At 40.0% G+C, this 56,437-nt stretch carries 64 protein-coding genes and 5 riboswitches (1 of these 69 only partly in view); of the genes, 45 read left to right on the top strand and 19 right to left on the bottom strand.

The window, feature by feature from the left end:
* Positions 1-114 precede the first annotated feature (114 nt).
* The gene (locus tag N521_RS16975) at positions 115-543 is read left to right on the top strand and encodes an organic hydroperoxide resistance protein (RefSeq protein WP_017367099.1); all 429 of its coding nucleotides are present in this window, start codon (positions 115-117) and stop codon (positions 541-543) included.
* A gap of 33 nt (positions 544-576) precedes the next feature.
* Here N521_RS16975 and N521_RS16970 read toward each other — a convergent pair whose 3' ends face one another.
* Entirely contained in the window at positions 577-1,023 is a 447-nt protein-coding gene (locus N521_RS16970) for a MarR family winged helix-turn-helix transcriptional regulator (RefSeq protein WP_008346188.1), read from the bottom strand.
* Between the two features lie 161 nt (positions 1,024-1,184).
* Between N521_RS16970 and N521_RS16965 the strand changes: the two genes are divergently transcribed.
* Entirely contained in the window at positions 1,185-1,604 is a 420-nt protein-coding gene (locus N521_RS16965) for an organic hydroperoxide resistance protein OhrB (RefSeq protein ID WP_008346186.1), read from the top strand.
* A gap of 73 nt (positions 1,605-1,677) precedes the next feature.
* On the opposite strand, the gene N521_RS16960 is transcribed toward N521_RS16965, so the two are convergent.
* The 3 genes from N521_RS16960 to N521_RS16950 form a co-directional block, all read right to left on the bottom strand.
* On the bottom strand, positions 1,678-2,148 hold the full coding sequence (locus N521_RS16960) for a guanine deaminase (protein WP_008346184.1): 471 nt from the start codon (positions 2,146-2,148) through the stop codon (positions 1,678-1,680).
* Positions 2,149-2,290: 142 nt separating this feature from the next.
* Positions 2,291-4,579: a 5-methyltetrahydropteroyltriglutamate--homocysteine S-methyltransferase gene (gene metE / locus N521_RS16955; RefSeq protein WP_035392295.1), complete on the bottom strand. Its 2,289-nt coding sequence runs from the start codon at positions 4,577-4,579 to the stop codon at positions 2,291-2,293.
* Between the two features lie 156 nt (positions 4,580-4,735).
* Positions 4,736-4,928, bottom strand: a riboswitch (cobalamin riboswitch).
* A gap of 112 nt (positions 4,929-5,040) precedes the next feature.
* On the bottom strand, positions 5,041-6,000 hold the full coding sequence (locus N521_RS16950; protein ID WP_007498796.1) for a S8 family peptidase: 960 nt from the start codon (positions 5,998-6,000) through the stop codon (positions 5,041-5,043).
* 460 nt (positions 6,001-6,460) lie between these two features.
* On the opposite strand from N521_RS16950, the gene N521_RS16945 reads away from it, so the two are divergent.
* The 9 genes from N521_RS16945 to N521_RS16905 all read left to right on the top strand — a co-directional run bounded on the left by N521_RS16945 (position 6,461) and on the right by N521_RS16905 (position 13,254).
* The gene (locus N521_RS16945) at positions 6,461-6,763 is read left to right on the top strand and encodes a hypothetical protein (protein ID WP_035392292.1); all 303 of its coding nucleotides are present in this window, start codon (positions 6,461-6,463) and stop codon (positions 6,761-6,763) included.
* A gap of 1 nt (position 6,764) precedes the next feature.
* On the top strand, positions 6,765-6,968 hold the full coding sequence (locus tag N521_RS16940; RefSeq protein ID WP_008346178.1) for a helix-turn-helix transcriptional regulator: 204 nt from the start codon (positions 6,765-6,767) through the stop codon (positions 6,966-6,968).
* Between the two features lie 199 nt (positions 6,969-7,167).
* Positions 7,168-7,854: a response regulator transcription factor gene (locus N521_RS16935; RefSeq protein ID WP_008346176.1), complete on the top strand. Its 687-nt coding sequence runs from the start codon at positions 7,168-7,170 to the stop codon at positions 7,852-7,854.
* 3 nt (positions 7,855-7,857) lie between these two features.
* Positions 7,858-9,207 (top strand): sensor histidine kinase, encoded by a 1,350-nt coding sequence (locus N521_RS16930; RefSeq protein WP_008346174.1) that lies wholly within the window; start codon positions 7,858-7,860, stop codon positions 9,205-9,207.
* Between the two features lie 66 nt (positions 9,208-9,273).
* Positions 9,274-9,963: a PepSY domain-containing protein gene (locus tag N521_RS16925; RefSeq protein ID WP_035392289.1), complete on the top strand. Its 690-nt coding sequence runs from the start codon at positions 9,274-9,276 to the stop codon at positions 9,961-9,963.
* A gap of 93 nt (positions 9,964-10,056) precedes the next feature.
* Positions 10,057-10,575 (top strand): PepSY domain-containing protein, encoded by a 519-nt coding sequence (locus N521_RS16920; RefSeq protein ID WP_008346169.1) that lies wholly within the window; start codon positions 10,057-10,059, stop codon positions 10,573-10,575.
* Between the two features lie 174 nt (positions 10,576-10,749).
* The gene (locus tag N521_RS19735) at positions 10,750-10,893 is read left to right on the top strand and encodes a hypothetical protein (RefSeq protein WP_008346168.1); all 144 of its coding nucleotides are present in this window, start codon (positions 10,750-10,752) and stop codon (positions 10,891-10,893) included.
* A 131-nt stretch (positions 10,894-11,024) separates the two neighbouring features.
* Positions 11,025-11,188: riboswitch (M-box (ykoK) riboswitch) on the top strand.
* 207 nt (positions 11,189-11,395) lie between these two features.
* Positions 11,396-12,754 carry a magnesium transporter gene (mgtE, locus tag N521_RS16910; RefSeq protein WP_007498785.1) on the top strand — a complete coding sequence of 453 codons (1,359 nt, stop codon included), beginning with the start codon at positions 11,396-11,398 and terminating at the stop codon, positions 12,752-12,754.
* Positions 12,755-12,855: 101 nt separating this feature from the next.
* The gene (locus N521_RS16905) at positions 12,856-13,254 is read left to right on the top strand and encodes a lipoprotein (RefSeq protein WP_035392286.1); all 399 of its coding nucleotides are present in this window, start codon (positions 12,856-12,858) and stop codon (positions 13,252-13,254) included.
* A gap of 130 nt (positions 13,255-13,384) precedes the next feature.
* Here the strand turns inward: N521_RS16905 and N521_RS16900 are convergent, their stop codons facing one another.
* Entirely contained in the window at positions 13,385-14,248 is an 864-nt protein-coding gene (locus tag N521_RS16900) for a LysR family transcriptional regulator (RefSeq protein WP_019743439.1), read from the bottom strand.
* 205 nt (positions 14,249-14,453) lie between these two features.
* Here N521_RS16900 and N521_RS16895 point away from each other — a divergent pair, with 205 nt between their 5' ends.
* Positions 14,454-14,816, top strand: coding sequence for a cupin domain-containing protein (locus tag N521_RS16895; protein ID WP_017367108.1), 363 nt, complete (start codon positions 14,454-14,456; stop codon positions 14,814-14,816).
* A 28-nt stretch (positions 14,817-14,844) separates the two neighbouring features.
* Here the strand turns inward: N521_RS16895 and N521_RS16890 are convergent, their stop codons facing one another.
* Both N521_RS16890 and N521_RS16885 read right to left on the bottom strand, forming a co-directional pair.
* Positions 14,845-15,084 carry a hypothetical protein gene (locus N521_RS16890; protein WP_035392279.1) on the bottom strand — a complete coding sequence of 80 codons (240 nt, stop codon included), beginning with the start codon at positions 15,082-15,084 and terminating at the stop codon, positions 14,845-14,847.
* On the bottom strand, positions 15,056-15,385 hold the full coding sequence (locus tag N521_RS16885; RefSeq protein ID WP_007498778.1) for a MerR family transcriptional regulator: 330 nt from the start codon (positions 15,383-15,385) through the stop codon (positions 15,056-15,058). The genes N521_RS16890 and N521_RS16885 overlap by 29 nt, the downstream gene beginning before the upstream one ends.
* A gap of 192 nt (positions 15,386-15,577) precedes the next feature.
* Between N521_RS16885 and N521_RS19730 the strand changes: the two genes are divergently transcribed.
* The 3 genes from N521_RS19730 to N521_RS16875 all read left to right on the top strand — a co-directional run bounded on the left by N521_RS19730 (position 15,578) and on the right by N521_RS16875 (position 16,758).
* Positions 15,578-15,733, top strand: a complete 156-nt coding sequence (locus N521_RS19730; protein ID WP_008346151.1) for a hypothetical protein — start codon at positions 15,578-15,580, stop codon at positions 15,731-15,733.
* A 38-nt stretch (positions 15,734-15,771) separates the two neighbouring features.
* Complete coding sequence (locus N521_RS16880; protein ID WP_008346148.1) at positions 15,772-15,936, top strand: hypothetical protein; 165 nt, start codon at positions 15,772-15,774, stop codon at positions 15,934-15,936.
* A gap of 357 nt (positions 15,937-16,293) precedes the next feature.
* A complete protein-coding gene (locus N521_RS16875) occupies positions 16,294-16,758 on the top strand; it encodes a MarR family winged helix-turn-helix transcriptional regulator (protein WP_088004396.1) in 465 nt (154 codons plus the stop codon).
* 30 nt (positions 16,759-16,788) lie between these two features.
* Here the strand turns inward: N521_RS16875 and N521_RS16870 are convergent, their stop codons facing one another.
* Positions 16,789-19,212 carry a bifunctional diguanylate cyclase/phosphodiesterase gene (locus tag N521_RS16870; protein ID WP_035392278.1) on the bottom strand — a complete coding sequence of 808 codons (2,424 nt, stop codon included), beginning with the start codon at positions 19,210-19,212 and terminating at the stop codon, positions 16,789-16,791.
* Positions 19,213-19,460: 248 nt separating this feature from the next.
* Between N521_RS16870 and N521_RS16865 the strand changes: the two genes are divergently transcribed.
* From N521_RS16865 to N521_RS16850, 4 genes are all read left to right on the top strand, one after another.
* A complete protein-coding gene (locus N521_RS16865; RefSeq protein ID WP_007498772.1) occupies positions 19,461-20,075 on the top strand; it encodes a DedA family protein in 615 nt (204 codons plus the stop codon).
* A gap of 78 nt (positions 20,076-20,153) precedes the next feature.
* Positions 20,154-20,324, top strand: a riboswitch (yybP-ykoY riboswitch).
* Positions 20,325-20,356: 32 nt separating this feature from the next.
* On the top strand, positions 20,357-21,148 hold the full coding sequence (locus tag N521_RS16860; protein ID WP_035392277.1) for a TerC family protein: 792 nt from the start codon (positions 20,357-20,359) through the stop codon (positions 21,146-21,148).
* Between the two features lie 215 nt (positions 21,149-21,363).
* Positions 21,364-22,119 carry an RNA polymerase sigma factor SigI gene (gene sigI, locus N521_RS16855; protein ID WP_008346139.1) on the top strand — a complete coding sequence of 252 codons (756 nt, stop codon included), beginning with the start codon at positions 21,364-21,366 and terminating at the stop codon, positions 22,117-22,119.
* Positions 22,116-23,324, top strand: a complete 1,209-nt coding sequence (locus N521_RS16850) for an anti-sigma factor domain-containing protein (RefSeq protein WP_231493319.1) — start codon at positions 22,116-22,118, stop codon at positions 23,322-23,324. The genes sigI and N521_RS16850 overlap by 4 nt, the downstream gene beginning before the upstream one ends.
* A 23-nt stretch (positions 23,325-23,347) precedes the next feature.
* Here the strand turns inward: N521_RS16850 and N521_RS16845 are convergent, their stop codons facing one another.
* Entirely contained in the window at positions 23,348-23,542 is a 195-nt protein-coding gene (locus N521_RS16845) for an alpha/beta-type small acid-soluble spore protein (protein WP_019743080.1), read from the bottom strand.
* A 124-nt stretch (positions 23,543-23,666) separates the two neighbouring features.
* Entirely contained in the window at positions 23,667-24,383 is a 717-nt protein-coding gene (locus tag N521_RS16840) for a DUF1836 domain-containing protein (RefSeq protein WP_017367113.1), read from the bottom strand.
* A gap of 278 nt (positions 24,384-24,661) precedes the next feature.
* On the opposite strand from N521_RS16840, the gene htpX reads away from it, so the two are divergent.
* From htpX to N521_RS16820, 5 genes are all read left to right on the top strand, one after another.
* A complete protein-coding gene (htpX, locus tag N521_RS16835; protein ID WP_019743079.1) occupies positions 24,662-25,561 on the top strand; it encodes a protease HtpX in 900 nt (299 codons plus the stop codon).
* A 143-nt stretch (positions 25,562-25,704) separates the two neighbouring features.
* Positions 25,705-27,051 carry a TrkH family potassium uptake protein gene (locus N521_RS16830; protein ID WP_007498761.1) on the top strand — a complete coding sequence of 449 codons (1,347 nt, stop codon included), beginning with the start codon at positions 25,705-25,707 and terminating at the stop codon, positions 27,049-27,051.
* A gap of 98 nt (positions 27,052-27,149) precedes the next feature.
* Positions 27,150-27,677, top strand: coding sequence for a DUF421 domain-containing protein (locus N521_RS16825; RefSeq protein WP_019743078.1), 528 nt, complete (start codon positions 27,150-27,152; stop codon positions 27,675-27,677).
* A complete protein-coding gene (locus tag N521_RS19725) occupies positions 27,674-27,838 on the top strand; it encodes a hypothetical protein (RefSeq protein ID WP_008346124.1) in 165 nt (54 codons plus the stop codon). Before N521_RS16825 ends, N521_RS19725 begins: the two co-directional genes overlap by 4 nt.
* Entirely contained in the window at positions 27,831-28,013 is a 183-nt protein-coding gene (locus N521_RS16820; RefSeq protein WP_035392274.1) for a hypothetical protein, read from the top strand. The genes N521_RS19725 and N521_RS16820 overlap by 8 nt, the downstream gene beginning before the upstream one ends.
* A 34-nt stretch (positions 28,014-28,047) precedes the next feature.
* Here the strand turns inward: N521_RS16820 and N521_RS16815 are convergent, their stop codons facing one another.
* A complete protein-coding gene (locus N521_RS16815; protein WP_017367116.1) occupies positions 28,048-29,067 on the bottom strand; it encodes an acyltransferase family protein in 1,020 nt (339 codons plus the stop codon).
* A gap of 293 nt (positions 29,068-29,360) precedes the next feature.
* Here N521_RS16815 and N521_RS16810 point away from each other — a divergent pair, with 293 nt between their 5' ends.
* From N521_RS16810 to N521_RS19925, 3 genes are all read left to right on the top strand, one after another.
* Positions 29,361-31,556: a PAS domain-containing sensor histidine kinase gene (locus tag N521_RS16810; protein ID WP_035392271.1), complete on the top strand. Its 2,196-nt coding sequence runs from the start codon at positions 29,361-29,363 to the stop codon at positions 31,554-31,556.
* 1 nt (position 31,557) lies between these two features.
* The gene (locus N521_RS16805; protein ID WP_017359455.1) at positions 31,558-32,049 is read left to right on the top strand and encodes a methylated-DNA--[protein]-cysteine S-methyltransferase; all 492 of its coding nucleotides are present in this window, start codon (positions 31,558-31,560) and stop codon (positions 32,047-32,049) included.
* An 89-nt stretch (positions 32,050-32,138) separates the two neighbouring features.
* On the top strand, positions 32,139-32,273 hold the full coding sequence (locus tag N521_RS19925) for a hypothetical protein (RefSeq protein WP_017359454.1): 135 nt from the start codon (positions 32,139-32,141) through the stop codon (positions 32,271-32,273).
* 24 nt (positions 32,274-32,297) lie between these two features.
* On the opposite strand, the gene mtnA is transcribed toward N521_RS19925, so the two are convergent.
* Together mtnA and mtnK are read right to left on the bottom strand one after the other, a co-directional pair.
* Positions 32,298-33,359 (bottom strand): S-methyl-5-thioribose-1-phosphate isomerase, encoded by a 1,062-nt coding sequence (gene mtnA / locus N521_RS16800; protein WP_035392268.1) that lies wholly within the window; start codon positions 33,357-33,359, stop codon positions 32,298-32,300.
* Between the two features lie 6 nt (positions 33,360-33,365).
* Positions 33,366-34,559 (bottom strand): S-methyl-5-thioribose kinase, encoded by a 1,194-nt coding sequence (gene mtnK / locus N521_RS16795; RefSeq protein ID WP_035392265.1) that lies wholly within the window; start codon positions 34,557-34,559, stop codon positions 33,366-33,368.
* A 406-nt stretch (positions 34,560-34,965) separates the two neighbouring features.
* Here mtnK and N521_RS16790 point away from each other — a divergent pair, with 406 nt between their 5' ends.
* The 6 genes from N521_RS16790 (at position 34,966) to N521_RS16765 (ending at position 40,002) form a co-directional block, all read left to right on the top strand.
* A complete protein-coding gene (locus N521_RS16790; protein WP_035392261.1) occupies positions 34,966-36,156 on the top strand; it encodes a pyridoxal phosphate-dependent aminotransferase in 1,191 nt (396 codons plus the stop codon).
* Between the two features lie 44 nt (positions 36,157-36,200).
* A riboswitch (SAM riboswitch) is annotated at positions 36,201-36,302 on the top strand.
* A gap of 99 nt (positions 36,303-36,401) precedes the next feature.
* Positions 36,402-37,619 carry a 2,3-diketo-5-methylthiopentyl-1-phosphate enolase gene (gene mtnW, locus N521_RS16785; RefSeq protein WP_035392259.1) on the top strand — a complete coding sequence of 406 codons (1,218 nt, stop codon included), beginning with the start codon at positions 36,402-36,404 and terminating at the stop codon, positions 37,617-37,619.
* The gene (locus N521_RS16780; RefSeq protein WP_035392258.1) at positions 37,620-38,315 is read left to right on the top strand and encodes a 2-hydroxy-3-keto-5-methylthiopentenyl-1-phosphate phosphatase; all 696 of its coding nucleotides are present in this window, start codon (positions 37,620-37,622) and stop codon (positions 38,313-38,315) included.
* The gene (locus N521_RS16775) at positions 38,279-38,911 is read left to right on the top strand and encodes a methylthioribulose 1-phosphate dehydratase (RefSeq protein ID WP_025207241.1); all 633 of its coding nucleotides are present in this window, start codon (positions 38,279-38,281) and stop codon (positions 38,909-38,911) included. Before N521_RS16780 ends, N521_RS16775 begins: the two co-directional genes overlap by 37 nt.
* Positions 38,912-38,927: 16 nt before the next feature.
* Complete coding sequence (locus N521_RS16770) at positions 38,928-39,458, top strand: 1,2-dihydroxy-3-keto-5-methylthiopentene dioxygenase (protein WP_024719646.1); 531 nt, start codon at positions 38,928-38,930, stop codon at positions 39,456-39,458.
* 301 nt (positions 39,459-39,759) lie between these two features.
* Positions 39,760-40,002, top strand: a complete 243-nt coding sequence (locus tag N521_RS16765) for an aspartyl-phosphate phosphatase Spo0E family protein (RefSeq protein WP_008346101.1) — start codon at positions 39,760-39,762, stop codon at positions 40,000-40,002.
* 52 nt (positions 40,003-40,054) lie between these two features.
* On the opposite strand, the gene N521_RS16760 is transcribed toward N521_RS16765, so the two are convergent.
* The gene (locus N521_RS16760; RefSeq protein ID WP_035392257.1) at positions 40,055-41,554 is read right to left on the bottom strand and encodes an ATP-binding protein; all 1,500 of its coding nucleotides are present in this window, start codon (positions 41,552-41,554) and stop codon (positions 40,055-40,057) included.
* 204 nt (positions 41,555-41,758) lie between these two features.
* Here N521_RS16760 and N521_RS16755 point away from each other — a divergent pair, with 204 nt between their 5' ends.
* A complete protein-coding gene (locus N521_RS16755; RefSeq protein ID WP_003211701.1) occupies positions 41,759-42,214 on the top strand; it encodes a MarR family transcriptional regulator MhqR in 456 nt (151 codons plus the stop codon).
* A 186-nt stretch (positions 42,215-42,400) separates the two neighbouring features.
* Here the strand turns inward: N521_RS16755 and motB are convergent, their stop codons facing one another.
* The 3 genes from motB to N521_RS16740 form a co-directional block, all read right to left on the bottom strand.
* A complete protein-coding gene (motB, locus tag N521_RS16750; protein WP_024719648.1) occupies positions 42,401-43,168 on the bottom strand; it encodes a flagellar motor protein MotB in 768 nt (255 codons plus the stop codon).
* Positions 43,161-43,955 carry a flagellar motor stator protein MotA gene (motA, locus tag N521_RS16745; RefSeq protein ID WP_008346088.1) on the bottom strand — a complete coding sequence of 265 codons (795 nt, stop codon included), beginning with the start codon at positions 43,953-43,955 and terminating at the stop codon, positions 43,161-43,163. The genes motB and motA overlap by 8 nt, the downstream gene beginning before the upstream one ends.
* 564 nt (positions 43,956-44,519) lie before the next feature.
* Positions 44,520-46,625 (bottom strand): ATP-dependent Clp protease ATP-binding subunit, encoded by a 2,106-nt coding sequence (locus N521_RS16740; RefSeq protein WP_035392255.1) that lies wholly within the window; start codon positions 46,623-46,625, stop codon positions 44,520-44,522.
* Positions 46,626-46,870: 245 nt separating this feature from the next.
* Between N521_RS16740 and N521_RS16735 the strand changes: the two genes are divergently transcribed.
* From N521_RS16735 to N521_RS16710, 6 genes are all read left to right on the top strand, one after another.
* Complete coding sequence (locus N521_RS16735; protein WP_035392253.1) at positions 46,871-47,914, top strand: YkvI family membrane protein; 1,044 nt, start codon at positions 46,871-46,873, stop codon at positions 47,912-47,914.
* Between the two features lie 71 nt (positions 47,915-47,985).
* Positions 47,986-48,030, top strand: a riboswitch (PreQ1 riboswitch).
* Between the two features lie 159 nt (positions 48,031-48,189).
* On the top strand, positions 48,190-48,846 hold the full coding sequence (queC, locus tag N521_RS16730) for a 7-cyano-7-deazaguanine synthase QueC (RefSeq protein WP_025207244.1): 657 nt from the start codon (positions 48,190-48,192) through the stop codon (positions 48,844-48,846).
* The gene (gene queD / locus N521_RS16725) at positions 48,847-49,287 is read left to right on the top strand and encodes a 6-carboxytetrahydropterin synthase QueD (RefSeq protein ID WP_035392251.1); all 441 of its coding nucleotides are present in this window, start codon (positions 48,847-48,849) and stop codon (positions 49,285-49,287) included.
* Entirely contained in the window at positions 49,280-50,011 is a 732-nt protein-coding gene (gene queE / locus N521_RS16720; RefSeq protein ID WP_035392248.1) for a 7-carboxy-7-deazaguanine synthase QueE, read from the top strand. Before queD ends, queE begins: the two co-directional genes overlap by 8 nt.
* A gap of 17 nt (positions 50,012-50,028) precedes the next feature.
* Positions 50,029-50,526, top strand: a complete 498-nt coding sequence (gene queF, locus N521_RS16715; RefSeq protein ID WP_003211403.1) for a preQ(1) synthase — start codon at positions 50,029-50,031, stop codon at positions 50,524-50,526.
* 258 nt (positions 50,527-50,784) lie between these two features.
* Complete coding sequence (locus tag N521_RS16710) at positions 50,785-51,003, top strand: hypothetical protein (RefSeq protein WP_017367128.1); 219 nt, start codon at positions 50,785-50,787, stop codon at positions 51,001-51,003.
* 99 nt (positions 51,004-51,102) lie between these two features.
* Here the strand turns inward: N521_RS16710 and N521_RS16705 are convergent, their stop codons facing one another.
* Both N521_RS16705 and N521_RS16700 read right to left on the bottom strand, forming a co-directional pair.
* Positions 51,103-51,627 carry a GNAT family N-acetyltransferase gene (locus N521_RS16705; RefSeq protein WP_035392243.1) on the bottom strand — a complete coding sequence of 175 codons (525 nt, stop codon included), beginning with the start codon at positions 51,625-51,627 and terminating at the stop codon, positions 51,103-51,105.
* 133 nt (positions 51,628-51,760) lie between these two features.
* The gene (locus N521_RS16700) at positions 51,761-51,949 is read right to left on the bottom strand and encodes a YkvS family protein (protein ID WP_003211747.1); all 189 of its coding nucleotides are present in this window, start codon (positions 51,947-51,949) and stop codon (positions 51,761-51,763) included.
* Positions 51,950-52,116: 167 nt separating this feature from the next.
* Between N521_RS16700 and N521_RS16695 the strand changes: the two genes are divergently transcribed.
* From N521_RS16695 to N521_RS16675, 5 genes are all read left to right on the top strand, one after another.
* Entirely contained in the window at positions 52,117-52,311 is a 195-nt protein-coding gene (locus tag N521_RS16695) for a hypothetical protein (RefSeq protein WP_008348081.1), read from the top strand.
* A 306-nt stretch (positions 52,312-52,617) separates the two neighbouring features.
* Positions 52,618-53,277: a cell wall hydrolase gene (locus N521_RS16690; RefSeq protein WP_035392242.1), complete on the top strand. Its 660-nt coding sequence runs from the start codon at positions 52,618-52,620 to the stop codon at positions 53,275-53,277.
* A 113-nt stretch (positions 53,278-53,390) separates the two neighbouring features.
* Positions 53,391-54,707 carry a polysaccharide biosynthesis protein gene (locus N521_RS16685; RefSeq protein ID WP_017359440.1) on the top strand — a complete coding sequence of 439 codons (1,317 nt, stop codon included), beginning with the start codon at positions 53,391-53,393 and terminating at the stop codon, positions 54,705-54,707.
* 54 nt (positions 54,708-54,761) lie between these two features.
* Positions 54,762-55,250, top strand: coding sequence for an endospore biogenesis thiol-disulfide oxidoreductase StoA (gene stoA, locus N521_RS16680; protein ID WP_017367131.1), 489 nt, complete (start codon positions 54,762-54,764; stop codon positions 55,248-55,250).
* Positions 55,251-55,545: 295 nt separating this feature from the next.
* A protein-coding gene (locus N521_RS16675) for a heavy metal translocating P-type ATPase (RefSeq protein WP_035392241.1) crosses the window boundary here: on the top strand, positions 55,546-56,437 show its start. It continues 1,028 nt past the right edge of the window; 892 of the gene's 1,920 nt are visible here — the first part of the coding sequence; the start codon lies at positions 55,546-55,548; its stop codon lies off the right edge, out of view.

Raw genomic sequence — 56,437 nt, 5'->3', positions numbered from 1 at the left:
AAAAATAAAAAAAGGAGGAAAGATGAAAGTGAGTGTTTTTCATTGACTCTTGAATTTAGATTGTGTACAATTCAATTGTAGAAAATATTATTAGAGCGAAAGAGGGTTATATTCATGTCAGAAGTTTTATTTACTGCAACGGTATCAGCTGTAGGAGGAAGAGAAGGTAAGGTTGTGTCAACAGATGGTGTACTAGAGCATGATGTAGCAATGCCAGGAACGCCAAGAGCGAAAAAGCTTGAGAAAGCAACGAATCCAGAGCAATTATTCGCAGCGGGCTATTCTGCATGTTTTGATTCAGCCCTTCAAATGGTCGCAAGACAAGAGCGTATCCGTTTTGAAAGTGAAGTAACGGCACATGTAAGCTTAGTCAAAGACAGTTCAGACGGCGGTTTCAAACTAGGTGTCAAATTAGAAGTAAAAGGAACTGGAATTGAGCAATCTGCACTTGATGAACTTGTTCATAAAGCACACGGCGTTTGCCCATACTCAAAAGCAACGCAAGGAAACATTGAAGTAGAATTAGTAGCTGTCGCTCAATAATAGACATCAAAAAAAGGCTGAGGGAATATTCCCTCAGCCTTTTGATTGTGTTAATTTTTGCAAAAGCTCATGTAAAGAAGCGCGAAGTGTTTTCAGCTCTTCTTCTGATCTGCCTGTTCCAGACAGCATTTGAAATGGAATCGAAGTGGCCTTCTCTTGTAAAGCTTCTCCGTATTCTGTTAAACGAATTTGGACCGAACGCTCATCCTCTTTCGAACGTTCGCGGATGATGAGTCCATTTTGTTCCATTCGTTTTAGCATAGGTGTGAGTGTACCGGAGTCTAAATATAAAAGCTCTCCCATTGTTTTCACATTTAATGTCCCATGCTCCCATAACAAAAGCAGTGCCAAATATTGCGGGTATGTGATATTTAACTCTTCTAATAATGGTTTATACTGCTTCGTCATTTCTCTTGAACTTGCATATAACAAGAAACAAAGCTGATTTTCCAGCTTCATATGTTCAAATTCATTTGTCATATCTGTCACCAACTATTTTTTGTCATACTTATCATTGTATAAGATTTTCTTCCTTTTTAAAATAAATACAGACTAAAAATGAAAAATTCTTCAATGTGCCATAAATGTTTGAGCAACGAATAGAACGTGAAAGGTATAAGTAGAAGAAGGAGGAGATCAAGATGAAACCATTATTTACTGCAAAAGTAAAAGCACAGCACGGAAGAGCAGGACATGTTCGTTCTGATGATGGTGTGCTTGACCACAACATTGTGATGCCAAACGCAAAGAAAGATGGAGAAACTGGTACGAATCCTGAGCAATTATTTGCAGCGGGTTATGCGGCCTGCTTCGGAGGGGCGCTTGAACAAGTCGCCAAGAAGCAAGGTGTCGAAATTGAATCAGAAGTAGAAGGACATGTCAGTCTATTAAAAGATGAAAGTGATGGCGGTTTTAAACTTGGCGTGAAGCTGATTGTTTCCGCTAAAGGGCTTGACCATGACAAAGCGAAAGAGCTTGTTGAGGCTGCACATGAATTCTGTCCATATTCAAAAGCAACAAGAGGAAACATCGAAGTAGAGCTTGAAGTGGCGGAATCATGAAAAGAAAAAAGGGCTAAAATTTAGCCCTTTCTCAACAATCTACTGACACCTGCTGTGGAGCAGGTGTCTTTTTTTAATATTCTTTCTTTTTGTCGTATGTGTCCCATGCTTCAAATGGAGCAAGGGTTTTTTGAAGGGTCAGCTGGTAAAATGGAATGTTTCTTGATTCGTATTCTTTGTTGATTTCTTCATAAATAAAGGAGTCATCAAAACCAGAAGTCGCTGCATCCTTATGTCCAGCGGCAAAATATACGGCCTTTGGTCTAGCCCAATAGATAGCTCCAAGACACATTGGACAAGGCTCACAGCTTGTATACAAAATACAGTCTTCTAATTGGTATGTATGTAGTGTTTGGCACGCCTTTCGAATGGCTGTCACTTCTGCATGTGCGGTTGGATCATTACTCGTTGTGACATTGTTGCTTCCCTCTGCTATAATCTGACCGTCTTTGACAATGACCGCTCCAAAAGGGCCGCCTGTGCCACTATTTACTCCTTCTACTGCAAGATCAATTGCGCGTTGTAAAAAAGCTTCGTGATTCATTGTCTTCCTCCCTTTGTTCGACTGACTTCTCTAGTATAAACGAATCATGATAGAAAAGGAATCATTGTAGGAGGAGATCGAACAGGACAATTTACGGATAAAAAACCCCTGCCAAATGTTCAGCAGGGGAAGAGTGAGTTAATTATGCGTGCTGCGCTAGCTTTTTACGAGCGACTTCAGCAGCTGTCACCATGTTTTTCAAAGCAGCAATGGTTTCAGGTTCTTGTCTTGTTTTCAGTCCACAGTCAGGGTTGACCCAGAAGCGATCTGTCGGACAGACGTTCAGTGCATCATCAATGATTTTACTCATTTCTTCAACAGCTGGAACGCGCGGGCTGTGGATGTCATATACCCCAAGTCCAAGGCCTTTCAAATACGGGTGTTTTTCTAAATAATCGAGGAACCCGCCATGACTGCGTGAATGTTCAATCGTAATCACGTCTGCATCAAGGTCTTCAATCGTATCAACAATATCCTCGAAGTTGCTGTAGCACATATGTGTATGAATTTGCGTTTCATTTTGAACAGACGATGTCGATAGACGGAATGACTCTGCTGCCCAGTTTAAGTATGCTGCCCAATCACTCTCTTTTAAAGGAAGACCTTCTCTTAGCGCAGGTTCATCCACTTGAATCACTTGAATACCCGCTGCTTCTAACGCTTCTACCTCTTTGCGTAAAGCAAAAGCGATTTGGAAGGCAATGTCTTTACGAGAGATATCTGTTCTTGGGAAAGACCAGTTTAAGATCGTGACAGGCCCTGTCAGCATTCCTTTGACTTTTTTCTCCGTTAAGCTTTGAGCGTAAACCGTCTCTTTCACTGTCATTGGCTCTGTAAATTCTACATCTCCATAAATGATCGGCGGCTTTACGCATCGTGATCCATAAGATTGAACCCAAGCGAATTTTGTAAAGGCAAATCCAGCGAGTTTTTCACCGAAGTATTCAACCATGTCTGTACGTTCAAATTCTCCATGAACGAGTACATCTAGGCCAATCTCTTCTTGAATATCAATCCATCTTTTTGTTTCTTTTTTAATAAATTCATCATACTCTGCATCTGTCCACTCATTTTTGCGCCATTTTTGACGAGCACTGCGCACCTCAGCTGACTGAGGGAAGCTTCCGATTGTTGTGGTTGGAAGAAGCGGCAGTTCAAGAGATTCATTTTGAATGCGTAGTCGTTCTGCAAAAGCAACTGGACGTTTAAAATCTTTTGATGAAAGGCTGTTGCGCTCTGCTGTCAGGTCCGCATTCGTTCCTTTCGCGAATTCTTTTAACGTCAGAAGTGCTTCATTTGCTGCATGGATGTCTGCATCAATGGCAGCTGCTCCTTTTGATAAGCCTTCTTTTAATAGCGTTAATTCAGCCAGCTTTTCAGTGGCATAAGAAAGTCCGTTTAATAGTTTTTCTTCAAGCTGTTCGCTCGGATGTTTTGCAACTGGTACATGTAGCAGGCTGCTTGAAGGCTGTAGCCATACTTCTTTTGGCTGCACGTCAGCAATCACTTCAGAAATAAACGATAATCTTTCTCCTAGATCTGATCTCCAAATATTTCTGCCGTCGATGATACCGGCTGCTAAAATTTTATCTTTTGGGAAGCCGTGTTTTTTCAATTGTTCAAGGTTTCGTCCTTGATCATGGACAAAATCAAGACCGATGGCTTCAACAGGATACGTGACAAGCTCTTCATAGGCATCTACTGAGTCAAAGTATGTTTGAAGGAGAACGTTTAAGGCAGGTACAGCTTCTTTAATCGTTTGATAGATGGCTTTTACTGCTTTCACGTCTTCACTTGAAGCTGTGACTAAAGCAGGCTCATCAATTTGAACCCATTTTACACCGGCTTCTTCAAGCTCTTTTAACAACTGAGTATAAAGCGGCACTAGGCGTTGCTGAATCTCTTTCACTTCATTGGCTTCATAGCCTTTAGAAAGTGCGACAAATGTATAAAGGCCAAGAACGACAGGTTTTGTTTCAACACCAAACGCTTTTTTCACCTTTTCGTATGCTTCAAGCGGTTTGTTATGTGTGAGTTTGAATTCTGTGCTTTTTTCATATTCTGGAACGATGTAGTGATAGTTTGTATTAAACCATTTTGTCATTTCACTTGAGACAGCATCTTTTGTTCCTCTTGCCATCGCAAAGTATGTATCTAGCGGGTCTTTCAAGCTGCGGAAGCGCTCTGGAATCCAATTGAACATAACGGCAGTATCCAGCACGTGATCATAGAAGGTGAAGTCGCCAGAAGGAACAACGTCAATTTGTTGATCAATTTGAGTTTTAATAGCGGCTAAAAATTGTTCATCGAGTGTGCTTAAGAGGGTTTCTCGGTCAGTTTGACCTTTCCAATAAGACTCAAGTGCTTTTTTCCATTCTCTGTTTAAACCAATTCGCGGGAAACCTAGATTACTTGTTTTAACAATTGTCAATTCCAATTCCTCCTCTAAATATAAAAAGACACTTACACTCATGGTCAAGATTGATGAGGGCAAATGTCTGGTTTAAAAAGACAAAATGTGTGTGCGAAAGAAGGCGTAAGTATCAATGACGAACGCTTTTCCGACATCTCCTATCAACCGTAGGGGGTTTGATGTGATAGAGCGGCTGGTATCCTGGCTCGTGAATCTGCAAGCTTTTCATCCTTCCCATCTTTACGACAGTGGATGATTAACGAAAAGCTCTCCTCACTTACAGTGGCGGGACCGCGCCGGATTTTCACCGGTCTTCCCAATTAAAATTCGACGTGTGATCGAATTACCGACTCTCAAACTATGAATTTATTGTGTTCGATTATATAACGTTCACTTCATTTCGTCAAAGTAAATTTTGAATAATTTTAATTAAAAAAATCCTGAGAAAATTCTATCTTTTCTCAGGACCTAACATGTACCTATAGAGACAAAAGTTCTGCTTCTAATGTTTTCTCAAGAAGCACATCTGGTGCAGTTAAATATAAAAAACCATTTCCTACAAGGGTTTTCGATTGTTTTAGCGGAAGGGTTCTCCTTACGAGCTGAGCATATACCTCAGGTTCTGTCAGCTTACGCTGGAACGCTTCTTCTTCGGCATTTTTAATAATGGCGAGTGCACCGCTCACATGAGGGGCAGCCATGGAAGTGCCTGTTAGTCTTCCGTATTTATGGTTAGGGAGAGTAGATAAAATGTCTTCACCTGGAGCGACGAGGTCGATTTCTTTATTCGCATTGGAGAATTCAGAGGATTCTCTTGCAAGAGAGACAGAGCCGACGGCAATGACCTCGTTGTATGCAGCTGGGTAGGAGAACTCTTCAGTACGCTCGTCTCCGTCACCTTCATTTCCTGCTGCGCAGACAACAAGCACACCGCTGCTTACCGCATGTTGGATGGCCTTTTGCAGTTCTGGTTCATTGCTTGGCCCACCGAGAGACATGGAAATAATATCAACCTTCTGCTCAACCGCATAGTTAATGCCATTGATAATCCATTCGTATTTCCCGCTGCCATTTTTCCCTCCAAGAACTTTCACGATCAACAGCTTGGCTTCAGGGGCAACACCTAAAATGCCGCCATTTTGATCCGTTGCTGCAATCGTTCCTGATACATGGGTACCATGCCCGTTGTAGTCTTTTACATTCTCAGCATCTCCATTGTCATCATCGGTAAAGTTTTTTCCTCCGATAATCTGATCTTTTAAATCGGGATGCTCCGTGTCGCAACCTGTATCAAGGACAGCAATGGTTATGCCTTTTCCTTTGAAGCCACTTGACCAAAGTTCGGGTGCTTTAATCTCCTGAATACTTTCCGGCGTCTCTTTCGCTTCCATCACATTGGCTTTTACTTCATACGGAATTAAGCGAATTTCACCTTTCATAAGAAAGCCCTCCTTATTTTGTTTTCAAAGTAGATTCAGGTTGCGTAATGTTATTGTATAAAACAAATGTTTGATCGGAAAGGGTCAATTGTAATAATTTTTCAAATAATCAAATAATTATTTATTGTGCAGTTCTCCTCATATCTTGCCGAAAGAAGTCACCTTTTGAAGAAAACTCTTAGTATCATATGAAAAAGAAGCAAATGCTGCATAGTGAGCTTGCACCTGTACAGATGAAAATGGGTGAAAAGAACTAAAAAAGGCGGATCGAAAAAACAATCATATAAGGAGATAGAGGATGACAGAAAAGAAAAAGGTACATGCCATGTGCAGATCATTGTTTTTTCATTATAATGATCGAAAGAATATAGAATGTAAAAAGTATTTGACATTTTTTAAGCGGATGATATAATCAAAATGTCAAAAGTATTTGACATTTTGATTGGGAGGGGACTAACCGTTGGATGTTGTAAAAGTTGTGTATTCAGTCATCTTATTAGTGGTCGGACTATTCATCTTTATCGCGCCTATGATTCAAAAGGGTGATGAAAGAAAGAGATTTATCTACTCAAAAGCGCAATCGTATGCATTTATGGTGGTCATTGGTATGCTTATATTAGAAGTCGCACAGTCCATATTTTTAACGATCCAAGGGAACCATTCTGATAAGGGGTTTGGGATTTCTCCCATCATGTTCCTAACTGTGATTTCGGTCATTTATTTAGTTACATTACTCATATACAGAAAAAAATATGGTGATTAAATTGCAAAATCATATAAGAGAACTAAGGAAATCCATTAAATTATCCCAAGAAGAACTTGCTAAACGGTGTAAGGTCTCGAGACAAACCATCAATGCCATTGAAAACGATAAGTACGACCCTACTTTACAATTAGCCTTTGACATCGCCTCTGTTTTGAATACGACTGTAGATGAGCTTTTTGTCAGTCAACCTAAAAAGAAGTAAGGGACCAGCCTCAGAAAAGAGGCTTTTTTTGTTGATTTGTGTAATGTGAAAGGATCAGCTGAAAATAAAAATCAACCAGATTACATAACAATTCCTCATTCATGAAAAATAAGATATGAAGATTGTGACTGTTCCAATGGAGAAAGGCAACATATAATAATGGAAAGACAAGCTTGCCTTTTAGATAGGAGAGATAGAGATGAACAAAGGGAAGATACTCGTGGTCGAAGATGAAAAGAAAATTGCAAGAGTGCTGTCATTAGAACTTGAATATGAAGGATATGAGGTCACAGTCCAAGATACAGGGATGAAAGGGCTCCAGGCGCTCGAGGAGGAGAGTTTTGATTTAGTGCTTCTAGATGTCATGCTCCCAGAATTAAGCGGACTTGAAGTGCTTAGAAGGGTTCGAAAGACAAATACGGCAACACCGATCATTTTAATTACCGCAAGAGGAAGTGTTCCCGATAAGGTCAGCGGTCTTGATCTTGGGGCAAACGATTATATTACAAAACCCTTTGACATAGAAGAATTATTAGCGCGAATTCGTGCACAGCTGAGGTTCAATCACAATGCGCAAGAGGAAAAGGAAATTGAGCTAAGTATTGCAGATTTAACGGTGAATGAGAAAACAAGAGAAATTCAAAGAGGCGGTCAGACGCTTGAGCTGACACCGAGAGAATATGACCTGCTTGTTCATTTATTGAAACATCAACAGCAAGTGCTCACAAGAGATCAGCTTTTAACAGCTGTTTGGGGTTTTGATTATTTTGGTGACACGAACGTGGTTGATGTCTATATTCGCTATTTAAGGAAAAAAATCGATTACCCGTTTGAAAAACAATTGATTCACACAGTGAGAGGTGTGGGTTATGTGATGAAAGGATAAAGCATGAGATTAAAAAATAAGATCCAGCTTTATACATCGTTGTCCTTGTTTTTAATGGTGCTGCTGTTTCATACAGCGATTTATTTTATTTTTTCGATGACCTTGACGCAAAAAGATATGTCCAGACTGTCAGAAGTAGCTGAAAATATTGCGATTGCACTAAAGAAGTCAGAAGAAGAGGGCCTTCCATCTTCAGAGCTTCTGAAAGCGTATCTGCCTCAAAATGGTATGATCCGTGTCGTCACAGAGAAAGGTGAATCAAAGCTGACCGTCACGAAGGAATCTACGTTTAGCTCACTTCCTTTTACATACGAATCTGGTCAGACAGCAGAAATTCAAGAATACAATAAGCATATGATTGCGTTCGCGGCTATCCCTGTCATTTGGACAAATGGGGACATTGTGTCGCTGCAAGTTTATGAAGAAATTGAAAATACAGAAGAGAACTTGGCGTTATTAAAAATGATTTTAATTGCTGCTGGCGTTTTGTTTATTGTGCTTTCTTATTTTGCAGGCCACATTTTAACGAAACAAATTGTCCGCCCAATTAGTCGAATGACCAATACGATGAAAGCAAGTATGAGAGAAAAGGCATTTAAACGAATTGAATTAACAGGCGATTCAAAGGATGAACTGTATCAAATGGGTCAAACCTTTAATGAAATGGCCGAAATTCTTGAGAAACATTATGAGAAAGAGCAGCAATTTTTGCACGATGCTTCACATGAATTGAAAACACCCATTACCGTCATCATGAGCTACAGCAATTTACTAAAACGCTGGGGGCAAAGCCGGCCAGAGGTCGTAGAAGAATCCTCTCAAGCCATTCATGATGAGGCAAAAAAAATGAAAAGGCTGACAGATCAACTACTCACACTGGCGAAAAATGGGCAGCCGCTTTACTTGGACATGAAGCCGGTTGATCTTGGTCATTTGTGCAGCCAAGTTGGCCATACACTTGAAGTGGCAACAAATCGAACCATCCTTACTCATGTACAAACAGATCAGCCTGTTATTGCTGAAGGGGACGAAGAGAAGATCAAACAGCTTTTGACCATCTTGATTGATAATGCGGTTAAATATAGTGCAGAGCCAGTTGATGTGAACTGCGGACGAGCAGGAGAGAAACCGTTTATTTCGGTTGTTGACAAAGGAATTGGCATAAAAGAAGAGGATCTGCCGAAAATCTTTGACCGCTTTTTCCGTGTGGATGAAGCGAGAAACAGTGAGACGGGCGGGACTGGACTTGGCCTGTCAATTGCGAAGCAAATTGCTGAAGAGCATGGGGCTGAGCTAAAGGTAGACAGCCGTATCGGTGAAGGAACCGTGATGACCATTCTTTTTCAGAAATAAATAGGTCTTTTCTCATCAATTTCTCATTTCCTCCTTATAAAATAGGAAATAGGAAGGAGGCGCTGCATGTCTAGAAAACTGAAAATGCTGCTTGCGCTCGCAGGATGTCTTTTCATTCTTGTGGCTTTTGCAATGCTCATGATTCAAACCATTGACAAAAAAATATTAAGCGAAGCAGACATAAAAAAAATCATCGCAAAAGACTACAATGGAAACATCACAAATATTGATCTGATCAACCATAAACAGGACTATACATTGACGCTTGAAAATTCAAATGGCATCTATCAAATCATTGCATCTTCCTCAAGCGGTCAAATGAAAGAGATGAAACAGTTAAAGAGCTATCAAAAACCAATTGAGAAAAATGCCGAACTCCAAGCAGAAGAAGTGGCAGTGAAAAAAGTGAAGGGTACCGTGATTCAAAAGAAAGAAAAATCGGATCGCTTTATCTTTACGATTCAATCAAAAAAAGAACTGTATCAAGTGGATGTTGAGAAAGACACGTTCAAGGTGATTGAAGCAGAAAAGAAAAAGCCAACCTCTAAAGAAAAGAAGCTGACAAAAATAACGGTAGAAGAAGCCATTCAGATTGCCGTAAAAGAAGTAGGCGGCACAGTGGATGATGCAGATCTTGAAACTTTTAGTGGAATGCTCGTGTTTGAGGTAGAGCTCGATTTGCCGGATGGAAGAGAGGCAGAGGTGTTAGTGAATGCTTATACAGGAGATATTGAAGGCATTACGTACGAAAACTAATCATTTTCTCATGATTTTCTCATGTTCCTTTCCTTCCTTTATCATCTTGTTTTTTTAAGATAAAGGAGAAATCAAACAGAGGAGGAATTAAACATGATAAAAAAAGTACTAGTAGCTACAGCATTCACAGGAGCACTTGTCGCAGGTGGTTTCACCCTTCAAGCGCAAAATACAAATCAAACGGCAAATGCCGAACAAGTGGTACAAAAGAAATCTTCATTTGTCTCAAAGAAACAGGCTGAAAAAGCAGCATTAAAAGTTGTGAAAGGCTATGTAGATGATGTAGATCTTGAGCGTAAAAAAGGAAAATGGGTATATGAGGTCGAGATTAAAAAAGGCGGCTTTGAATATAAAGTATATGTCGATGCCAAAACAGGCAAAGCGCTCAATGATCCAGTCAAAGAAAAGAAACAAAATGTAAAAATCACCAAAAAACAGGCTGAACAAATTGCCCTTGCAAAAGTAAAAGGAACAGTCACAGATTCAGAATTAGATAAAGAAAATGGTGTGTACTTGTATGAAATTGAAATTACGACACCAAGCGGCGAAGAAGTTGATTTTGAGATTTCCGCTAAAACAGGCAAAATCCTCAAGCAAGAATGGGACGATTAAGCCATAAATGAACCTTTGAGCGTGATAGAAAACCTTTGCAGCCCTAGGAAGGACGAGTACTGGCGCGGAGCGAATTTGACATTCGTGAGCACCAGCACGCACATGCTGAACCTTACACTTTTATGTGTAAGGTTTTTTCATTGGGACAAACTACTTGAAAGGAGGCGAGAGAATATGATGAAGAAAAAAGAAGAAGAACAGACGATGGATCGTGCGGAATATGTTCCCCATCCTGATGGAGAAGGATATGCTTTGTTTTTGCATGATTCCTTTCATCTCCTCTCCCAAGAGGATATGAATCAGCCGGAAGAAGAATAAAAGACATGAAAGGGCGATGGTCAACTTGTCGATCGCTCTTTTTTTGAAAAGAAAGCGAATACATCAGGAAACTTGGCATCTTGCTTATTGACATCATTGCGCTTTTTCTGTAATCTCAGTGTGTCAACAATATGAGACTTCGTTAGGTGAGGCTCCTGTATGGAGATACGCTGCTGCCCAAAAATGTCCAAAGACGCCAATGGGTCAACAGGAATCATCGACATAAGGTGATTTTTAATGCAGCTGGATGAATCCTATGCCATACAGTGCTAAAGCTCTACGATTGAAGGAGCAAGTGTTTATTTGTCATGCTTACAAAGCGCCTTCATTCGGTTGAAGGTGCTTTTTTATGAGAAAAGGAGGTGTGGGGATGGATCATCCCGATTCGAGACACATAGAGAGTATGTCAAAAGATCAGATTGACGCATCAGATAGAGGAGATCCTGACCCCCGCACAATCTAAGGGATTCGGGTATCTCCTGATTTTGGGGAGGTAACAGCGATGATACAGAACATTACGTACGATGAACTCATTTTACGCATCATTATTTTACTAAGAGATGGAAAACGTAAAGAATTTAAAAACATTATGGAAGAACTTCAGCCTTATGATATGGCCTACTTATTCAAGGAGCTTCCAGAAAAACACCGCGGCCGCTTTCTCAGCTTTTTAACAGTCGATGACGTGACGGAAATGATGGGTGAACTGGAGCGGGAATATCAAGAGATTGTTCTTGAAAAAGTAGGGAAAGACAAAGCCACCTTCGTCACAAACAAAATGGATAACGATGATCTAGCCAACTTGTTTGATGAGATGGAGGATGAGCTGAAGGATCAGCTTTTATCTAACATGGAAGCAGAGGAATCCAAGGCCGTCCAGCTTCTCATGAATTATCCTGCTGAGACAGCAGGTCGGATCATGACCAATCGGTACGTTTGGATTCCGCAGCATTATACGGTTCAGGATGCCGTGGTGAAGCTGAAAAGCTTTGCTGAAATTGCCGAATCGATCAACTACTTATATGTCATAAATGATCAAAAACAGCTTGTAGGGGTACTCTCATACAGGGATCTTATTTTAGGTGAGCCAGATGAAAAAGTGCAGGATCTTATGTTTACAAGAGTCATTGCCGTTGGTGCCTTTCAAGACCAGGAAGAAATCGCAAAGCTCATTGAACGATATGATTTCCTTGCCATCCCTGTTGTAGAAGAGAACAATGTCCTAGTCGGAATTGTGACAGTCGATGATATCATTGATGTTGTGATTCAAGAGGCAGGAGAAGACTATGAAAAGTTTGCTGCCTCTGGTAAAGATATCACGTTCGACACACCGGCATTTGTGGCGGCATACCGCCGTCTTCCGTGGCTTATTTTACTCTTATTCATTGGGCTGATTTCAGGCAGTATCTTGAATTATTTTGAAGATACTTTGCAACAAGTCGTTGCTTTAGCGTTCTTCATGCCGATGATTGCAGGTATGACAGGGAATACAGGGACACAGTCTCTAGCGGTTGTCATTAGAGGATTGTCAAAAGAAGAATTAACGAAAAAAACCATTATGCGCTTGATTTTCAGAGAGCTGAGAACAAGTATTTATATTGGGATTGTTTGTTCAATCATTATTACGGTCGTTGCCATGGTATGGCAGGGCAATATGATTTTAGGTTTTGTTGTTGGTTCCTCGCTTCTTGCAACACTGATTATTGGGACAATGGCAGGTACGGTCGTGCCGATTATTTTACACAGATTAAACGTGGACCCAGCCATTGCATCTGGACCACTGATCACAACATTGAATGATATTTTATCCTTACTCATCTATTTTGGAATTGCAACAGCATTTCTTCATACACTGATGTAGTCAAAAGACTGTAAAATGTAACGTTTTACAGTCTTTTTTGAATAAAGATTGCATATAGCGCTTCCATCCTTTACATTTTAAGGAGAAGGTGGGAGAGAAAAATGAAGAAGTTTTTATTCATTTTCATGTGCATTGTTTTGCTAAGTGCATGTTCAAGAGAAGACGAGGGGAAAGACAGAAGACTGGTGGCATCAGAGCATATGCTTGAAGCGATAACTGAAGGAAATAAACGAAAAATGGACAATGTCTATGTCGAAGGCGCAGTCCCAAGCCCAAATGACATTCTTAAATCGAAAAAGGAATGGGGAATTGAGACGCTTTCTTATGAAGATTTTCAAATGGAAGAAGCCAGCATCCACGTCTTTCATGCGAATTATAAAGATGCAATCACTGGAGAAAAAAAGGCGCTTGCCTTTCGGGTGAAAGAAGATCCTGAAAAAGGCGGCGTACGAATTGACTTTGTAGGGGTTGTTGAAGGAACTGACGCTTCATCTAAATAAAAAGAATCGTTCATATGCTTTATGATCAGTCAGGCATAAGAAGGATAGAAGAGCTGAAAGAATGTCGCTCTATCTATCCTCTTTTTTTATCACACATGATCTTATTTATGAAACAATGATCTGTCTCAGATCACTTATTCGTGATGCCCATTAACTCCATAAATTGTGACAGGGCACTGGTCATGTACGAATCACGTCGCCTGATCAACACAGTGGGCACGATTCGATGTGGTTCTGGTAATGGATGACAGGTAAATTTGCCTTGTCCCCGAGATTCAACCATAGATTTTGGTAATACGGTCACTCCCAGTCCGCTTTCAACACATTTAAGGACGCCCTCTAACGTACCATATTCCATGACCTTCATAGGAGGATAGCCGTTGTTCTCTAGCCACTTTTGCCATCGTCCTAAATAAATACAATGGGCGAATGACGAGAGCAACGGCTCATGTAAAATAGATTCTACCTGGAATTGCTCCGTGGAGTAGCTTGTAATGAGAACGAGGGATTCTTCCAATACAGGATACTCGATGATTTCTGGATGAAGAATTGGCCCATCTACCAAGGCGCCGTCTACTTTGTAGTTGAGGATAGCGCTAACTTGATCGACTGTAGGTGCCATATACAAGCTCAATTCTACTTGTGGAAATTTTTTGTGATATTCTGTGAAAATGCTGGGCAATCTCGTAGATGCGGTGGACTCTATAGATCCAATGTGTAAAGATCCCCGCGGAGTAGAGGAAAGCTTTACTGCTTCTATCGCTTCTTCGTAATCGTATAGTAATTTATTTACATAGGGCAGCAGTTCACGTCCTGCAGGCGTTAAAGATATTTTCTTATGATATCGATAGAGAAGAGGTACACCTAACTCTTGTTCAAGACGTTGGATTCTTGCGGTGACATTGGACTGCACATAATTTAATTTTTGAGCAGCTTTTGTGATGCTTTGTTCAATGGCAACGGCTTTAAATACTTCCAAAGATTTAATATCCAAACTAACTCTCCTTTTTTGCATCACAAATTGTGATGATCTATATGCTATTTTTTGATTTTACGTGATCCAATGAAGTATGTAAACTGAATGATGGAAGAGGTTGATGCTCATTGCGTCCCTTTTATTTGATCGAGAGGAGAAAATGAGAATTTTTTAGCTGTGGCAATTAAAACAGACGTTTCCATTTAATAAGGAGGGGAATCGATTGATTTCAAAGGTAAATATCGAAGAAAAATTTTCGCAAATAAATGATTATTGGAATCCTAGAATAAGTGGAGAGTTGAACGACTCATACATGAAAATGGTGAAAATTAAGGGTGAATTCATTTGGCATCACCATGATGATGAGGATGAAATGTTCTTTGTGTGGAAAGGCAATCTAGTCATCCGTTTTAGGGATAGGGAAATAACGCTTAATGAAGGAGAATTTCTTGTGATTCCAAAAGGAGTTGAACATCAGCCAATTGCTGAAGAAGAAGTTCACTTGCTCTTAATTGAACCCAAAACGACGCTAAACACGGGGAATGTGCTCAATGAACGAACTGTTTCGATTCCTGAACAAATTTGAAAAACTAAATCGTTAAAGATCAAGTATCTTAGGTGATAAATAGTTGAATGGTTGTTTTAGCTAATAACGAGGCTGCAATTGCTGCCTCGTTTTGCTGTTTCAATGATTCATTGGTTTTCGTTGTCTGAAATAGACTCTTCTGCGAATCGGTCTTTGGGTAAGTTCGTGCTTTCATCGTTTCATATTCAGGTCGATCAGATGCTAAGTCTATTTTGCCAAGTAAGCGATTTTTATTTAGTTCATCGATTTTTGTACCGGAAGTGTGCATTAATTTGACCTTCCAGCATTTTTTTCTTATATTGTCCGCTTTTTAATGCCTGTTCTTTTTTCTTCATGTCTTTTAAAATTTCCGCTGTCTGCACACCATCTTCCCGTTTATTGGCGATATCCATTAAACGTTCTACATCAGAAAAAGAGTATTTCCGTGTGCCTCTTGTTGAGCGCTGGGGGTAGATGAGTTTCCGTTCCTCATAATATCGGATTTGCCTGACGGAAAGCCCTGTTAATTCACTGACAATCCCGATTGAAATGACTTTTTTATCTTTATAAGATACATCTTCCTGCGTCATATCCTCACCCCTGCAAGTCTTTTCTTCATATTATATCGAAAAGTCAGTAAAAAAACCTAACGTTTGTTAGATAATATAACACAAAAATGAAAAAAGTGAAAAACAATGGAAGGAAAATTAACACATAACGTGCAAATCATATCACGTGAACATATGATAATAAAAAGAAAAAATGAGGAGGAGGCGCACTTGATGGAGAAAACACAGATCATCCGTATGGCAAAAGAAATCATCGCATTAGATGTGAAGAGGGATGAACTGCTGGAGCAGTTCATGCAGGCTGCGGGTCAGAATGCACATGCTCTTCTTAGAGCCGTACAAAATGATTTGTATAAAAAGTCCTCATAAGCACCCGATCCATATCCATTGATAGGAGGGGAGATGTCGTGCGGCGTATATTAAAAGAAGCTTTAGCGAAAGAAAGACATTATTATACGAAGCAGCTTTGCTCACTTGGGGTGTATAGCCCTGATATGACCAAGAACATGACAATTAGTGACTTAAAAAAAGAGTATCATTTCTTTTTCAACAAAACAGATCGCTATCTTTAACATCCCTTATCATGTGCGTTGTCACATGAAGGGTTCTTTTTTTGTGTGTTTAATATTATAGCAATATTGAATTTTGTAGAAATTTGACGAATCAAATGTAAGGAAATATAGAGCCTTTACAGATTATGTTAAAATTTGTCGTAACATGATGGTTTGCTGGAAAAGCTTTTTTTCGAGATGATTGTGAAAAATAAGAAGGATTTTAAAAGTTTATATCGAAATCTTATACATAACACGAATGGAGTCACTTATGTGGTTGAAAGGGTTTTCAAAAACGTACTTCTATTTTTTACGAAAGGCTCCAACTGCACCGCAAGAAAGCCTTGAAGTTAAAAAAATATTATAAGAGGTAGATATGTGATGAGACTATCGTTTAATGAAGAAGAAGTAGAACGTTCAATGACGCTTTACAAAGTTTTTGCAAGGGCATTTAAAAGCGTTTCCGAACACAGTATTAGAGACAGCAAGGAGCATGGATTTAATCCAACTGAATTTGCCGTTCTCGAATTACTGTATACGAGAGGTGCTCAAAAACTTCAGCAAATCGGCTCAAGACTCCTGCTTGTCAGCGGGAATGTGACGTACGTAATTGACAAGTTAGAACGAAATGGTTTCATTGAAAGAGAACAGGACCCAAAGGATAAGCGGTCAGTTTATGCCCATTTAACGGATAAAGGGCGCAGTTATCTGGATAAAATTTATCCAATCCATTCTCTTCGAATTGCGCGGGCGTTTTCTGGTCTTTCGCGTGAAGAACAGGAGCAATTAATTAGTCTGCTGAAAAAAGCAGGTATTCACAGTCAGCATTTGTTATTTAGATAAAACGAAAAGGTGCCATGGTTGGCACCTTTTTTATGTATCCAGCTGATGAGCAGGATAGGCGATAAATTTTTCAATATCACTAGCTGGAAGTGGCTTGGCATAATAAAAGCCTTGTAGATCGTCACAGCCCTGCGCAGATAAAAGTTGCGCTTGTGCAAAAGTTTCAACACCTTCAGCAATGACTTCTAGAGATAGCTGGTGCCCCATTGCAATAATAGCCCCTGTGATTTGCTCAGACTTTGAATCGCTCAAAATATCCTCGATAAATGATTTATCAATTTTCAGGCGGTGAATCGGCAAATCCTTCAAATAGCTTAAAGAGCTGTGGCCTGTACCAAAATCATCAATACTAATACGGACGCCAAGTTGTTTTAGAGATGTCAGTACCTGTTTTGACTGCTTGATGTTGTCCATTGTCATGCTTTCTGTCACTTCAAGCTCAAGAAGTGATGGTTGAAGGTCGTATTTTTTTAGCGTTAGTTTAATCAAATCAATTAAGTCTTCAGAGTTAAACTGCTTAGCAGATAAATTGACCGCTACAGGAATTTTCAATTGCTTGTCATACCACAATTTTGCCTGCTGACATGCCGTGTCAATGACCCACCTTCCAATATCGATGATCAGGCCGGATTCTTCAGCAAGTTCAATGAAAGCCTCGGGTGATTTTAGAGAACCGTCTGGTGCTTTCATTCTTAAAAGGGCTTCAACACCTGTCATCTGTCTTGTTTTGGCGCTGATTTGCGGCTGATAATGAAGCACAAACTGCTTTCTTTGAATGGCATCTCGTAGCTCCAGTTCGCGATTGAGTCTGTCCTCACTCAATCTCTCCATAGATTCAGTAAAGAATTCATAGCGGCTTTGTTTATGTTTCTTTGATAAATACATGGCCATATCTGCTTTTCTCATCAATTCCATACCATTCTTTCCGTTTTGCGGAGAGATGGCGATTCCAATACTAATGGATGTAATGAGCTGATGGTTTTGAATGAAAAAAGGACGTTCAAATTGGCGAATGATGTTTTTCAAAAGCTGTTCAATTTTATGTGTGTTATGCTCCATGTGAGGAAAGATCATTAAAAATTCATCCCCGCCAATTCTTGCAATAAAGCCATTGTCAGGCAAACATTTGGTTAGTCTGTTTGCGGCGGCTTTCAACAGCAGATCGCCTATGTTATGACCAAGGGCATCATTAATAATTTTAAACCGATTTAAATCAAGAAAAAGAACTGCCGTTGACGTTTTTGTCTCTTCTTGAGCGGATAAAACATCATTTAAATGATTAATTCCGTGACGACGGTTCGGAAGTTCAGTTAGTGCATCATAATGTGCCATCACATGAATTTCTTTTTCAGCAATCTTCTGCTGGGTTAAATCCTTTAAAACGAGATAAATGCTGTCAAGTGTATGGTTGACGTGTACGGGTATGTATGTAACATGATAATAATAAAAACGATCTGCTGCTTTCAGTTCTGCTTCACGCGTAATTGCTTTTTTTGATTGATAAATAAAGTCTTCCCACATCTCAGTCGGCATGACGTATTGACTCACATCATCACCAATCCAGGAATTGCACATTTTCAAAATGTGTTTGCCTGGGTCATTCGCAGATATCACTTTTCGATCAACAGATAACACGATAATACCATCTATATTATGTTTGATCAGTGATTGGAACCGCTGTTCATTTTCTTTTAGCTGATCTGATTGTGACATAATCCGGTGATCAATATAGGCGCCGAAAATCATGAGTGATTGGACGATAAGTGTCATCAGGCCGATGAAAATGGACAGGCTGAATGGTGACATTTCAAGAGAACCACCCGCAGCGACCTGACCATCTGAATGAAAAAACATCGTCGAAGACGCCATGCCTGTGTAATGCATGCCCGCAACAGCACCGCCCATCATCAGTGCACCCGCTATTTTTAACAGCTGATCTCCCCGCCTTTTCTCAGAGCGATGGAGCCGGAAAAAAAGGTGTAATGAAAAGAATGAAGCGAGCGCACCAATAAAAAACGAAAGAAAAAAGAGAACAGGGTCATAGCTGATGGTGACATTCGCCATTGATTCCAATCCGAGGTAGTGCATGCTGCAAATAGCTGAGCCCATCGTGATCGAACTAATCAAAAGTCGTCTTGTAGAAAGTTGTTGCTGAATACATATTGAAAATGCAATGAAAGAACCGATAAAAGAGGCCAAAATCGATAAAATGAGTAAGGGTGTTTCATATGTGATACCAGAGCGTAGGTGAAACGCCATCATGCCAATAAAATGCATTGACCATATTCCCATCCCCATGATCATCGCACCAATGATCAACCATACTCTTTTCTTTGCGCCGCTCGACTGGATCACCCGGCTGGCTAATTGAAGAGCTGAGTAGGAGGCGACAGCGGCGACAGCGACTGACAGAAAGACAAGCCATCCGTTGTAGCTTCCTGTTAAATGTGTCATGTAAGAAAACCTCCTGTATCTAAAAACAGACATATACTTAATATATCGGATCAAGTGGCGCCTGTGTTCACTTTTCCTTTACTTAAAAAGGGCATTTAGCATTTTTTTTGAACATTTTTTATAGTAAAATCAAATTTAATGTAAAAAAACGAAGAAAAGTGAATCATTTTTGGTTTTTTATTCGTTTAATAGGTGGCACGGTACGATTTGCAAGCATAGCCTGTCAAACTGATTATGTGTGAAAGGGATTGATAAACATCGAAGATTTTATTATTTCATTAGCTGATGCCTTTAAGAATTTGTCGTACTTCGGCATCTTTCTTGCATTATGCATTGAATTTGTTCCTGCTGAAGTGGTGTTGCCTCTTGCAGGTTACTGGGTTTCAAAAGGGGACATGGCCTTCATCGGTGTTGTGGCTGCCGGTTCTATTGGCGGTGTGGCAGGCCCCTTGACCTTGTACTGGTTAGGGCGTTACGGAGGCAGACCCTTTTTAAATAAATATGGGAAGTATTTCTTTGTGAAACCTGAGTCACTTGATAAATCGGATGCCTTTTTTGAAAAACATGGCGGATTTGTTGCGTTTAGTGGCCGGTTTATTCCAGGGGTCAGAACCCTTATTTCCATTCCGTGCGGGATTGCGAAGATGAATGTGTGGGTTTTTTGCCTGTATACGTTTTTGGCGATTACGCCAATTACATTTGTATATGTGTATCTAGGATTTGTCCTTGGGGAGAACTGGCAAGAGGTTGGAACCATTTTAGAACCATATGTATTGCCGATTGGAATTGGTATGCTCTTATTGTTTGTTCTCTACGTGTGGCTGAAACGAAGAAAAAGAAAAACAGAAACACCAACGGCTTAATCAGTGGGTGAAGATGAAAAGTCACCTGTTGACAATACGGGGTCTGTTGATTATGATATAAGTAATCTAAATATTCTTAATCCCACCAAAGGGGAGTAGCGTCCGGTTTTTACCGGAAACAAAGTCGTCATTACATGGAACCTCATTCCATCGGCTTTGTTGGCATGATTTACATATCACATGTCTAGCAAGACCTTTGCCATTACAGGCAAAGGTCTTTTTTGCATTCATAAGCCTTTGTCTGTTGTGGGACAATAGATAAAAAATAAGGAGGAATGATGATGGATGCAGCAATTATTTTAGAGTACGGGTGGGTTCTTCTCGTATTGATTGGATTAGAAGGGATTTTAGCAGCTGATAATGCGCTGGTTATGGCTGTGATGGTCAAACACCTTCCTGAAAAACAAAGAAAAAAGGCATTATTTTACGGACTTGCGGGAGCATTTGTCATGCGATTTGGTTCTCTTTTTCTTATTTCGTTTTTAGTAGATGTGTGGCAAGTTCAAGCCATTGGCGCAATATATCTTCTCTATATTTCGATTCACCATATTTTAAAATCGCACGTATTTAAGAAAAAGGAAGCAGACACAAACATGAAACAAAGCGGCTTTTGGGCAACCGTCGTAAAAGTTGAGTTTGCTGACATTGCATTTGCAGTAGATTCTATTTTAGCAGCCGTTGCATTAGCTGTGACTCTGCCAGTAACAAACCTTCCACAAATTGGTGGGCTTGATGGCGGTCAATTTATTGTCATTCTATTAGGCGGTATCATTGGTCTAGTGATCATGAGGTTTGCGGCGACTGTATTTGTGAAACTGCTTAAAACGAGACCAAGCCTAGAAACAGCAGCATTTGTCATTGTTGGATGGGTTGGCGTGAAGCTGACGCTCTATACACTTTCTCATCCAGCTATTGGGGTCGTGTCCTCTCATTTCATTCATTCAACATTATGGAAAATCATTTTCTGGACGGTCCTTCTCGCAATTGCAGCATTTGGTTGGTTTTTATCAAGTCCATCAAGAAAAGGCAGCCAGCAAAACGAGGAAAAACAAGAGATGCGGCTGGAAGAGTAGGTTTTTTGAAAGAAATATCATTTCATTTTCATAACACGTATATTACAAAAAAGGGGGGGATACCCCCTTATTTCTTTGCTTTTAAACGAAACGTTGTAAAGTAGATAAAGAAATACATGTCACAATTGAGTAACAGGAAATGAATTCCTCATTTCTTCCTTTGCGCTTCCCTCATAAATTAGCTATCATAAATGAGTAATATAGGGAGAACTGAGGTGAAACCATTGCTTAGCCTTTTGTTTAAAAAGGGAAAGAAAAAGCAAACATTAGAGCAGTCGGCAATCAACATCCAACAGGGTGATACCGAGCTGCAAAATGCATTAATAGAGCAATACAAACCATTTGTCGCTAAGACGGTTTCATCCGTTTGTAAACGATATATAGATGAAAAAGATGATGAATTTAGCGTAGGCTTAATTGCCTTTAATGAAGCGATAGAAAAATACTCTGCCGAAAAAGGCAACTCACTCCTTGCATTTGCGGAGTTAATTATTAAAAGAAAAGTAATCGACTATATTCGAAAAGAAGCAAGAAACGCGCCAACGGTTCAAATGGACCTTCAAGAAAGTGAGAATGGCGAGTACTCGCAAAGCATGATTGAAGCAGAGCTTTCTGCAAATGAATATAGGCGTTTAATTGAACAAGAACATAGAAGAGAAGAGATTGAACATTTTAAAGAACGATTGAAAGTATATGGTCTTACGTTTCAAGAACTGCTTGAGCATTCACCAAAGCATGCGGATGCGAGACAAAATGCCATTAAAGTGGCCCATACACTCGTTAAGCACGATGAACTGAGAACCATTTTATTTCAGAAAAAACAATTGCCAGTCAAACAGCTGGAAAAGCTAGTGGAAGTCAGCCGCAAAACGATTGAGAGAAATAGAAAATATATTATTGCGATGGCGATCATTATGACAGGTGATTATGTGTATTTGAAAGATTACCTTAAAGGGGTGCTTAATTCATGAGAAGAGGCATTATAGTAGAGAAAAACAAAAAATATGTCACACTGCTGACCCCTGATGGACAATTTCTGCGGACAAAGTATGAACAGCAAGACTATGAAATCGGTCAAGAAGTGACGTTTCCGAATGAATCACGTCTCGAAAGAAAAAGAGCCGGTTTTTTTGACCTGCTTCGTTTACGTCCGTTAAATGCAGGAATTCTATCAATTGCAGCAATTATTGTCGTGATCTTCACTATGATGCCATCTTTCTCAAGTCAAAAAGCATATGCATATATGACGATTGACATTAACCCAAGTTTTGAGCTGAAACTCGATCACAATTATCAAGTGATCGGTGTCACTCCGCTGAATAAAGATGCGAAGCAAGTACTGGCCAGTATGAAAGATTTAGAAAAAAACGACATGACCAAAGTCGTGCAGGAAATCATCGATGATTGTGATAAAAAAGGATACGTGAACCACTCTAAAAGCATTTATATTTCAACTGTTTATGAAAACAAGCAGGATCATACATACAAAACAAACGTAAAAAGTAAAATCAGCACCATCTCGGGGGAATATCAAAAGCGCAATTATAAGCTGGAAACTGTGGAAGGTGACCTGGAAACAAGAGAAAAGGCACAAAAAGCAGGCATTTCAACAGGAACTTATATTAGAAATCAAGAAATGCAAGACAACGAACAAGAGGACGTTAAAAAAGAAGATGAAGATCCAGCAGATGACGAGGCTGTCAAAGAAGAAGAGCCGAAAAATGCTGATGAAGATCAAAAAGACGAAGACAAAAAAGAAGATATAAAGACAGACGTTAGCGATGAGATGCAGCCGGATAAAGAGGCTCCAGAAGGCGAGGACAAAGAGCAGAAGGAAGTTGAGAGGGAAGAGCAAGGAGCTGTTCAAAAGCCTCACCAAACAAGCCCTAATCATGAAAATAAAGAGAAAAAGGGAAAAGAAGAAAAGGACCGCCCTTTTGAAAAAGACAAAGAGCAAAAAAAAAATCACTCGACTGATCCTGATGAAAAAAGACATCCAAATGGCACATCACGTGGTGATGCTGAAAAGCATGTAAAAAAAACGACAGTGGTCAGAATCGTCCGTACGTCGAACGTAACAGAAATGACGTCAAACAAAAAGGGAAAAATACACCGCCTTCATACCGTGAAAACCGGGATGAGCCTACATATGAACAGTAAAAAAACGCCAGAATAGATCCGGCGTATTTCACCATGTCTTTATTTAGTTGAATGGCCCATTTGAGATTGCGCCTGCTGTACGAGTCTTTTTGTAATCTCGCCGCCAACAGAACCGTTTGAACGTGCGACTGTATCTGAACCGAGAGTCACGCCAAATTCTTGAGCGATCTCGTATTTAAATTGATCTAATGCTTGTTCTACTCCAGGAACAAGAAGTTGATTTCGATTTGCCATCACAGATTCCTCCTTTCACCTCATGTTTGTTGCGCCTTCTTATTTTGAAAAAAACAGCCTGCAATTATGCTGGCAATTGCTGCACAAAAAAGCCGAGGTGATGAAGGTCACCTCGGGCTCAGTTTTAAGCCTTTTTCAGCTGAAGCGTATTAAACATCATTTCTTGCGCTGTGCTTTGCAAGTGAGAAGTGAAAACGGAGAAAACTGTGGAACTGATAATGCCTTTAATCAATTGCCATTGCGGCTTCGTCAATTCTGTAAACTCTTCGTGGAGCTTGTCCGTCTGCTCTTCTGTCATTTCTCGTAAATTCGTTTCCTTTAATGGAAAATGTGTATGGTGATAAATAAAATCAAGGACGTGCGCATATGCTTCATAAAAACGGATGGGGCTGATAATATCATCCGTTCGATCTGTGATCGTATTAAATAAGGCAGATAAGATCATACGAATAGAATCAAAATCAAATACTGATTTTAAATCCCGGACAATTAATAAAATAACGACCTGATCAATGGAGTACTTCTTGCCAAGCTCTGGATGGCCGATCATATCTTTAATATCGCGCTTGATCCAGTTTTGAATGGCTGTCGATTTAAGAGAAGTCAGCTCACACAAGTTGCCAAGCTCAACGATTTCGTTCGTTGAAAGCCCGTGCTCTGATTTTTGCTTCCGCCGTTCGAGTTTTTCAAAAAACGAAGGGATTTTTAATTCATCATATTCATGTTCCTTATCGCTTTTTACAGATAAATTCAAAAGCTGAAGCGGAGTCAGATCTCCCTCGCCTTTTAGAGAATACAGAAGTCTCGTCATGTCAATTCTCGTTAATTTAAAAGTCACCATGTTCCACCTCATTTGTACGTCAAAAACGTGATTATTGATCTAATTCAACATCATAATCTCTTTTTAATGAAAATGCAAAATAAACTAAAATAGGACCGCTGCGTCACAATTTGTTCACTTTTTAGCGGATGCAAGTAGCGTAATCATTGAAATGACGAGGTTTGAGCCAGTATGATAAACATAGAAAACGATTCCTTTTTCCTTGCAATTTGAGACGTTTATTTTTATAATTTTATTAATAAGTTCAAATGAACTTAATATGACAGCGGAGGTTATGTATGGGTAAAAGAATATTTCTGTTTATATTAACGAACATTCTTGTTATCACTACGATTGGTATTGTCCTATCGGTTATTAGTGCAGCAACTGGTGTTGGTTCTTATATAGGAGCAGACGGAAGACTTAATATCCTTTATCTTCTTGTATTCAGTGCAGTTGTTGGTTTTGTAGGCTCGTTTATGTCACTAGCGATGTCTCGCTGGATGGCAAAAATGATGATGGGTGTGCGTGTGTTAAATCCAGAAAAGGATTCTTTAACATATGATGAGCAGCAGCTTGTTGACCGCGTTCACAGACTATCAAGAGCAGCAGGCCTTTCTAAAATGCCTGAGGTCGGTATTTACCAATCATCTGAAGTAAATGCTTTTGCGACAGGTCCTTCTAAGAGAAGATCGCTTGTTGCCGTATCAACTGGATTGCTTCATGAAATGGATGATGCAGCAGTTGAAGGGGTTATCGCTCACGAAGTCGCTCACGTAGCGAACGGTGACATGGTCACAATGACGTTACTTCAAGGAATCGTCAACACGTTTGTTGTCTTCCTTTCAAGAATTGCGGCATGGATCGCAAGCCGTTTCGTTTCACGTGAAGAGCTTGTGCCGATTGTTCACTTTATCGCTGTGATCGTCTTCCAAATTATTTTCTCTATCTTAGGAAGCCTTGTCGTATTTGCTTACTCTAGACATCGTGAATTCCATGCAGACCGCGGCGGTGCGGACCTTGCAGGAAAAGATAAAATGATTCATGCGCTTCGTTCACTAGAGGCGTATACATCAAGAATTAAAGATGATGATCAAGCAGCTGTTGCTACACTGAAAATCAGTGGTAAAAGAAAAGCTTCTCTTTTCTCAACACACCCTGATTTAAACGAAAGAATTAGAAGACTAGAAGCAAAATAAGAAAGATCAAAAGACATTCTGCGTAAGGATGTCTTTTTCTTTTTGATGAAAAAGTAAATAAAGCACAAAATACCTTTAAAATCTTCTCTCTTTTCATTAAAATGATAAAGTATTCGAAAAGAAAGATAAAAGAAGGAATAACCATGAATCCAATGAAAAAACTAATTGACCGGCTGTCGGCTTTTCAGCTGATTGCCCTTTACTATTTTCTTGCTGTGACCGTGTCGTTCATTCTACTCAGTCTGCCAGTGGCTCACCAAGAAGGAGTCAAATGGACATTTATTGATGCGCTGTTTACAGCTGTGAGTGCTGTCAGTGTCACGGGTCTGACTGTTGTCGATACGTCACAAACATTTAGTGTGACCGGGATGTGGATCCTTGCATTTGTTTTGCAAATCGGTGGTATCGGCATTATGACACTTGGTACATTCGTCTGGCTGGTTATGCGAAAAAGGATCGGCATTAAAGAAAGAAAATTAATTATGGCAGACCAAAACCAGAGCAACTTATCAGGAATTGTGAAACTCATGAAGCAGGTCTTATATTTAATCTTGCTGATTGAGTTTGTAGGCGGTCTGATTTTAAGTATGTATTTTCTAAAGTATTACGATGTGCAAGGCGCTTTTTTACACGGGTTTTTCTCTAGTATCAGTGCAACAACCAATGGAGGCTTTGATATTACAGGGAATTCGTTAATTCCTTATAAAGATGACTATTTCGTCCAATTTATCACGATGCTGCTCATCATTTTTGGCGCTATTGGCTTTCCAGTACTTGTCGAAGTAAAGGATTATTTATTCAATCAAGACCGAAAACATGCATCGTTTTCATTGTTTACGAAAATTACAACGATTACGTTTGGTCTCCTTGTTGTCGTTGGGGCAATTGGGATTTATGCACTTGAAGCCCGGTTTACTTTTCTAGGGAAGAGCTGGCATGAAATCTTGTTTTATTCTTTGTTTCAATCAACAGCTACCAGAAGTGGCGGGCTTTCGACATTAGATATTACGCAATTGACAGAGCCGACACTGTTATTTTTATGTTTGCTGATGTTTATCGGGGCATCTCCAAGCTCGGTAGGGGGCGGAATTCGGACAACTACGTTTGCCCTTAATTTACTTGCTTTGTTTCATTTTGCGAGAGGAAATAAGTCCATTAAAATCTTTAAAAGAGAGCTTCATCAAGCGGATATTAATAAATCCCTCATGGTGACGATGATGGCCTTTATTTTAGTGTTTGGTGCTACGTTTCTGTTAACTTTATCAGACCATCATACACTTCTTGAAACTTTATTTGAAGTTTGTTCTGCCTTTGGAACAACGGGACTGTCGCTCGGAATTACGTCTGACTTGTCGGTATTTGGTAAGTGTATTATTATGGTGGTCATGTTTATAGGACGGATTGGAATTCCAAGCTTCTTGTATTTAATTGGTCGCCGGGAAAGTGAAGCGAATTATCATTATCCGAAAGAGCGTGTGATCATCGGCTAACCAGCATTCCTACTGAATGCTGGTTTTTTTATTTCCATTATATAACTGGCTAAATCACAAGGGATGTTCGCAATCTATAGGTAAGAGGTGAAAGAGACGTGCTGGATGTGTTATGGAAAGCAATTGTAATGCTGCTCGTTGGTACTTTGCTGCTGAGAATAGCAGGACCTAAATCCATTAGTCAATTAACGGTTCAACAGACAGTCATCATGATTTCAATTGGATCGATTATTATCCAACCCTTCATTGAGCATAATTTACTTGAAACCATTTATGCGGCCGCCATTTTTATTGTGGCGCTTGTGATTATGGAAAAGCTGTCGATCCAATTTGATTTTTTTGAAAAGTTGGTTTCAGGGAAGTCTGTGGTGATTTTAGAGGATGGAGAAATGCTTGATCACAAGCTGAAAAAAACGCGGCTGACAAGGGACCAATTCAAAATGCGCTTAAAGCAGCAGGGCATCACAGACATCAGCAGTCTCAAAAAAGCAACGCTAGAAGCGAATGGGCAAATTGGATATGAGTTAAAGCCTGAGGAAAAACCAGTGACAGTCAAACAAATGAAAGAGCTATTTGATCAATTGAGCGAAGAACTAAACATGTTAAAAAGGAATGATGACAGATGAAAAGAAAAACAGCAAAAAATGAAGCACTCACGAATAATATGACGCCTACAGAAAGCATGGCACACGATCAAGGACAAACACAATTTGACGAGCAATCAGAAGACCGCCAGGCGAACCGAAATTCTCATCAAGGTAAACAGGGGGGAGCATCTCGTGACTAAAAAACATGTGAAAAGTAAAGACATGAAAGACCATAAAAAACCGATGAACCCCGATATCTTGGAAGAGGAATTTGGCAGCGAGCTAGGAGATATAAACAGCAGTAAATGGATTGATACTTTAATGAAGCCTAAAAAAAACGATGAATGTCACAATGAACAGAAAAACAAAAAATAAATAGAAAAAAACGATCCTCACAGGATCGTTTTTCCTATTTAATATAACTGTTTTGTCTGCCAGTAATGGTTCGCATCAGACTGGTCATTTTGAGCTCGATGACTGGTTGTGCAACAGTTTTAACAAATGTACTAGATAGGGTAAAGGTTAAGAGGACCGTAAGTAGCAATAGAATCAATACACTTGCCGTATTTAGAGCCCAATCATCAAACCAAGTCGTTCTTAAAAGCTTAATCACAAAGCCATGAAGTAAATAGACATATAGCGTTCTTGTGCCCCATTTGGTAAAGAAGAACCGGCGTGTTGGGACTAATGCAAAGAAACTAAAGGTAGCAGCAAATGCAAGTAAATACCATACCATTCGTTTCATAGCTGCAATGAGTCCTTCATCTCCAAGAGAAGCGTAAGACTGTGACCCAAATAAAAAGGAATAATCGAATTCATAAAAATAGCAAAACATGAACACGGCCATTAGTACAAGGAGTGCAGTCAGTTTCCCTTTGCTTGTTCGGATAAATTCAAAGTGCTGCTTTTTTAAATAAAAGCCAGCTAAAAACATCGGCAAAAAGACAAATGTACGAGATAGGCTGAGTGTATCGCTAATGCTGTCCACGTAACCGACAAGTAACGCCATCGATAAACTGACGATCATTGCCCAGTGGAATGGCAGTTTTGAAAAAGGAATAAGTAGTAAGTTCCAAAAGAATAAACTGATTAAAAACCATAAAGACCATTGCGGATCAATCGGATTTAAGTTAGAGATGCTTTGATCCTGTAAGAAATAATAATACACAGAATAGATGACCTGAAAAATCAAATATGGGATGATCAGCTTAACTGCGACTTTTTTCATAAAACCTGGTTTTCTAAAACCTTTGGCAAAGAAGCCAGACACCAATATAAAAGCGGGCATATGGAATGTATAAATAAATTTATATAAGTAGAGTATCCAGTCATTATCATGTATGAATGACCGTAACAAATGACCAAAAACAACTAGAAAAATCAGAAGAAATTTTGCATTATCAAAATAACTGTCTCTCGTGGACGTCATAACATCACCTTTCCTGCTTCATTTCGAACATAAACGTTCTAAGTGCACTGTTCCCTCATTTGCCCCATTTTAAAATACAAATTGGCTCATTTCGCTATTTGATGTGAAATTGTAGAGCGGTTGTAAAAGAAGCGTAAGAAAAGAGAATCGTTATACAATCGTGTCATCCAAATGAAACAAATGAAGCAAGCCTCGTGTAAAAAGTTCTCTTTTTTTATGAGTCGAATGAAGGAACAATGAAAATCTTGTAGAAATATTGTAGAGGAATGAGGCTGGAAAAGGAGTGTAAGAGAATGACTGAAACGCTCGATGGTGCGAAAAATATCAGAAAATTAGAAAAAGAAAACGAATATTTGCGAAATGAATTGATTCAGCACAAAATGCTGTTAAATAAGACGTTAGATGCCATTTTTATATTTGATCAGCACCTCAACATTATCCAAGCCAATGAAGCGACATGCAGGCTTGTCCAAACACCGAAAGAAGACCTCCTCAATAAATCCGTTCTAGATTTCCTATACGGCATCCCGAAAAACAAAATTGACTGCTCACTTGAGATTTTTTTTCGAAAAGGAACTTTAAAAAGAGAGATCTCTATTCAACTAGAAAATGGAGAGACAAAATATATTGAATTTGTAGCAGAGCACGACGTGGTGAATCAACAATATATTGTCGTCATGCGTGATATTTCTTCAAAGAAAATATTAGAGCGAGAACGTTCGATGAATGAGCAGCTGTTTAAAGATTTATTTGATCGAGCGATTGACGGTATGGTCATATTTGATCAGGATGGTTGTATGATTGACGCCAATCACTCTTTTTGCCAGAGCTTTGAACTTCAAAAAACAGATTTAACAGACCGCTACTTAAATGAATTTGTTGAAGAAGAAAATCTTCCAGCGCTCCAGCAGCTCTTAACTTCATTGAAAGAAACAGGGAAAGCAAAGGGAGAACTTCCTGTTACCCTTCAATCTGGGCAGAACAAATTATTCGAACTGACCATCACATCCAATGTGATGAGTGGTTTTTACATGTCCATCATGCGTGATATTACAGAAAAAAGATTAATGGAAGAAAAGCTGCTAAAAAGTGAAGAACGTTTTAGAGAAATATTCGAAAATGCGATGGATGCCATCATCATTTGGGCGGATGATGGAGAGATTGTCAGGGCAAATGAATCCGCCTGCCGAATTTTCGAATTACCGATGCAGCAGCTGATTGGCAAGAAACTCATGGATTTTCTAGTCAAATCTGATCGCAGATACCGGCCGACAAGAAGACGGTATATCAGGAATCTTGAAATCAGAGAAGAACTCCTCTTTAGAATGGCGAATGGCCAATTCAAAGAGCTTGAGTTCACCTCTAAGCATGCGGTATTAGAAGGGCAGCACTTAACCATTTTACGGAATGTCAGTGACAGAAAGCGAATGGAAGAGGAGCTGCGAGAAAGTGAGCTCAAATTCCGTAAAGTATTTAATGGCTCTATGGATGGCATTGTTCTTTTCGATAATCAATACCGGATTATTGATGTGAATCCTTCCGCAAGTGAACTGCTTGGCCTCAAAGATGATCACTTAACGGAAATGAACCTTTTTCATATCCTTGCGCCATATCAAATTGAAAATTTGGCGCAGCCAGCTCAGGCGATGTCATTAGACGAGATGGACAATGAAGTTCCATTTGTGCTGAACCATCCAGATCAACGTATTTTGGAGTTTTCTTTTAAACGAAATATTATTCATAACATGAATTTGGCCATCTTTAGAGATGTGACTGAACGCAAGGAATTAGAAGAGCGGGTAAGAAAATCGGATACGCTTCATGTTGTCGGAGAGCTTGCTGCTGGAATTGCCCATGAAATTAGAAATCCAATGACGGCTTTAAAAGGCTTCATTCAGCTGCTCAAAGGAAACATTGAAGGGGAGTATTCGCTCTATTTTAATGTCATCACATCAGAGCTGAAAAGAATCGAATCCATCATTACAGAATTTTTGATTTTAGCGAAACCACAGGCCATCATCTATGAAGAAAAAAATGTCGTGCAAATTGTCAAAGACACGATGGACCTTCTTCACGCACAAGCCAATCTTGGCAATGTGCAAATGCACTTAAATGTGCTGGATGATATTCCGCTCATCTACTGTGAACAAAATCAGTTAAAGCAAGTCTTTATTAACATTTTAAAAAATGCGATTGAAGTAATGCCTCAGAAAGGAAATGTTTACGTGAGCATTCAAAGGAAGGGGGAGGAGCACATTGTGATTTCTCTTCGTGATGAAGGCTGCGGCATGACAGAGGATAAACTAAAGCGTCTCGGAGAACCATTTTATACAACAAAAGAAAGAGGCACTGGACTTGGGTTAATGGTTAGTTATAAAATTATTGAAGAGCATCAAGGAACCATTGAAGTAGAGAGTGAAGAAGGGGTCGGAACAGTGTTCCATCTCACGCTTCCACTCCGGCAGCAGAAACAAGAAGGGGAGCTTTAATGTGTATTATACAGTCTATACCGCACCAATCGGGGCATTATACATACTAGAGAAAGATGGTGCCATCATTGAAGTGAAGTTTGATGATGAATCGTTTTTGGTCAAAGAACAGAGAGACCATTTTAAACAAGAAGACACGCCTGTATTAAAAGAAGCGAAAAAACAGCTGGATGAATATTTTAAGGGCGATCGGAAAGTGTTCGATCTCCCGCTCAAGCAAGCAGGCTCTCCGTTTCAAGAGCAAGTGTGGGAGGCACTTTCTACTATTCCGTATGGTGAATCAAAAAGCTATGCTGATATTGCAGAAGCGATCGGTAATCCAAAGGCTGTCAGAGCCATTGGACAAGCTAATAGACGCAATGCATTGCCAATTTTTATCCCGTGTCACCGGGTCATTGGAAAAGACAGGACTCTGACTGGCTATGCAGGGACGAAGACAGGGATGAAAGCGATCCTGTTAGAATTAGAAGGCATCCCATTTGTTCAAAAATAAATGAATTGACCTGTTCCAAATGTTTAGTGAGCGACATATCCTTTTATTAAGCTAAAAAAGTTGGTCTAGGGAAAAAGGAGGCTGCTAACATGTTATGGGGCAAAAAAGATAAAATGTACGCCGTCACATCACTATGTGTCAAAATGAACGTGTTGACAGAAGAACAGAAAAAAGAAATATTAGCAAAAACGAACGAAACAAAAAAGCGCGGTGCTCTTAAATGATAAGAACCCCGCGCTTTTGTTTGATTAAAGTGACACGCTTTCAGTAAATAGTGCATCAATCTCTTCTGTATAGTTGGAAGTGATAATGCCTTTTTCTGTAATGATCCCGGAAATGAGATGGTGAGGAGTGACATCAAAGGCAGGGTTAAATACCTGCACGTCAGGAGGCGCTATTTGGATGCCGTTTAATTCCTTTACTTCCTGCGGGTCGCGTTCTTCAATCGGAATATCTGACCCATCCTGAGTTGACACATCAAAGGTCGAAAGAGGCGCTGCCACAAAAAATGGAATTTGAAAGTGTTTAGCCAAAATAGCCAGACTTAACGTTCCAATTTTATTTGCTGTATCACCGTTTCTAGCGATTCGATCTGCACCAACAATAACGGCAGAAATTTGTTTTTCTTTCATCGTATGGGCTGCCATATTATCCGTGATAAGCGTCACATCTACGCCGCCCTGCATCAATTCCCATGTCGTCAGACGAGCGCCTTGAAGGACAGGACGTGTTTCACATGCGTAAATGTGAAGATCGAGGTTTTTCTTTTTCGCTAAATAAAAGGGTGCAAGCGCTGTTCCGTACCGGCTTGTGGCAATGGAGCCTGCGTTGCAAATGGTCATAATTCGATCACCAGATTTAAAGAGCTGAAGAGCATTTTGACCGATTTGCCGGCATGTTTCTTCATCTTCGATTTGAATTTGAATGGCTTCATGGACAAGATCAGTTTTGGCTGCATTCACCGAAGCAGCACGCTCAATGCGCTGATAAAGCCGGTCTAATGCCCAGGCAAGGTTCACAGCGGTTGGACGAGCACTGTTTAAATAATCTTTCAGGCGAGCGACTTCTCGCTTAAAGAGATCAATGTCTTCTGTATCAATCTCTTGTGCACTGAGTGCAAGCCCAAAAGCCGCTGTAATGCCAATAGCAGGTGCTCCGCGCACTTTTAGCGTCACAATGGCATCATACACATCTTCTTTTGTATATAAATGCTCAAACACGGTTTCAGCGGGTAATTTTTGCTGATTCAAAATGTTGATACGGTTTTCTTCCCATTCGACGGAACGGGGAACTTCAAATTCTTTAGACAAAACTCGTCACTCCTTTACAGTTTGCTGGAATAATGCGACGAGGTCAGACGCTGTTTCCACTGCATGATATTGTTTGATCAATGTTTTTCCTAGTGTAAGTGCTGCTTTTTTCTGCTGAAGCCTTCTAGAATGTGATGGAATCGCATCGAGATCAGCCGCATGCGCAAGACCGATGGTTCGGCGAACAAGCTCACAGCCAGCAAAGCCGGTGGCTTCTTTTAAAATACGGTCAAAGGTTGTTTCTAAAAAGCTGTCCGATACACTAAACGCTTCAATACTGTCTTCTTTCCATGCTTTTGTGAACACTTCTTTGAATGTTGCCCACACATTGACGACATGATCAAAAAGGTGCTGCTGATCCTGCTCATTCTCATGAGATAAAGCATTGATGAACAGATTGGCAATAAAGTGACCGATATCGAATCCGAAAGGACCGTAAAAAGCGAACTCTGGATCAATGATTTTCGTTTCCGTTTCGTTTGCAAAAATACTGCCTGTATGAAGATCTCCATGTACCAGTGTTTCAGCAGAGGTTAAGAAGATCCGTTTCAATTCGGCTGCTTTTGCTTGCAGTTCAAGATCAGCCCATAGTGCTTTTGCCTCTTCTCTTAATTCCTCTTCGAAGTCATTCGTTTCGCTGTCAAAGAAAGGATCTGTGAAGACGAGTTTCTCTGTAATGTCACAAAGATCAGGGTTTGTAAACTGCTTCACGAATTGTTTTTTGATTTTAGGATTTGTGGCAAAGTCAGACGTGTAAAATAGTGTTTTGCCTAAAAATTCTCCGACATGATCTGATAAATACGGATAATGTTTTCCGGCAATTAGCCCTTTTCTGACGATTTCAAGGTGTGATAGATCCTCCATTGCCGTCACTGCAAGAGCTGTATCCGAATAATAGACGGCTGGTACGAGATGTGGTGCATACTCTGATTGCTTGATGAGTGCTGCACTTTCAATTCTTGCGCGGTCTAATGTCAGCGGCCAGCTTTCTCCAACGACCTTTGCATAAGGAAGAGCCTGCTTGATAATCAGTCCTTTTGCTTGTTTGTGATCATAAATATGAAAGACGTAATTTAAATTTCCGTCGCCAATTTCAGTGCAGGTCAAATGACTGCTCTCTTGAATCAATCCAAGTCTAATGGCTAATGCAACTGCCGAACTCTCTGTTAATTCTTCATATGATGCCGTAAGTGTAACCAATTGCTTCCCCTCCAAATCATATAAAAAAGCCTCTTTCTCCTGAGAGAAAGAGGCTTGATGGCGTGTATGCTCGAAGCCTCTCTTATCTCTCAGCACATACGTCTGATGGAATTAGCACCGTGCCCTATAAGACAATGAATTGTCTTGGCGCTGTTCTTGCTGCGCCCCACTTCACAGTGGTATTAACGGTCGGTTGCTGTTGGGGTCAAAAGGCCAAATCCCTCGCCCAACTCTCGATAAGAGAAATCAATATGTAATTGTTTCATGTCTGCTTGCATTTCTTAATTCTAGATATTATCAGAGCTGCAGTTCACATGTCAATCTTTTTTCAAAATTGCTTTACAATTCATAAAACAATCCATTACAGTGATTGTATTGTCACGTAACTTGAATAGAAGGTGAAAAAATGAAATTCCAGCAATCAGATGTATTGAAACATTTACCGAAACAATTTTTTGCGTCGCTTGTTCAAAAAGTGCAGAAAAAAATGCAGGAAGGGGCAGATGTGATTAATTTAGGTCAAGGAAATCCTGATCAGCCCACTCCTCCACATATTGTGAAAGCGATGCAGGAAGCGGTAGCAAAACCTGAAAATCATCAATACTCCTCATTCCGCGGGACAGCGAAACTAAAAAAGGCCGCAGCTGCTTTTTATGAAAGAGAATATGGCGTCACGCTTGACCCAAAGACAGAGATTGCTATCTTATTTGGAGGAAAAGCGGGACTAGTCGAATTGCCGCAATGTTTACTGAATCCAGGTGATACGCTGCTTGTTCCAGACCCAGGATATCCTGATTACTGGTCAGGCGCTGTGCTTGCCGGAGCTCATATGGTCACAATGCCTCTTCTTGAACAAAATGATTTTTTGCCTGACTACCACCAACTGTCAGAAGAGGATAAGAATCAAGCAAAATTGATGTACTTAAATTACCCAAATAATCCGACTGGTGCGACTGCAACCCGGACATTTTTTGAAGATACTGTTGCGTTTGCGAGTGAAAATAATATGTGTGTAGTCCATGATTTTGCATATGGCGGCATAGGATTTGACGGCGAAAAGCCCCTCAGTTTCCTGCAAATAGACGGAGCAAAAGAGACAGGTATTGAAATATATACTTTGTCCAAAACGTATAATATGGCTGGATGGAGAGTCGGTTTTGCAGCAGGGAATGCCTCTGTTATCGAAGCCATTGAGCTTTATCAGGATCACCTGTTTGTGTCACTGTTTAAAGCAACTCAAGATGCAGCAGCAGAAGCACTTTTAAGCGATCAAACGTGCGTACAAGTACAAAATGATCGGTACGAAAAAAGACGAAACACTTGGATTGCTGCATGCAAAGAGATTGGCTGGGACGTCAGTGCGCCAAAGGGCTCGTTTTTTGCTTGGTTAAAGGTGCCTGAAGGGTATACATCTGAAACTTTTTCTGATGTATTATTAGAAAAAGCACATGTTGTTGTTGCACCCGGGAATGGCTTTGGTGCTCACGGTGAAGGCTACGTCAGAGTCGGACTTTTAACAAGTGAGGAGCGGCTAAAGGAAGCCGCTGATCGTATCGCTGCCTTGCAGTTATTTGAAAAAAAGCCATTGACAACGTAAAAAAATGGTGCGATAATTCAGGCAATATTTAAGAAAATTGAATATTCTTATCAAGAGTAGGCAGAGGGACTAGCCCAATGAAGCCCGGCAACCGACTTCCATGAAGCACGGTGCTAATTCTTGCAGCAAGCGCTGAGAGATAAGATTCGGATGAATGAGACGAAACCTCTTTAACGCGCTGATCAAGCACTTAAAGAGGTTTTTTTATTGACCACATACAGGACGCAATCGAAAGGGGATTCCTAGTGAGTGAACTACTGGCAACATACGTACTAACACATCGAGAGGATGAACAAATAGACCGAAAAGCAGAGCAGATCGCACTTGGGTTAACGGTCGGGTCATGGACGGACTTGCCGCAGCTCAAAAAGGAGCAGCTGAAAAAACATAAAGGCCGTGTGGTGAGCGTAAAAGAACAGTCTCCCTCAATTGGTGGTCTGTATCAATCAGAGGTGACCATTGCTTATCCTGAGGCGAACTTTTCAGCTGATATACCAGCGGTGTTGACGACGATTTTTGGAAAGCTTTCACTGGATGGGAAAGTAAAGCTCGTCGATATCGAATTTTCGGAAAGGTTTAAAAGCTGTCTGCCAGGACCGGTATTTGGCATTGAGGGGATACGAAAGAAAGTAGGCGTGTTTGATCGGCCGCTATTGATGAGTATATTTAAAGGCGTGATCGGTCGTGATATGGAGGATTTAAAAGAACAGCTCCGCTTACAGGCTTTAGGTGGAGTAGACTTCATCAAAGATGATGAGATTTTATTTGAAAGCCCATTAGCCCCTTTTGAAGATCGAATCAAGGAAGGAAAAAAGATATTAAAAGAAACATATGAAGAGACAGGACATCGCACGCTTTATGCTGTTAATTTAACTGGTAGAACTTTTGATTTGAAAGATCGAGCAAGAAAGGCAGCCGAACTCGGGGCTGATGCGCTTTTATTCAACGTTTTTGCCTATGGACTTGATGTCATGCAAAGCTTGGCTGAAGATCCAGAGATCCCATTGCCGATCATGGCACATCCGGCAGTGAGCGGTGCAATGACATCATCTCCAGACTATGGATTCTCGCATTCTCTTCTTTTAGGCAAATTAAATCGATATGCTGGTGCTGATTTAAGTCTTTTTCCCTCTCCTTATGGATCAGTCGCCCTTCCGAAAAAAGATGCCATTGGCATTTTCGAAGCATGTGTGAAAGAGGATACAGTTCAACAAACATTTCCTGTCCCTTCAGCAGGCATTCACCCGGGAATGGTGCCGATCTTAGTCAAAGATTTTGGACTTGATCATGTCATTAATGCAGGCGGGGGAATTCACGGACATCCGCGGGGAGCAATTGGAGGAGGGAAAGCCTTTCGTTCGATCATTGATGCGGTTGTCAAAAAAGAGTCTATCGAAGAAAAAGCATCAACTTGTCAAGACTTACAAGCAGCACTTGATCTTTGGGGAAGGGTAGCAGAATAAATGAAAAAACCAATTGTATGTTGTGATTTTGATGGCACGATTACGAAAAATGATAATATCATTCGCATCATGAAGCAGTTTGCTCCGAAAGAATGGACGAAATGGAAGGATGGTGTTCTAGCAAAAGAGATCACGATCCAAGAAGGCGTCGGGCAGATGTTTCTGTTACTGACGAGTGATCAGAAAGAAGCCATTCGGTCATTTATTTTAGAGGATACAGAGATTCGTGAAGGATTTGAACAGTTTGTCGATGATGTCAAAAAAGCAGACATTCCTTTCTATGTACTCAGCGGCGGTATGGACTTTTTTGTCTATCCTATCCTTGAAGGGATTGTCGAACAAGAGAATATTTATTGTAACCATGCATCATTTAAAGAAGACCATATTCAAATTGAATGGCCGCATGCCTGTGATTCAGAATGCCAAAATGGCTGTGGCTGCTGCAAGCCTTCCATTATTCGAGAGCTGACGCAGGAAGATGATTTTATTATCATGATTGGTGATTCAGTGACTGATATTGAGGCAGCGAAACATGCGGATCTCACGTTTGCGCGTGATTATTTACTGAACGAATGTAAAGAGCTAGGGCTCGTACATAAAGAGTATGAAACATTTGTTGATCTAAAAGCGCAATTTGATCAAATAAAGGAAGTGAAGGAATGGCAGACGAGAAGAGTAAACGCTGGAAGGAACTAGCAGACGTCAAACGTGAATTGGCACAAAGAGACTGGTTTTACGGAACGAGCGGCAATTTATCGATAAAAGTGTCGGATGATCCCATCACGTTTTTGGTGACGGCAAGCGGCAAAGATAAAAGAAAAGAAACCGACGAAGATTTTGTTCTTGTTGATGCAGCAGGTCAGCCGGTTCATCCGAATCAGCCGCTCAGGCCATCAGCTGAAACACTGCTTCACACATACGTTTATGAGCGGACGAAAGCAGGATGTTGTCTTCACGTCCACACGATCGATAACAATGTCATTTCTGAGCTGTATGGCGATAAAGGAGAAATTCGTTTTAAAGGCAACGAAATCATCAAAGCGCTTGGTTATTGGGAAGAGGATGCAGAAGTTACTGTTCCTATTATTGAAAACCCAGCTCATATTCCGCACCTTGCAGAGCAATTTGCAGTGCACCTGACGGACGATGCTGGTGCTGTACTCATTCGTAATCATGGCATCACCGTTTGGGGGAAAACCGCATTTGAAGCCAAACGAGTCTTAGAGGCTTATGAATTTTTATTTACCTATCATTTGAAAGTAGCGCTTTATCAAAAGCAGCTTGTTAAATAAAAAGGAGGAAACACACATGGCGACCATTTACATTCATAATGAAGAGAACACGTTACTTGAGAACGAACAAGAGGTCCAGGCGTATTTAGAACAGCAAGGGGTCATTTATGAACATTGGGATATTGAAAAACTACCAAAACAGTTATCAGAAAAGTACGATTTAACAGATGATGAAAAGGAAGAAATTTTAACTGTGTTTCAAGAGGAAATAAAGAGTATTTCCGAGCGAAGAGGATACAAAGCGCAGGATGTGATTTCATTATCAGATGCGACTCCTAACCTGGATGAACTGCTTCAAAACTTTAAACGTGAGCATCATCATACGGATGATGAAGTCAGATTTATCGTGAGCGGTCATGGAATCTTTGCCATTCAAGGCAAAGACGGCGTCTTTTTTGATGTGAGACTGAATCCAGGTGATTTAATTTCTGTGCCTCCGAATATTCGTCACTACTTTACACTTCAAGAAGATCGTCAAGTCGTCGCCGTTCGCATATTTGTCACAACTGAGGGCTGGGTGCCAATTTACGAAGAAGAAACGGTTTAATAGTGGGAGCTGATCATTTCGCATGAGGCGGAAGATCAGCTTTTTTTTAGGAAAATAGACATAAAATGAGAGAGAAAATAGTTGATTTTGGTCTTCTGCATAGGATAAAATTCTGTTTAATCAATGTGTCAGTCCTGTCCAATTTTGAAGTTTACCCCCAGAATTCATTGGGTAAAAGGTCTTTAGGCTGTAAAAAATTAAATAAAATAAGCATATTTAATTTAATTTACAAATAAAGTATAATTTTGGTGTCGGATCATTTAGAGCGTAGACAGACGAATTCATAGCGGGAGCTGAGATCATGAATATTTATGTACGGAAAGAACAGCTATTAATGTCAATTGATGAAAAGAGAAGACAAATGGTAGAAGCTGCTCAAGTAGAAGGCTATACAGGTGAGACGACAATTAAATATAGTCAAGAACTGGACAACCTGATGAATGAGTATCAGTATCTTCTTTTTCATGAACAACAATCTGTTGCTTCCTTTCATGATCTTGTATCACAAATGAGTCTCCTTTCTGTCAATCGTCCTTCTTATTGACATCAAAAAAACCGGTCTTGCCATTAGCAAAACCGGCTGAATGTTTCAGCTATTAGTGTGCAGAAGGGAGCATGATGATCACGGTTGTTCCTTTATTCACTTCGCTCTCAATATCGATTGTCCCCCCATACATCGAAATGATCCGTTTACACACAACAAGCCCAAGACCTGTTCCTTTTTCCTTCGACGTAATAAAAGGGAGGAAGATATGTTTCAGCATCTCTTCTGGTATACCTTCACCTGTATCTTTCACTTTTATGATGACCTGTTCTTTTTCAGCCTCAATGACAATCTTCAAATGACCGCCATTTGGCATCGCTTCTAACGAGTTTTTCGCTACATTCAATACCACTTGTTTAATGTGATCCTTCGTGCAATACACGCCAACATCTTGAATGGTATTAATTTGCAAATCAACCTCGACATTATAAAGGTTCGCCTCAGAAAATACAATTGGCATGATCTCGCTCACAATTTCTTTCACAGAATTATTTTGCCACTTTTCAGCCGTTGGTTTTCCTAGCACAAGAAACTCACTGACGATTTGGTTAATCCGTTTAATTTCTTCCTCGATGACAGAAAAATAAAGCTGATCCTCTTCTGAACGATACTTCTTTTGCAAAAGTTGAATAAACCCGCTAATGCCTGTTAATGGATTGCGAATTTCATGCGCTGTACTTGCCGCAAGTGTTCCAATGAGTTCAAGCTTTTGTGCTTCATTTTGGTGGCGTTCCTGCTGGGTTTGTCGTCTTAAAATGATATATTGGACGAGTGTGAATAAGATATTTAAGAGAATAAATGCACTGGATAAAGGAAACAGCATCACAGACAGGACTTCACTTGTTGTCGCACGCTGCGGAAAAACCTCCAGCTTCCAGCTGTTTTCATCTAAATATGTAGACACGGTACTATCACTTTCAGATGCTGGCTGTGGACCACTTGTAAACACAACGTCTCCATTTTGATTCAGCATCTTAAAATGAAGCTCTGGGTTTAATACATTCATAATATTTCTTAAATAATCAATTTGAATCGCAGCGACTAGCACATTCGTGACTTCTTCGTTTTCATTCAAAACAGGGACACAAATGGAGAGAATCCGCTGCTTAGTAATGCGGCTTACATAGTTATCTGTGATGACGGTCTGTTTTGTGACTTGAATACGTTTAAAGTAATCTCTAAATGACAGGTTGATTTTTTCCTTTAATGGTGTGGTGCTGGCTGTGACATTTCCTTTTTGGTCTAGGAGATACAGGCCTGAAAAACGAGGTTCTTGTTTATAGATTTTCTCTAGGATGTTTTGTACTCTTTTCGTTTCAAGCGGCTGGTCAAATCCCATGGCAAGGGAAGTTAATCTTGCTTCTGTTTCACTGATTAAATAATTCATTTGGTTTTTGTGAATATTTAACATAAGTGTAGCGGTTTGTTTGTTTTTTACATCAATTTTCTCAGTTTCTTTTTCGTAGATAAAATAACTAATGATGAGGGTTGGAATCACGACCAAAATAAGGTAAAGCTTGATCTTCTTCCAAAACCCTTTCAGTATACTCATGATTCATCGCTCCAACGTATTACCTAATAGACTTATTATAGCATTGAACCTATCTTTATTACGATGACTTGTGAGATTTTTAAAAAATTAGGTGATTCGTTCTGGTCTCTTTTTCATGCTAAAAATGGTTCAACATGTTGACATTTTACTTATTGTTTATTAATGTCACATTAGTGGGTTGCATTTCATAAAGGATGATAAAAAATGGAAAATCATAATGTTGAGAAATCTTTGAAATTATTTATTGTACTATCACGTGCCTATCGCTCCATTAACCACCACATGAACAAACATATTGTGAAGCACGGTCTGAATCCAACTGAATTTGCTGTATTAGAATTGCTTTATCATAAAGGTGATCAGCCGCTTCAGCAAATAGGTGATAAGATCTTACTCGCAAGCGGAAGTATCACGTATGTGGTTGATAAATTGGAGAAAAAAGAACTCCTTAGCCGGAAAGCTTGTGCAGAAGACCGCAGGGTGACATTTGCACATATTACGGAGCAGGGAAGAGCTTTGCTTGATGACATCTTCCCAGATCATGCAAAAGAGATTCACGAGATGATCAGTGTGCTTAGTGAAGAGGAAAAGGATGCCTGCATCGATATGCTCAAACATGTAGGGCTGCGTGCCAAGCATTTATATGATCATAAAGAATAAACACATAAAAAAGGAAGCCGCTGGCTTCCTTTTTAGTATGTAGACTAATCCTCGCATATGGTGTCAGTCCTGCGCACCGATAAACGACAAGCGCTTTCAATCGCGCTCATAAGAAAAACAAAGGACTAAAATAAACATCATTTTAGCCCTTTGTCATGATCTGAAAGGAAGCTGCTGGCTTCCTATTTATTTTGCTTTTTTCTCAATTGGCAAAATAAGAACTTCGACGCGTCTGTTTTTACTTCTGCCTTCTGCGGTATCGTTAGAGGCAATCGGTTTAAATTCACCGTAACCTTTTGTGCTAAAGTTCTCTTGGTCTAGGTTGCTGTTTTCAAGGAGAATATTTAAAAAGTTGACCGCACGAATGGCGCTTAAATACCAGTTGGATTCAAATTCAGAATTCCGAATCGGAACGTTATCTGTATGTCCGCTAATGACGATATCACGAGCAGGGTTAATGACGAGCAGTTTTGATATTTCTTTGGCTAACGGAACATCCTGCGAGCGGATCACCGCTCGCCCAGAATCAAAGAAGATGCTGTCTTCAATTGTAATAAGCAGACCTTCATCCGTCAGCTTTGTTTCAAGCTTCGAACCAAGTTTTTTATCCGCAATGAATGAATCTACTTGCTTTTTAACCTTTGTTAAAACCGCTTGGTCACGAGCTTTCGCTTTTGCTTCTTCTTCTTCATCTTCTGCTGATTTTTTGGTTTGATTACTGTTTTCTGTTTCTTCGGTGCTCTGCATGCTCGATTGGTCCATTACGCCAGTGCCGCCAGTAAAGACAACATTAAACGATTTAGCCATCTGTTCATATTTTGCCGCATCAATGGAGCTAGATGCAAACAGCACAATGAAGAGGGCGAGAAGAAGCGTAAGAAGATCGGCGTAAGGGATCAGCCAAGACTCATCTACATGGTCTTCATGATCATGTTTTTTACGTTTCCTAGCCATTCTGTTTTTCTCCTTCTTCAATGACAAGATTTGCACGTTCTTTTGCTGGTAAGTACATCAGAAGTTTTTGCTCAATGACCTTTGGAGACTGGCCTTCAAGGACAGAAAGAATCCCTTCAATCATAATGAGACGCAGCTTTACTTCTTCCTTTGATTTACGCTTCAGCTTGTTGGCAAATGGATGCCACAACACATACCCTGTAAAAATCCCTAGCAGTGTGGCGACGAAGGCAGCACTAATCGCATGTCCAAGTGCTTCAATGTCTCCCATGTTTGCAAGTGCGGCAATAAGTCCGACAACGGCACCAAGTACCCCTAGAGTCGGAGCGTATGTACCAGCTTGTGTAAAGATTAATGCGCCTGACTGATGTCTCTCCGACATGGCATCGACTTCTTCTGTTAAGACGTCGCGAATAAATTCAGCACTTTGACCGTCAACTGCCATGCTTAAGCCGTTCTTTAGAAAATCGTCATCGACTTCCTCAAGATTTGCCTCTAATGCCAAAAGACCTTCACGACGAGCAATTTGTGCCCAGTTTGAAAATAGAGGAATCATTTCTTGTATCGTTGGAAGCTTGCTATCTTTGAAAATTTTGCCGAATAATTTTGGTGTTTTCTTAATTTCACTAGATGGGAAGGCAATGACAACAGCTGAAATTGTCCCAACCACAATGATCAATATAGCCGCCGGGTTGATAAGAGCGGTTAGACTCACACCTTTCAAAACCATACCGACACTCAGTGCAATAAATGCTAAAATAATACCAATTAACGATGTTTTGTCCATTATCTCACCAAATCCTTTAACTATCTTTTTCTATAGTTAATATCGGTGTCTTCTAGAAGGGTTTTAGTCAGAATATAAAATTAAGACAGTTTATGTGAAGAAATTTTGACAAAAGCGCTTTCTGGAAGCCGTAAAAAAAGAAAACTCCCTCATATAAAAGGGAGTTTTCAGCGTGTAGGCAAACCCTCGCATTCTTTGTCAGTCTTGCGTGCTGGTGCTCACGAATGTTACATTCGCTCCGCGCCAGTACTCGTCCTTCCTAGGGCTGCAAAGGTTTTCTATCACGCTGAAAAGAAAACAAAGGGCTAAAATCAAGTTCATTTTAGCTCTTTGTCAACAATCTGGAAACTTCATCTTTTTTGAGCTGTTTCATCTAAGAGCAATTCTTTTAATTTTTCTTCATGTATGATTTTGATCAAATCGTAGTTCCAATTGATCATGTGATCCATGTGATCCACCTCTTTTTCTTTTATCGTAAAGGAAAAGAGGCGGGGGAGCGTCGGCGCTCAGATGGAATTTAGACACTGCCACATGATGGAGCTGAAGATCCTCCTTAGGATGTACTTAGCTCTTTTTCACAACAATTTCGTCATGTTCAACATCGACTGTAAATCCAGTAAGTTTTTCTTCTTCAAGCAAGATGTCCGTCATTTGATCTTCAACATGCTCTTGAATCGTTCTTCGTAACGGACGAGCCCCAAATGCTGGATGGTAACCAAGTTCAGCGATTTTTTCTTTCGCTTCGTTTGTGACGTGAACAGTTAGATTTTGTTCTTTTAACTGCTCTGACAAATCTTTGAGCAGAAGATCCACAATTTTGACTAAATCGTCTTTATCTAATGAATCAAACTGAATGATGCTGTCAAAACGGTTCAAGAATTCCGGTTTGAAATAAGCGCTCAGTGAATCAATCAATGATTGTTCTTCGATGGCTTCTTCTTGTTCAGACTGGAATCCGACTTTGACTGCTTTTTTATCTGTGCTGCCAGCGTTACTTGTCATAATGATAACTGTGTCTTTAAAGCTGACGGTTCTGCCTTGACTGTCTGTTAGACGGCCATCTTCCATGATTTGAAGGAACATATGCTGGACATCAGGGTGCGCTTTTTCGATTTCATCGAGCAAAATGATGCTGTATGGTTTTCTGCGAACCTTTTCCGTGAGCTGTCCGGCTTCATCATGTCCAACGTAACCAGGAGGAGAACCGATGATTTTGGACACGGAATGTTTCTCCATGTACTCACTCATATCTAAACGAATGATCGCTTCTTTTGAGCCAAATAATTCTTCCGCTAATGTTTTAGACAATTCGGTTTTCCCGACGCCTGTTGGCCCAACGAAAAGGAAGGAGCCAGTTGGTCTATGTTTTGATTTTAAGCCGGCTCTGCTTCTTTTTACGGCTTTCGCCACTTTTTCAACCGCATGTTCCTGACCAATGACGCGGGCTTTTAAGCGGACATCAATTTCTTTCATTTTTGTTTGTTCGTCTGCTTGCAGTTTGCCGACAGGGATACCTGTTTTTTGTTCTACAATCGACTGAATGTCCTCAGCTGTGACGACATGTTCTTTGACATTTGTTTTGTTTTGCAATCTCGCTTCAATCGCTTCTTCTTCGTCTCGAAGCTTCGCTGCTTTTTCATATCGTTCTTCATTTAAAGCAGCTTGTTTTTCAGCGGCGATTTGCGCAAGACAGTTTGTTAATTCATCTTCACTTGCTGCATCAATGGAGAGATTCGCTTTTGAACCTGCTTCATCCATTAAATCAATGGCTTTATCCGGCAAGTGGCGGTCTTGAATATACCGCGAAGATAATTGAACACACGCTTTAATGGCTTCGTCAGAATAGGTGACGCCATGATAGGCTTCATACTTATCTTGAATGCCTTTTAATATCTCGAATGCTTCATCCTGTGTTGGCTCATCAACCATGACGGGCTGGAACCTGCGTTCAAGGGCAGCATCTTTTTCAATTTGACGATACTCTTTTAATGTTGTCGCACCTACTAGCTGCAGTTCCCCTCGAGCTAGAGCTGGTTTCAAAATGTTTCCGGCATCCATTGACCCTTCGGCAGAGCCTGCGCCTACAAGAAGATGAATTTCATCAACGAATAAGATGATATTTTTACGGCTTTGCAATTCTTTGATTAATTGCTTCATCCGTTCCTCAAATTGACCACGTACACCTGTGTTTGCCACAAGTGAAGAGACATCTAATAAATAAACTTGTTTGTTCTTTAATTTATTTGGTACATCTCCATTTGCAATTTTTAGTGCTAGTCCTTCGGCTATGGCCGTTTTACCAACACCAGGTTCACCAATGAGGACAGGATTGTTTTTATTTCTTCTATTTAAAATCTCAATGACTCTTGTGACTTCTTCATCACGGCCAATGACAGGATCGATTAAACCAGCATGTGCGCCATCCGTTAAGTTCCGGCCAAGCTCATCGAGTAAGCCTTTTTGTTTAGGCCGCTCTTGGCTCGTCGCATGTCCTGCTTGCTCAGAGAAGAATGAACCGCCTCCGAAAAGGTTAGGACCCATTTTCATTTTTGACTGTTCCATCAAAGAGGTATAGCAGTCTTCACATAAAACCATTTGGCTACGGGACGAATTTACTTGCATATTCAGGCGAATCGTTGCTTCATTTACTTGACAATGTTGACAACGCATGAGCCATGACCTCCTTAAAATAAAGTTTGACTTTATTTGACCAATGAATGTTAAATAAAATGGTCTGTTGTTTGACCATCTTTGACTATAGTATACTCTGACCTATTTTGACTTTCAACTGTTTTGCTCATAGCTGAATGAAAAATCCTTTTTTGCATTTAATCATGGTTTGTCCTTCTTTTCAAGGAACTTGTCTCATAGGATAAAAAAGAGACAATCGAAAGTGATGGGTGCGGAGGGGTCATATGAAACGTTCAAATGAATCCGCTTTTCAGCTTGCCTTTGTATATGTAGGAACAGTGGTTGGAGCTGGGTTTGCGACAGGAAAAGAAATCGTAGAATTTTTTGTTCGTTTTGGCTGGATTGGATTGATCGGGATTTTGATTAGCGGTGTTATTTTTACCGGCCTTGGCGCAAAAATGATGCTGATTTCCAAACGAATTGAAGCGGAGTCTTATCAAGATATGAATCGGTTTTTATTTGGAGCTGCTGCGAGTCGATATATTAACATCGTCATGTTTTTTATATTACTAGGTGTTACGTCAGTGATGATTTCTGGAGCAGGCGCTATTTTTGAAGAACAACTTGGCATCTCAAAAGAATATGGTATTTTTTTAACGATTATTTTAAGTGTCATTGTCCTTTTTAAAGGGTCAAAAGGGTTATTTGGTGTCAATGTACTTGTCGTTCCAATGCTGATTTTCTTTTCGCTGATTGTGTTTCTAGACTCATTTGTGTTTAGTAGCGGTGAAAGCCACGTTCTGGGGCTGCAAATGGGAGAGGGCGAATGGATGTTGTCTGCGATTTCATATGGTGCATTTAATTTAGCGCTGTCTCAAGCCGTATTAGTGCCGGTCGCAAACGAAATGACATCCGAAGCCGTTATAAAAAAGGGAGCGGTGCTTGGAGGTCTGATGCTGACACTCATTCTGCTCGCCTGCTTTTTATCCCTTTCTTCATTAGAAATGCTGGAGGCGTATGATATCCCGATGGCTCAAGTGGTGTATCAAGTCGCAAACTCCATTCATCTCATCTATTTATTCGTGATCTTCGGTGAAGTCTTTACATCCGTTATAGGGAATTTATACGGTCTCGAAAGACAAGTGAGGGCGTATATCCGATTGAACTGTACGTATACGATATCCTTTATTCTTCTTTGCTGTTATGTGATCAGTAAAATTGGATACGGCACACTCATTTCAACGGTTTACCCTGTTTTTGGCTATGTCAGTATCTTTTTTATCCTCTTCCTTTTTCTGAAAAAAGTGCCTGCATCAGGTGATAAGTAAAGAAGGGATAGCTTGTACACCAATTATGTGGTACACTATCCTCTGTGAAAATTGAACAAAAATCCGTGAAAACGGGAGAGGTTCTAGCAAAACCCTCTATAAAAAACTAAGGACTTGCCGTATCCTTGGATGTGGCATTTTTTATTTTTTATGGCTGGGACACCTCATACACATGTAAAGGTGTCTTTTCTTTTGAGAAAAATAGGGGTTTTCATGAACCTTTCAGATGCAGCTTTGTACGGAGGTACGGGTCTGCAAAAGGAGGAAAAGGAAAAATGAAAAATGAAAAAGCGGTCGTTGTCTTTAGCGGGGGACAGGACAGTACGACATGTTTACTATGGGCACTTCAACAATTTAAAGAGGTTGAAACGGTAACCTTTCATTATAATCAGCGTCATCAAGAAGAAATTGATGTCGCCAAAAGAATTGCTGACAAACTAGGTGTGAAAAATCATCTATTAGATATGTCTCTTTTAAATCAGCTTGCACCCAATGCCTTAACAAGAGATGACATTGATATTGAAGAAAAAGAAGGAGAACTGCCTTCCACATTTGTTCCGGGGAGAAACTTAGTTTTCTTATCCTTTGCATCCATTCTTGCGTATCAAATTGGAGCACGTCATATTATCACGGGTGTGTGCGAGACAGACTTTAGCGGCTACCCAGATTGTCGAGATGAGTTTGTGAAATCTTGTAACGTCACGGTGAATTTGGCAATGGAAAAACCATTTGTCATCCATACGCCGCTCATGTGGCTGAATAAAGCTGAAACGTGGAAGCTGGCTGATGAACTGAATGCGCTAGATTTTGTGAAAAATGAAACGCTCACTTGCTATAATGGCATCATTTCTGATGGCTGCGGGGAATGTCCTGCATGTAAGCTTCGGAAAAATGGCTATGACACGTATATGAAAATGAAGGAGGCAAACTAAATGCTTTCTCAAATTTATCCACAAACGGATCACCCATTTTCGTTTGAATTGAATAAAGATATGCATGTATCGGCAGCACACTTTATCCCAAGAGAAGATGCTGGCGCCTGCAGCCGTGTACATGGTCATACGTATACCATCAATATCACGATTGCGGGAGACGAGCTAGATGAATCGGGTTTCCTTGTCAATTTCAGTACATTGAAGAAGCTTATTCATGGGCAGTACGATCACACGCTGCTCAATGATCATGAGGAATTCTCATCAAACGATCGATACGCGATGCCAACCACTGAGGTTGTCGCAAAGACCGTACATGACAAAGTCGCAGCGTATTTATCGACTTTAGCGAACAAGCCGACATGTGTTCAAGTTTTTGTCAGAGAGACACCAACAAGCTACTGCATTTACCGTCCGAAACGAGTTGAGCTCAATGACTAAAGCGATTCCTGTCTTAGAAATCTTTGGTCCAACCATTCAAGGAGAAGGAATGGTCATTGGCCAAAAAACCATGTTTGTCAGAACGGCTGGCTGTGACTACTCTTGCAGCTGGTGTGATTCATCTTTTACATGGGATGGATCAGCTAAGCATGATATTCAGTGGCTTCAGGCAGAGGACATTGTAAAAGAGCTGAAGAGAATAGGTGGAAAGGCATTTTCTCATGTCACCATTTCAGGTGGGAATCCTGCGCTTTTGAAACAAATGGAATCACTTATTGATTTATTGCATGAAGAAGGAATTGATACGGCGCTTGAAACGCAGGGAACGATGTATCAAGATTGGTTTTTGAAGATAGATGATTTAACCATTTCTCCAAAACCACCAAGTTCAAATATGAAAACAGATTTTACGAAACTAACGCGTATCATAGATGAATTGAAAAATGGAAACAGATTACATCATGCAAGCCTGAAGGTCGTCATCTTTGATGATTTTGATCTAGCCTATGCAAAGGATGTCCATGCGAAATACCCAGAACTTCCTTTTTATTTGCAGGTGGGAAATGATGATACAACAACAGCTGATGATGCGTACCTATTGACGCACTTATTAAAGAAATACGAAATGCTTGTAGATCAAGTAGCGCAAGACCCTGATTTGAATCGTGTGAGAGTCTTACCACAACTGCACACGCTATTGTGGGGAAATAAACGAGGCGTATAGAAAGGAAGAGAGACAAAATGACGACAAGAAAACCAGAAGAATTAGAAGGTGTCACTTTACTAGGAAACCAGGGGACCAATTACTTGTTTGACTATGCACCACAAGTGCTTGAAACGTTCCCGAATAAACATACGAATAGAGATTATTTTGTGAAATTCAACTGCCCAGAATTCACATCACTTTGCCCGCAAACAGGGCAGCCAGATTTTGCGACCGTGTATATCAGCTACATCCCAAATGAAATCATGGTCGAAAGTAAATCATTAAAATTATATTTGTTCAGCTTCCGTAACCACGGTGACTTCCATGAGGATTGTATGAATATTATCATGAACGACCTCATTGAATTAATGGACCCAAGATATATCGAAGTATGGGGCAAATTTACACCAAGAGGCGGTATTTCAATTGATCCGTATACGAACTACGGAAAACCTGGGACAAAGTATGAAGAGATGGCATCGTATCGTATGATGAATCACGATATGTATCCAGAAACGATTGATAATCGCTAATAAATAAAAAAAGATATGCGGATGACATGTCTTTTTTTATGGAGTAGATTATGATGGCATATAAAAAAAGAGAAGAGTCATGTCACTCTTCTCATACCAATAGGAATAGAACTTGCTAGGACGGCTGGGGGCTACCAGCTCGTATGTATAGTATACACGATAGAACGTATGTTTGTAAAGGTGTATCATGCTTTTATTCTTCATATATTTACTTTAAGATAAAATTGAAACGAGCGAATGAAAATGGGGGCGTTTGTGTTGGCAAACAAAGAAGACAAAACAGAGAAGCTGCTGATGGAATTAAGGGAAGAGCTTCAGATGCTTGAACATCAAAACAAAGAACGATATAAATGGAGTGCCTCCACATTACTTGGAGTGATCGCCCTTTTAATTGATAAAGGCGTGATAACACCTGAAGAAGTTGATATGTACAAAACAAAAGCGGAAATGCAAACCTTTCACGCGCAAAAAGACTGACGCCTTCATCAAATGATGTAAGAGAAAATAAGAAAAAGACATAATAAATTGATGATTCAATTTATTATGTCTTTATTTCTGCAATTCTTTTTCATCGTATTAAACGAGCTTATACATTAATACATCATCCCAGTATTCATGATCATTTATTTTAAATTCATTGATTTTACGCCCTTCTTCTAAAAAGCCCATCTTTTTATACAAAGAAATAGCTTTTTGGTTTGTGGAGAAAACGGCTAAACTAACCTTTTCAATTGAAGGGTTCTTTTCTGCCCAATTTAATAATGCTGTTAGTAACATTTCCCCTATGCCTAAACCTCTATAGCTCTTATCAACCATCAAGCCGAAAGAACCAACGTGAGAAGTTCTTTTTCTATTTGATGATTGTTCAAAGGCTATCCATCCAATGACTTGATCGCCAGTTTGGGCAACTATGTACGTCTCATTTTCGTTTTCTATTCTTTTCTGTATCCATTCCTTGTGTTCTAACAAGGTTTTTTTGTATTCTTCCGGCGTTGTCAGTAAATAATCTGACTCAGCAATCACTGATTTTTGAATTTCTAAAGTAGTTTCAGCATCTTCTATTTTTCCAAAACGTACAATGATATCATTTGAATGTTGCATATTAGTTTCTCCTATCTAGAGCTAATATTGCATCAGATCACTTTTTTTACATAAAACATAAAAAGTAAGGTATTGTGATCAGCTCTGCTTCGTATATCCTTATGTAACGGTAGGCTGAATTGAGGATTGCAAATTAATGTACGGAGTCTTTGATGATTTTATAGTTTTTATGATTAACGACTGTTAGTGAATCCAGTTCTAAATCTCTATAGTTGTCCATAATGGTGACATCCACAATAACAGAGTTTTCATTCACTTTTTCAACTACACCTGTTAAACCATTTCTAAATTCGATCACATTCCCAATTTTTGCAATCTTCAACCGATCCCTCTCCTTTAAAAACAGATTTCATTCCCTATTAAAAAGTATTTTGCAATATTTTCATACCAATGTAAAGGATAAAGACGTTTTTCTTTCGTTTTCGTTGTACGCTTTGAAAACGAATGGTATATTTAATATTTGATCAAGGCTGAAAAGGAGCGATTTTTTTGACTGAAGAACACATCAACACAATACTAGAATCATTACGGAATGGTACTGAAAAACAAGTGACCATTCAAAAGGATGATTTTTTAACATTTCGTTCTGTATTGGTCAATCAAGATGATTTTAAACATTTTCGCGGAATCGCCAAGCATGGTGGAGATGTTATTTTTGAATATCTTAAAGAAGCAAGAAGCTAAAGCTTTTTCTCATTCATGAGAAAAAGCTTTTTATTTTGGTTCTTTTGTCACACTTCAAACCAGCTTGATACATATGAAAAGAAAATGTAATAACCCATAATCAGGAGCATAAGGATGATTATAGGCTAAAAAGAGACTATATTAAACGCTTACATTACCAGTTCATGCGTATTTCAACTAGGACATGCCATTTAATGACGGAATTTGGACAGGCATGAAAATCTTTGTGCGTGAAAATAGAAGAAGCTCTTGTTAGAGTGGACAAGTATCTTACAGCCTACATTGATTAAAGGAGGAATGAGGCGAATGATCAAAATTCATACAGCTCTTTTTGCCATCCTTATGCTCATCTCAGCGATCAAGATGGACAATATACAAGAGCAAGAAGGCACATTAAGTCAGGAACTTGAACAAGCACCTGTAAAGCATCAGTTTTCATATATAGATCAAGATGAAAAGCATACTGTGATCCCAGCGTTTTCAGAGGAGAAACATCAGCCGAAAGTGAAAATGCTAAGCACGTCAACAGAGGAGAAGGCATCAAAACCGAAGCCGAAGCCGAAGAAAAAGGAAACGGCAAAGCCAGCAAGCTCAAGAAATCAATCACACTATTCTAATGAAGAAATGGACTTGCTTTCTCGGTTGGTACATGCCGAAGCAAAAGGTGAATCTTACGCCGGGAAAAAAGCGGTAGCAAGCGTCGTCTTAAACCGCGTAGAACACCGCTCTTTTCCTGACAGTGTCAGAGGTGTGATTTATCAGCGAAATGCCTTCCAGCCCGTATCGAATGGAAGTATCAATGATAAGGCAGACCAGGATTCCGTAAAAGCTGTGAAGCAGGTTGTCAAAGAAGATGACAGAACAACAAAGGCGATTTATTTTTATAATCCAAAAACGGCGACAGATAACTGGATTCGTTCTCGTAAAATTGTAGAACGCATTGGCCGTCATGTGTTTGCAGTGTAAAGAAAAGCAGCGATCAATCAGTCGCTGTTTTTTTGTCTTCAATTATTAAAATATTTTCAGGACTTGTCTCATAGAATGTGAAAAGAATTTGCTTTTAGACAAGGGGAGGCTACATGAATCGATTTGTAAAAGGGGTCATTCTGCTATCTGTCGCAGCTTTCATTGCTGAGTGTATCGAGTTTTTAGTCAATATGATTTTAGCGAGAGAGCTTGGAGAACATGGAATGGGTTTATATATGAGCATCCTTCCCATCATCATGCTTGTGCTTGTGATCGCCAGCTTAGAGCTGCCAGTCTCCATTTCTAAATTCATTGCAGAATCGCATGAGCGGCTTCATAAAAGTATGCTTCGCCATGCATTTAAAATGACGCTTGTGGTGACATGCACAACAACGGCAATAGCAGCCATTGTACTGCCTTTCATTCCTGTATTTCAATCGTATCATCCGCTGATGAAGGGCTTGGTTCTGTCACTTATTCCGATCATCGCATTTACTTCCATTGCACGCGGCTATTTTATGGGCAAGCAGCAAATGGGCAGAATTGCTCTAGCCAATATGCTGAAAAAAACAATCCAGCTTATCTGTTTGTTTTTGTTTTTTCATTGGTATTCGTTTGATATTGAAACAGCGGTGCTTATCGCGATTGGTGTGATTGTTGCAAGTGATCTCGTCGTCTTTATCTATTTATATTCCCAATACGTCATGGCGAAAAATGCTGTGAATGTCAGATCGGTTGAGTTAAGAGGGATTGACGTCAGAAAACGTTTGTTAGCAGTCTCCATTCCGACAACAGGTATGCGTATCTTTCATGCCATTGCCAATGCGATTGAACCGTTTTTAATCAAAGGAGCCCTCGTTGCAGCGGGCATTTCTGGTACGCTTGCTGTAGATCATTACGGAATGCTTGCTGGCGTAGCGATGTCGATCGGTTTTTTTCCGGCGTTTATCGCTCATTCCATTATGATTGTGATGATTCCGAATGTATCAGAAGCCTATGCCTTGGGGCAGTATGATCTCGTGAAAAAACGTGTCAGACAAGCGATTCTCATTACGTTTGGATATGGGGTGCCAGCCGTGATGATCATGTATTATTTCGCTTATCCGCTCACGCAGCTCTTTTTTGACTCACCTCAAGCAGCCGTTTACTTGCAGCTGCTATGGCCTTACTTCTTATGCCACCTGTTCGTGATGCCGTTTCAAGCTTGCTTAATTGGTATGGGTCTTATTAAAGATGTGTTCCTACATAATATATGGGTGCACGTGGTGTCGTTCTCTATGGTGTATTTCCTAGGATCCATCGAATCCTTAAATATGATGGGTGTTATCTTAGGAATGAACACGGGGATGCTGCTATTAACGGCTTTGCATTATGCGACGATTTGCAAGGAACTCGGCGTCTCCATGTTTCTTACATTGAAAAAAGCTTGAATGTCATGTGCAGCTAGCGGGCAAGCTATAGGAAAATCAGGAAGGAAGATGCTGATGAATCGTAAATATCTACCCGCCAGTCTTCTCATGATGACCCTTCTTTTATTTCTGATGAACATAGAGGCTGAAGCAAAAGAGCCTGTCATGGCGCCGAGGATAGAAGCTCCTACATTAACAGGTGAAACGCAGGTGATCCCGGTGAAAGGGAAGCGGACCATTCTGCATTTTTGGACAACGTGGTGCCCATCCTGCAAAATGGAGCTTCCAGCCTTTGAACAGATTGTGAAAGAAAATCAAAGTGATGTAGACATACTGACTGTTAATTTACTTGGTGCTGAGCAAAGCAAGCATGCTGTTGCCCAATTTGTGAAAGACAGAAAGTTTACATTTCCGATCGTTCTCGATGAGCACGGCGAAATGATGAAGAAATACCAAATCATGACGATCCCGACGACTTTTTTCATCAATGAAAAGGGTGAAGTGGTCAAAAACCATGTAGGTCCGCTGACGAAAAAACAAATCAAAGAGTGGACAAATTCTTAGAACACAAGCTTTCTGTAAAGAACCAATGGTCGATCCGTTGGTTCTTTTTTGTGTTCAATTACCTTTCAGATGAATAAAATGTGCTCAGAAAGAGGAAGAAATGTCGGGTGCTAATAATGATAATTATTATCAAAAAGAAATTATAATAATTATTAATTGAAAATTGATCAGAACCTGTTATAATGAGTTACAGACCTATAAAAAGCTTGAAATAGCAGAAAATATAGATGATAAACGGAACGGGCAACGATTGATAATGTGAAAATCATTATCAATTAGAGAGGAGAAAGTAATCATGAATGAGAATACAGCACTTTATCAAACGACAGATCAAAAGGGATCTAACTCGCTCTTTCATAAATGGGCACAGCACGGAGAATTAATCGCAGCAGGCATTTCGGGGATTCTCATCTTGATTGGATGGTTTCTAAAGGATGAAACGATGTGGAGTATTCCTCTTTTCATTCTTGCTTTTGTTATTGGTGGTTTTGCAAAGGCAAAGGAAGGTATTGAAGAAACCATTTCATCCAAGACATTAAATGTAGAACTTTTAATGATATTTGCTGCGATAGGCTCAGCGATCATTGGCTACTGGGCAGAGGGCGCCATTTTAATTTTTATTTTTTCGCTCAGCGGTGCGCTAGAAACGTATACGTCAAATAAAAGTAAAAAAGACTTAACGGCCTTAATGAGTATCGCTCCAGATGAAGCCACTTTAATTGAAGAAGATGGCACCACCATCCAAATCGCTGCTTCTTCACTTACGCCAGGCGACCGTATTTTAATCAAAGCGGGCGAACGAATTGCAGCAGATGGTGTGATCATGAGCGGAAGAACAAGTGTAGACGAATCTGCCTTAACGGGTGAATCGGTGCCTCAGGAAAAAGGGCAAGGGGAAGATGTGTTTGCAGGAACAGTGAATTTAAATGGTTCATTAACAGTAGAAGTAACAAAACATAATGAAGAAACACTTTTTCATAAAATCATTAAGCTTGTGGAATCTGCACAAGAAAGTGTATCGCCAAGCCAAGCATTTATTGAAAAATTTGAAGGTGCATATGTAAAAGGTGTACTCATCACTGTGGCGATTTTAATGTTCCTGCCTCATTTTGTACTTGGCTGGAGCATGAGTGAAACGTTTTACCGTGCGATGGTGTTTATGGTGGTTGCCTCGCCTTGTGCACTTG

The sequence above is a fragment of the Bacillus sp. UNC125MFCrub1.1 genome (assembly GCF_000701305.1).
Lineage (GTDB): Bacteria > Bacillota > Bacilli > Bacillales > Bacillaceae > Bacillus > Bacillus altitudinis.
This window is presented reverse-complemented; position numbering and strand designations above follow the sequence as displayed.

Bases quoted from the DNA above. Each gene is read 5' to 3' on its own strand.
- htpX (WP_019743079.1), top strand. From the start codon at position 24,662: ATGGGTAAAAGAATATTTCTGTTTATATTAACGAACATTCTTGTTATC.
- N521_RS16690 (WP_035392242.1), top strand. From the start codon at position 52,618: ATGATCAAAATTCATACAGCTCTTTTTGCCATCCTTATGCTCATCTCA.
- N521_RS16925 (WP_035392289.1), top strand. From the start codon at position 9,274: ATGTCTAGAAAACTGAAAATGCTGCTTGCGCTCGCAGGATGTCTTTTC.
- N521_RS16735 (WP_035392253.1), top strand. From the start codon at position 46,871: ATGAAACGTTCAAATGAATCCGCTTTTCAGCTTGCCTTTGTATATGTA.
- N521_RS16760 (WP_035392257.1), bottom strand. From the start codon at position 41,554: ATGAGTATACTGAAAGGGTTTTGGAAGAAGATCAAGCTTTACCTTATT.
- motB (WP_024719648.1), bottom strand. From the start codon at position 43,168: ATGGCTAGGAAACGTAAAAAACATGATCATGAAGACCATGTAGATGAG.
- N521_RS16960 (WP_008346184.1), bottom strand. From the start codon at position 2,148: ATGAATCACGAAGCTTTTTTACAACGCGCAATTGATCTTGCAGTAGAA.
- N521_RS16965 (WP_008346186.1), top strand. From the start codon at position 1,185: ATGAAACCATTATTTACTGCAAAAGTAAAAGCACAGCACGGAAGAGCA.
- N521_RS16685 (WP_017359440.1), top strand. From the start codon at position 53,391: ATGAATCGATTTGTAAAAGGGGTCATTCTGCTATCTGTCGCAGCTTTC.
- N521_RS16905 (WP_035392286.1), top strand. From the start codon at position 12,856: ATGAAGAAGTTTTTATTCATTTTCATGTGCATTGTTTTGCTAAGTGCA.
- N521_RS16950 (WP_007498796.1), bottom strand. From the start codon at position 6,000: ATGAAAGGTGAAATTCGCTTAATTCCGTATGAAGTAAAAGCCAATGTG.
- N521_RS16755 (WP_003211701.1), top strand. From the start codon at position 41,759: ATGGAAAATCATAATGTTGAGAAATCTTTGAAATTATTTATTGTACTA.
- queE (WP_035392248.1), top strand. From the start codon at position 49,280: ATGACTAAAGCGATTCCTGTCTTAGAAATCTTTGGTCCAACCATTCAA.
- N521_RS16845 (WP_019743080.1), bottom strand. From the start codon at position 23,542: ATGGCAAATCGAAATCAACTTCTTGTTCCTGGAGTAGAACAAGCATTA.
- N521_RS16840 (WP_017367113.1), bottom strand. From the start codon at position 24,383: ATGGTGACTTTTAAATTAACGAGAATTGACATGACGAGACTTCTGTAT.
- queC (WP_025207244.1), top strand. From the start codon at position 48,190: ATGAAAAATGAAAAAGCGGTCGTTGTCTTTAGCGGGGGACAGGACAGT.
- motA (WP_008346088.1), bottom strand. From the start codon at position 43,955: ATGGACAAAACATCGTTAATTGGTATTATTTTAGCATTTATTGCACTG.
- N521_RS16790 (WP_035392261.1), top strand. From the start codon at position 34,966: ATGAAATTCCAGCAATCAGATGTATTGAAACATTTACCGAAACAATTT.
- stoA (WP_017367131.1), top strand. From the start codon at position 54,762: ATGAATCGTAAATATCTACCCGCCAGTCTTCTCATGATGACCCTTCTT.
- N521_RS16830 (WP_007498761.1), top strand. From the start codon at position 25,705: ATGAATCCAATGAAAAAACTAATTGACCGGCTGTCGGCTTTTCAGCTG.
- N521_RS16765 (WP_008346101.1), top strand. From the start codon at position 39,760: ATGAATATTTATGTACGGAAAGAACAGCTATTAATGTCAATTGATGAA.
- N521_RS16920 (WP_008346169.1), top strand. From the start codon at position 10,057: ATGATAAAAAAAGTACTAGTAGCTACAGCATTCACAGGAGCACTTGTC.
- N521_RS16890 (WP_035392279.1), bottom strand. From the start codon at position 15,084: ATGCACACTTCCGGTACAAAAATCGATGAACTAAATAAAAATCGCTTA.
- N521_RS16885 (WP_007498778.1), bottom strand. From the start codon at position 15,385: ATGACGCAGGAAGATGTATCTTATAAAGATAAAAAAGTCATTTCAATC.
- queD (WP_035392251.1), top strand. From the start codon at position 48,847: ATGCTTTCTCAAATTTATCCACAAACGGATCACCCATTTTCGTTTGAA.
- N521_RS16780 (WP_035392258.1), top strand. From the start codon at position 37,620: ATGAAAAAACCAATTGTATGTTGTGATTTTGATGGCACGATTACGAAA.
- N521_RS16870 (WP_035392278.1), bottom strand. From the start codon at position 19,212: ATGACACATTTAACAGGAAGCTACAACGGATGGCTTGTCTTTCTGTCA.
- N521_RS16850 (WP_231493319.1), top strand. From the start codon at position 22,116: ATGAGAAGAGGCATTATAGTAGAGAAAAACAAAAAATATGTCACACTG.
- N521_RS19730 (WP_008346151.1), top strand. From the start codon at position 15,578: ATGGAGAAAACACAGATCATCCGTATGGCAAAAGAAATCATCGCATTA.
- N521_RS16860 (WP_035392277.1), top strand. From the start codon at position 20,357: ATGGATGCAGCAATTATTTTAGAGTACGGGTGGGTTCTTCTCGTATTG.
- N521_RS16930 (WP_008346174.1), top strand. From the start codon at position 7,858: ATGAGATTAAAAAATAAGATCCAGCTTTATACATCGTTGTCCTTGTTT.
- N521_RS16810 (WP_035392271.1), top strand. From the start codon at position 29,361: ATGACTGAAACGCTCGATGGTGCGAAAAATATCAGAAAATTAGAAAAA.
- N521_RS16740 (WP_035392255.1), bottom strand. From the start codon at position 46,625: ATGCGTTGTCAACATTGTCAAGTAAATGAAGCAACGATTCGCCTGAAT.
- mgtE (WP_007498785.1), top strand. From the start codon at position 11,396: ATGATACAGAACATTACGTACGATGAACTCATTTTACGCATCATTATT.
- N521_RS16975 (WP_017367099.1), top strand. From the start codon at position 115: ATGTCAGAAGTTTTATTTACTGCAACGGTATCAGCTGTAGGAGGAAGA.
- N521_RS16770 (WP_024719646.1), top strand. From the start codon at position 38,928: ATGGCGACCATTTACATTCATAATGAAGAGAACACGTTACTTGAGAAC.
- N521_RS16815 (WP_017367116.1), bottom strand. From the start codon at position 29,067: ATGACGTCCACGAGAGACAGTTATTTTGATAATGCAAAATTTCTTCTG.
- queF (WP_003211403.1), top strand. From the start codon at position 50,029: ATGACGACAAGAAAACCAGAAGAATTAGAAGGTGTCACTTTACTAGGA.
- N521_RS16705 (WP_035392243.1), bottom strand. From the start codon at position 51,627: ATGCAACATTCAAATGATATCATTGTACGTTTTGGAAAAATAGAAGAT.
- N521_RS16970 (WP_008346188.1), bottom strand. From the start codon at position 1,023: ATGACAAATGAATTTGAACATATGAAGCTGGAAAATCAGCTTTGTTTC.
- N521_RS19735 (WP_008346168.1), top strand. From the start codon at position 10,750: ATGATGAAGAAAAAAGAAGAAGAACAGACGATGGATCGTGCGGAATAT.
- N521_RS19925 (WP_017359454.1), top strand. From the start codon at position 32,139: ATGTTATGGGGCAAAAAAGATAAAATGTACGCCGTCACATCACTATGT.
- N521_RS16935 (WP_008346176.1), top strand. From the start codon at position 7,168: ATGAACAAAGGGAAGATACTCGTGGTCGAAGATGAAAAGAAAATTGCA.
- N521_RS16775 (WP_025207241.1), top strand. From the start codon at position 38,279: ATGGCAGACGAGAAGAGTAAACGCTGGAAGGAACTAGCAGACGTCAAA.
- N521_RS19725 (WP_008346124.1), top strand. From the start codon at position 27,674: ATGAAAAGAAAAACAGCAAAAAATGAAGCACTCACGAATAATATGACG.